At 47.0% G+C, this 54,505-nt stretch carries 66 protein-coding genes and 4 pseudogenes (2 of these 70 running past the window's edge); 34 read left to right on the plus strand and 36 right to left on the minus strand.

Going from position 1 to position 54,505, the window contains the following annotated elements; all coding sequences use genetic code 11:
• Positions 1-46: the 5' portion of a hypothetical protein gene (locus K0778_RS02350; protein ID WP_000233090.1), read on the minus strand. The gene continues 38 nt to the left of window position 1, outside the view; only the first 46 of its 84 coding nucleotides appear in the window; it begins with the start codon at positions 44-46; its stop codon lies off the left edge, out of view.
• 92 nt (positions 47-138) lie between these two features.
• On the minus strand, positions 139-447 hold the full coding sequence (asr, locus tag K0778_RS02355; protein WP_001556621.1) for an acid resistance repetitive basic protein Asr: 309 nt from the start codon (positions 445-447) through the stop codon (positions 139-141).
• Positions 448-717: 270 nt separating this feature from the next.
• Between asr and K0778_RS28525 the strand changes: the two genes are divergently transcribed.
• Positions 718-822 (plus strand): hypothetical protein, encoded by a 105-nt coding sequence (locus K0778_RS28525; RefSeq protein WP_001351109.1) that lies wholly within the window; start codon positions 718-720, stop codon positions 820-822.
• Between the two features lie 49 nt (positions 823-871).
• Here the strand turns inward: K0778_RS28525 and K0778_RS02365 are convergent, their stop codons facing one another.
• Positions 872-2,125 (minus strand): MFS transporter, encoded by a 1,254-nt coding sequence (locus K0778_RS02365; RefSeq protein WP_063084881.1) that lies wholly within the window; start codon positions 2,123-2,125, stop codon positions 872-874.
• Positions 2,126-2,231: 106 nt separating this feature from the next.
• On the opposite strand from K0778_RS02365, the gene K0778_RS02370 reads away from it, so the two are divergent.
• The 3 genes from K0778_RS02370 to bioD all read left to right on the plus strand — a co-directional run bounded on the left by K0778_RS02370 (position 2,232) and on the right by bioD (position 5,300).
• Positions 2,232-3,125, plus strand: a complete 894-nt coding sequence (locus K0778_RS02370; protein WP_001019530.1) for a LysR family transcriptional regulator — start codon at positions 2,232-2,234, stop codon at positions 3,123-3,125.
• A 134-nt stretch (positions 3,126-3,259) separates the two neighbouring features.
• Complete coding sequence (gene mlc / locus K0778_RS02375; protein ID WP_000225262.1) at positions 3,260-4,480, plus strand: sugar metabolism global transcriptional regulator Mlc; 1,221 nt, start codon at positions 3,260-3,262, stop codon at positions 4,478-4,480.
• Between the two features lie 124 nt (positions 4,481-4,604).
• Complete coding sequence (gene bioD / locus K0778_RS02380) at positions 4,605-5,300, plus strand: dethiobiotin synthase (RefSeq protein WP_000919231.1); 696 nt, start codon at positions 4,605-4,607, stop codon at positions 5,298-5,300.
• Here bioD and clcB read toward each other — a convergent pair.
• From clcB to K0778_RS02415, 7 genes are all read right to left on the minus strand, one after another.
• Complete coding sequence (clcB, locus tag K0778_RS02385; protein WP_072651184.1) at positions 5,253-6,545, minus strand: voltage-gated ClC-type chloride channel ClcB; 1,293 nt, start codon at positions 6,543-6,545, stop codon at positions 5,253-5,255. The genes bioD and clcB overlap by 48 nt on opposite strands.
• A gap of 158 nt (positions 6,546-6,703) precedes the next feature.
• Positions 6,704-7,318: a Tat proofreading chaperone DmsD gene (gene dmsD, locus K0778_RS02390; RefSeq protein ID WP_000148710.1), complete on the minus strand. Its 615-nt coding sequence runs from the start codon at positions 7,316-7,318 to the stop codon at positions 6,704-6,706.
• A gap of 42 nt (positions 7,319-7,360) precedes the next feature.
• A complete protein-coding gene (ynfH, locus tag K0778_RS02395; protein WP_000526503.1) occupies positions 7,361-8,215 on the minus strand; it encodes a selenate reductase membrane anchor subunit YnfH in 855 nt (284 codons plus the stop codon).
• A gap of 1 nt (position 8,216) precedes the next feature.
• Entirely contained in the window at positions 8,217-8,834 is a 618-nt protein-coding gene (gene ynfG / locus K0778_RS02400) for a DMSO reductase like molybdoenzyme iron-sulfur subunit YnfG (RefSeq protein ID WP_000213028.1), read from the minus strand.
• A gap of 10 nt (positions 8,835-8,844) precedes the next feature.
• Complete coding sequence (ynfF, locus tag K0778_RS02405; RefSeq protein WP_001340362.1) at positions 8,845-11,268, minus strand: selenate/tellurate reductase subunit YnfF; 2,424 nt, start codon at positions 11,266-11,268, stop codon at positions 8,845-8,847.
• A gap of 60 nt (positions 11,269-11,328) precedes the next feature.
• Entirely contained in the window at positions 11,329-13,755 is a 2,427-nt protein-coding gene (ynfE, locus tag K0778_RS02410; protein WP_001619485.1) for a selenate/tellurate reductase subunit YnfE, read from the minus strand.
• A gap of 198 nt (positions 13,756-13,953) precedes the next feature.
• Positions 13,954-14,259 carry a DUF1161 domain-containing protein gene (locus K0778_RS02415; RefSeq protein ID WP_001295396.1) on the minus strand — a complete coding sequence of 102 codons (306 nt, stop codon included), beginning with the start codon at positions 14,257-14,259 and terminating at the stop codon, positions 13,954-13,956.
• A gap of 107 nt (positions 14,260-14,366) precedes the next feature.
• Here K0778_RS02415 and K0778_RS02420 point away from each other — a divergent pair, with 107 nt between their 5' ends.
• Positions 14,367-15,077 carry a YnfC family lipoprotein gene (locus tag K0778_RS02420; RefSeq protein ID WP_072651186.1) on the plus strand — a complete coding sequence of 237 codons (711 nt, stop codon included), beginning with the start codon at positions 14,367-14,369 and terminating at the stop codon, positions 15,075-15,077.
• A 2-nt stretch (positions 15,078-15,079) separates the two neighbouring features.
• On the opposite strand, the gene speG is transcribed toward K0778_RS02420, so the two are convergent.
• On the minus strand, positions 15,080-15,640 hold the full coding sequence (gene speG, locus K0778_RS02425) for a spermidine N1-acetyltransferase (protein WP_001138581.1): 561 nt from the start codon (positions 15,638-15,640) through the stop codon (positions 15,080-15,082).
• 34 nt (positions 15,641-15,674) lie between these two features.
• Positions 15,675-16,016, minus strand: a complete 342-nt coding sequence (locus K0778_RS02430; RefSeq protein WP_000705197.1) for a DUF1283 family protein — start codon at positions 16,014-16,016, stop codon at positions 15,675-15,677.
• Between the two features lie 134 nt (positions 16,017-16,150).
• Here K0778_RS02430 and K0778_RS02435 point away from each other — a divergent pair, with 134 nt between their 5' ends.
• The 3 genes from K0778_RS02435 (at position 16,151) to K0778_RS02445 (ending at position 18,928) form a co-directional block, all read left to right on the plus strand.
• Entirely contained in the window at positions 16,151-16,477 is a 327-nt protein-coding gene (locus tag K0778_RS02435; RefSeq protein ID WP_000598292.1) for a YnfA family protein, read from the plus strand.
• A gap of 205 nt (positions 16,478-16,682) precedes the next feature.
• Positions 16,683-17,897: a starvation-sensing protein RspA gene (rspA, locus tag K0778_RS02440; RefSeq protein ID WP_072651183.1), complete on the plus strand. Its 1,215-nt coding sequence runs from the start codon at positions 16,683-16,685 to the stop codon at positions 17,895-17,897.
• Positions 17,898-17,908: 11 nt separating this feature from the next.
• A complete protein-coding gene (locus K0778_RS02445; RefSeq protein ID WP_000836066.1) occupies positions 17,909-18,928 on the plus strand; it encodes a Zn-dependent oxidoreductase in 1,020 nt (339 codons plus the stop codon).
• A gap of 187 nt (positions 18,929-19,115) precedes the next feature.
• Here the strand turns inward: K0778_RS02445 and K0778_RS02450 are convergent, their stop codons facing one another.
• The 5 genes from K0778_RS02450 to dicB all read right to left on the minus strand — a co-directional run bounded on the left by K0778_RS02450 (position 19,116) and on the right by dicB (position 23,696).
• Entirely contained in the window at positions 19,116-20,396 is a 1,281-nt protein-coding gene (locus K0778_RS02450) for a site-specific integrase (protein WP_063084877.1), read from the minus strand.
• 34 nt (positions 20,397-20,430) lie between these two features.
• A complete protein-coding gene (locus K0778_RS02455) occupies positions 20,431-20,682 on the minus strand; it encodes an excisionase family protein (protein WP_000005552.1) in 252 nt (83 codons plus the stop codon).
• Between the two features lie 72 nt (positions 20,683-20,754).
• Complete coding sequence (locus K0778_RS02460; protein WP_063084876.1) at positions 20,755-23,226, minus strand: exonuclease; 2,472 nt, start codon at positions 23,224-23,226, stop codon at positions 20,755-20,757.
• Positions 23,227-23,319: 93 nt separating this feature from the next.
• Positions 23,320-23,511, minus strand: a complete 192-nt coding sequence (gene ydfD / locus K0778_RS02465) for a lysis protein YdfD (RefSeq protein WP_001083273.1) — start codon at positions 23,509-23,511, stop codon at positions 23,320-23,322.
• Positions 23,508-23,696: a cell division inhibition protein DicB gene (dicB, locus tag K0778_RS02470; protein ID WP_000854559.1), complete on the minus strand. Its 189-nt coding sequence runs from the start codon at positions 23,694-23,696 to the stop codon at positions 23,508-23,510. Before dicB ends, ydfD begins: the two co-directional genes overlap by 4 nt.
• A 502-nt stretch (positions 23,697-24,198) precedes the next feature.
• Between dicB and K0778_RS02475 the strand changes: the two genes are divergently transcribed.
• Positions 24,199-24,399, plus strand: coding sequence for a hypothetical protein (locus K0778_RS02475; RefSeq protein WP_000159335.1), 201 nt, complete (start codon positions 24,199-24,201; stop codon positions 24,397-24,399).
• Here K0778_RS02475 and K0778_RS02480 read toward each other — a convergent pair.
• Both K0778_RS02480 and K0778_RS02485 read right to left on the minus strand, forming a co-directional pair.
• The gene (locus K0778_RS02480; protein WP_001320327.1) at positions 24,368-24,733 is read right to left on the minus strand and encodes a hypothetical protein; all 366 of its coding nucleotides are present in this window, start codon (positions 24,731-24,733) and stop codon (positions 24,368-24,370) included. The two genes, K0778_RS02475 and K0778_RS02480, sit on opposite strands and share 32 nt — an antisense overlap.
• 11 nt (positions 24,734-24,744) lie before the next feature.
• Positions 24,745-24,861: a DUF1391 family protein gene (locus K0778_RS02485; protein WP_063084875.1), complete on the minus strand. Its 117-nt coding sequence runs from the start codon at positions 24,859-24,861 to the stop codon at positions 24,745-24,747.
• 400 nt (positions 24,862-25,261) lie between these two features.
• Between K0778_RS02485 and hokD the strand changes: the two genes are divergently transcribed.
• From hokD to K0778_RS02510, 5 genes are all read left to right on the plus strand, one after another.
• Positions 25,262-25,417: a type I toxin-antitoxin system toxin HokD gene (gene hokD / locus K0778_RS02490; protein ID WP_000813254.1), complete on the plus strand. Its 156-nt coding sequence runs from the start codon at positions 25,262-25,264 to the stop codon at positions 25,415-25,417.
• 216 nt (positions 25,418-25,633) lie between these two features.
• Complete coding sequence (rem, locus tag K0778_RS02495; protein WP_000981003.1) at positions 25,634-25,885, plus strand: protein Rem; 252 nt, start codon at positions 25,634-25,636, stop codon at positions 25,883-25,885.
• Positions 25,886-25,951: 66 nt separating this feature from the next.
• Positions 25,952-26,230: a hypothetical protein gene (locus K0778_RS02500; protein WP_012775982.1), complete on the plus strand. Its 279-nt coding sequence runs from the start codon at positions 25,952-25,954 to the stop codon at positions 26,228-26,230.
• A 1-nt stretch (position 26,231) separates the two neighbouring features.
• Complete coding sequence (locus K0778_RS02505) at positions 26,232-27,281, plus strand: DUF968 domain-containing protein (protein ID WP_001265274.1); 1,050 nt, start codon at positions 26,232-26,234, stop codon at positions 27,279-27,281.
• A gap of 17 nt (positions 27,282-27,298) precedes the next feature.
• Positions 27,299-27,676 carry an antiterminator Q family protein gene (locus K0778_RS02510; RefSeq protein WP_063084873.1) on the plus strand — a complete coding sequence of 126 codons (378 nt, stop codon included), beginning with the start codon at positions 27,299-27,301 and terminating at the stop codon, positions 27,674-27,676.
• A 155-nt stretch (positions 27,677-27,831) separates the two neighbouring features.
• Here K0778_RS02510 and K0778_RS02515 read toward each other — a convergent pair whose 3' ends face one another.
• Entirely contained in the window at positions 27,832-28,356 is a 525-nt protein-coding gene (locus tag K0778_RS02515; RefSeq protein WP_000780584.1) for a lipocalin family protein, read from the minus strand.
• Between the two features lie 192 nt (positions 28,357-28,548).
• Here K0778_RS02515 and K0778_RS02520 point away from each other — a divergent pair, with 192 nt between their 5' ends.
• The 13 genes and pseudogenes from K0778_RS02520 to K0778_RS02575 all read left to right on the plus strand — a co-directional run bounded on the left by K0778_RS02520 (position 28,549) and on the right by K0778_RS02575 (position 35,259).
• On the plus strand, positions 28,549-29,508 hold the full coding sequence (locus K0778_RS02520) for a DUF523 and DUF1722 domain-containing protein (protein ID WP_000592549.1): 960 nt from the start codon (positions 28,549-28,551) through the stop codon (positions 29,506-29,508).
• Between the two features lie 406 nt (positions 29,509-29,914).
• Positions 29,915-30,628: a helix-turn-helix domain-containing protein gene (locus K0778_RS02525; protein ID WP_001146314.1), complete on the plus strand. Its 714-nt coding sequence runs from the start codon at positions 29,915-29,917 to the stop codon at positions 30,626-30,628.
• A gap of 190 nt (positions 30,629-30,818) precedes the next feature.
• Complete coding sequence (gene essD, locus K0778_RS02530; protein ID WP_000839587.1) at positions 30,819-31,034, plus strand: phage lysis protein EssD; 216 nt, start codon at positions 30,819-30,821, stop codon at positions 31,032-31,034.
• Positions 31,035-31,038: 4 nt separating this feature from the next.
• Complete coding sequence (locus K0778_RS02535) at positions 31,039-31,350, plus strand: DUF1327 domain-containing protein (protein WP_000189918.1); 312 nt, start codon at positions 31,039-31,041, stop codon at positions 31,348-31,350.
• A complete protein-coding gene (locus tag K0778_RS02540) occupies positions 31,347-31,880 on the plus strand; it encodes a lysozyme (protein ID WP_001092971.1) in 534 nt (177 codons plus the stop codon). The genes K0778_RS02535 and K0778_RS02540 overlap by 4 nt, the downstream gene beginning before the upstream one ends.
• Positions 31,877-32,374 carry a DUF2514 domain-containing protein gene (locus K0778_RS02545; RefSeq protein WP_001071776.1) on the plus strand — a complete coding sequence of 166 codons (498 nt, stop codon included), beginning with the start codon at positions 31,877-31,879 and terminating at the stop codon, positions 32,372-32,374. Before K0778_RS02540 ends, K0778_RS02545 begins: the two co-directional genes overlap by 4 nt.
• Positions 32,375-32,737: 363 nt before the next feature.
• On the plus strand, positions 32,738-32,950 hold the full coding sequence (gene cspI / locus K0778_RS02550; protein ID WP_000066495.1) for a cold shock protein CspI: 213 nt from the start codon (positions 32,738-32,740) through the stop codon (positions 32,948-32,950).
• Positions 32,951-32,960: 10 nt separating this feature from the next.
• Positions 32,961-33,149 (plus strand): cold-shock protein, encoded by a 189-nt coding sequence (locus K0778_RS02555; protein ID WP_071526745.1) that lies wholly within the window; start codon positions 32,961-32,963, stop codon positions 33,147-33,149.
• A gap of 2 nt (positions 33,150-33,151) precedes the next feature.
• Positions 33,152-33,190, plus strand: a pseudogene (locus K0778_RS27620) (hypothetical protein).
• 31 nt (positions 33,191-33,221) lie between these two features.
• On the plus strand, positions 33,222-33,452 hold the full coding sequence (gene ynfN / locus K0778_RS02560; RefSeq protein ID WP_000720960.1) for a protein YnfN: 231 nt from the start codon (positions 33,222-33,224) through the stop codon (positions 33,450-33,452).
• Positions 33,453-33,624: 172 nt separating this feature from the next.
• Positions 33,625-33,797, plus strand: a pseudogene (locus K0778_RS02565) (GnsA/GnsB family addiction module toxin).
• A gap of 380 nt (positions 33,798-34,177) precedes the next feature.
• A pseudogene (locus K0778_RS02570) lies at positions 34,178-34,684 on the plus strand (tail fiber protein); the annotation flags it as partial.
• Entirely contained in the window at positions 34,684-35,259 is a 576-nt protein-coding gene (locus K0778_RS02575; RefSeq protein WP_053270556.1) for a tail fiber assembly protein, read from the plus strand. The pseudogene K0778_RS02570 and the gene K0778_RS02575, both read left to right, overlap by 1 nt.
• A gap of 97 nt (positions 35,260-35,356) precedes the next feature.
• Here K0778_RS02575 and K0778_RS02580 read toward each other — a convergent pair whose 3' ends face one another.
• The 3 genes from K0778_RS02580 to K0778_RS02590 form a co-directional block, all read right to left on the minus strand.
• Positions 35,357-35,947 carry a recombinase family protein gene (locus K0778_RS02580; RefSeq protein WP_000086527.1) on the minus strand — a complete coding sequence of 197 codons (591 nt, stop codon included), beginning with the start codon at positions 35,945-35,947 and terminating at the stop codon, positions 35,357-35,359.
• Between the two features lie 316 nt (positions 35,948-36,263).
• On the minus strand, positions 36,264-36,497 hold the full coding sequence (gene ydfK, locus K0778_RS02585) for a cold shock protein YdfK (RefSeq protein WP_000836768.1): 234 nt from the start codon (positions 36,495-36,497) through the stop codon (positions 36,264-36,266).
• 68 nt (positions 36,498-36,565) lie between these two features.
• Positions 36,566-36,679, minus strand: a complete 114-nt coding sequence (locus K0778_RS02590; RefSeq protein ID WP_120795384.1) for a YnaM/YnfT family protein — start codon at positions 36,677-36,679, stop codon at positions 36,566-36,568.
• Positions 36,680-37,282: 603 nt separating this feature from the next.
• Between K0778_RS02590 and ydfJ the strand changes: the two are divergent.
• Positions 37,283-38,566: pseudogene (gene ydfJ, locus K0778_RS02595) on the plus strand (MHS family MFS transporter YdfJ); the annotation flags it as partial.
• An 88-nt stretch (positions 38,567-38,654) separates the two neighbouring features.
• On the plus strand, positions 38,655-40,115 hold the full coding sequence (locus tag K0778_RS02600) for a mannitol dehydrogenase family protein (protein WP_000527809.1): 1,461 nt from the start codon (positions 38,655-38,657) through the stop codon (positions 40,113-40,115).
• A gap of 34 nt (positions 40,116-40,149) precedes the next feature.
• Here the strand turns inward: K0778_RS02600 and ydfZ are convergent, their stop codons facing one another.
• The 3 genes from ydfZ to ydfG all read right to left on the minus strand — a co-directional run bounded on the left by ydfZ (position 40,150) and on the right by ydfG (position 42,051).
• On the minus strand, positions 40,150-40,353 hold the full coding sequence (ydfZ, locus tag K0778_RS02605) for a putative selenium delivery protein YdfZ (protein ID WP_000214712.1): 204 nt from the start codon (positions 40,351-40,353) through the stop codon (positions 40,150-40,152).
• Positions 40,354-40,529: 176 nt separating this feature from the next.
• Positions 40,530-41,216, minus strand: coding sequence for a DNA-binding transcriptional regulator rspR (gene rspR / locus K0778_RS02610; protein WP_000215549.1), 687 nt, complete (start codon positions 41,214-41,216; stop codon positions 40,530-40,532).
• Positions 41,217-41,304: 88 nt separating this feature from the next.
• Complete coding sequence (ydfG, locus tag K0778_RS02615) at positions 41,305-42,051, minus strand: bifunctional NADP-dependent 3-hydroxy acid dehydrogenase/3-hydroxypropionate dehydrogenase YdfG (protein ID WP_000636571.1); 747 nt, start codon at positions 42,049-42,051, stop codon at positions 41,305-41,307.
• Positions 42,052-42,187: 136 nt separating this feature from the next.
• Between ydfG and dcp the strand changes: the two genes are divergently transcribed.
• Positions 42,188-44,233, plus strand: a complete 2,046-nt coding sequence (gene dcp / locus K0778_RS02620) for a peptidyl-dipeptidase Dcp (protein WP_001619465.1) — start codon at positions 42,188-42,190, stop codon at positions 44,231-44,233.
• A gap of 44 nt (positions 44,234-44,277) precedes the next feature.
• On the opposite strand, the gene K0778_RS02625 is transcribed toward dcp, so the two are convergent.
• On the minus strand, positions 44,278-44,796 hold the full coding sequence (locus tag K0778_RS02625; protein WP_001400358.1) for a 2-oxo-tetronate isomerase: 519 nt from the start codon (positions 44,794-44,796) through the stop codon (positions 44,278-44,280).
• A gap of 278 nt (positions 44,797-45,074) precedes the next feature.
• Here K0778_RS02625 and ydeI point away from each other — a divergent pair, with 278 nt between their 5' ends.
• The gene (ydeI, locus tag K0778_RS02630; RefSeq protein WP_000671737.1) at positions 45,075-45,467 is read left to right on the plus strand and encodes a YdeI family stress tolerance OB fold protein; all 393 of its coding nucleotides are present in this window, start codon (positions 45,075-45,077) and stop codon (positions 45,465-45,467) included.
• 254 nt (positions 45,468-45,721) lie between these two features.
• The gene (gene dgcZ / locus K0778_RS02635; RefSeq protein ID WP_000592802.1) at positions 45,722-46,612 is read left to right on the plus strand and encodes a diguanylate cyclase DgcZ; all 891 of its coding nucleotides are present in this window, start codon (positions 45,722-45,724) and stop codon (positions 46,610-46,612) included.
• Between the two features lie 114 nt (positions 46,613-46,726).
• Here the strand turns inward: dgcZ and mgtT are convergent, their stop codons facing one another.
• From mgtT to ydeE, 3 genes are all read right to left on the minus strand, one after another.
• Complete coding sequence (mgtT, locus tag K0778_RS02640; protein WP_211180496.1) at positions 46,727-46,831, minus strand: protein MgtT; 105 nt, start codon at positions 46,829-46,831, stop codon at positions 46,727-46,729.
• Positions 46,831-46,926 (minus strand): protein MgtS, encoded by a 96-nt coding sequence (mgtS, locus tag K0778_RS02645; RefSeq protein WP_000901367.1) that lies wholly within the window; start codon positions 46,924-46,926, stop codon positions 46,831-46,833. The genes mgtT and mgtS overlap by 1 nt, the downstream gene beginning before the upstream one ends.
• Before the next feature lie 126 nt (positions 46,927-47,052).
• Positions 47,053-48,240: an efflux MFS transporter YdeE gene (gene ydeE, locus K0778_RS02650; protein ID WP_001054207.1), complete on the minus strand. Its 1,188-nt coding sequence runs from the start codon at positions 48,238-48,240 to the stop codon at positions 47,053-47,055.
• A gap of 194 nt (positions 48,241-48,434) precedes the next feature.
• Here ydeE and eamA point away from each other — a divergent pair, with 194 nt between their 5' ends.
• Positions 48,435-49,334: an O-acetylserine/cysteine exporter gene (gene eamA / locus K0778_RS02655; RefSeq protein ID WP_000087214.1), complete on the plus strand. Its 900-nt coding sequence runs from the start codon at positions 48,435-48,437 to the stop codon at positions 49,332-49,334.
• A 30-nt stretch (positions 49,335-49,364) separates the two neighbouring features.
• Here the strand turns inward: eamA and marB are convergent, their stop codons facing one another.
• From marB to marR, 3 genes are read right to left on the minus strand one after another with little or no spacing between them, the layout of a single operon-like run.
• Positions 49,365-49,583 (minus strand): multiple antibiotic resistance protein MarB, encoded by a 219-nt coding sequence (gene marB / locus K0778_RS02660; RefSeq protein ID WP_063084871.1) that lies wholly within the window; start codon positions 49,581-49,583, stop codon positions 49,365-49,367.
• 31 nt (positions 49,584-49,614) lie between these two features.
• Positions 49,615-49,998 (minus strand): MDR efflux pump AcrAB transcriptional activator MarA, encoded by a 384-nt coding sequence (gene marA / locus K0778_RS02665; RefSeq protein WP_000091199.1) that lies wholly within the window; start codon positions 49,996-49,998, stop codon positions 49,615-49,617.
• Positions 49,999-50,017: 19 nt separating this feature from the next.
• The gene (gene marR / locus K0778_RS02670) at positions 50,018-50,452 is read right to left on the minus strand and encodes a multiple antibiotic resistance transcriptional regulator MarR (protein WP_000843419.1); all 435 of its coding nucleotides are present in this window, start codon (positions 50,450-50,452) and stop codon (positions 50,018-50,020) included.
• Between the two features lie 211 nt (positions 50,453-50,663).
• Between marR and marC the strand changes: the two genes are divergently transcribed.
• Positions 50,664-51,329 carry an NAAT family transporter MarC gene (marC, locus tag K0778_RS02675; protein ID WP_063084870.1) on the plus strand — a complete coding sequence of 222 codons (666 nt, stop codon included), beginning with the start codon at positions 50,664-50,666 and terminating at the stop codon, positions 51,327-51,329.
• Between the two features lie 24 nt (positions 51,330-51,353).
• On the opposite strand, the gene ydeA is transcribed toward marC, so the two are convergent.
• The 3 genes from ydeA to K0778_RS02690 all read right to left on the minus strand — a co-directional run.
• Positions 51,354-52,544, minus strand: coding sequence for an L-arabinose MFS transporter (ydeA, locus tag K0778_RS02680; protein WP_000210799.1), 1,191 nt, complete (start codon positions 52,542-52,544; stop codon positions 51,354-51,356).
• A gap of 149 nt (positions 52,545-52,693) precedes the next feature.
• Positions 52,694-53,809 (minus strand): putative protein YneK, encoded by a 1,116-nt coding sequence (yneK, locus tag K0778_RS02685; RefSeq protein ID WP_063084869.1) that lies wholly within the window; start codon positions 53,807-53,809, stop codon positions 52,694-52,696.
• A gap of 77 nt (positions 53,810-53,886) precedes the next feature.
• On the minus strand, positions 53,887-54,505 hold the 3' portion of the coding sequence (locus K0778_RS02690) for a LysR family transcriptional regulator (protein ID WP_000366501.1). It continues 263 nt past the right edge of the window; 619 of the gene's 882 nt are visible here — the last part of the coding sequence; the start codon falls outside the window, past its right edge; it ends in the stop codon at positions 53,887-53,889.

The raw sequence follows: 54,505 nt of genomic DNA on the forward strand, positions 1-54,505 counted from the left end.
AAATAAGGATGATAAGAATGAACTCAAAGCGATAACGGCCCACCATACTACCCTCCGCTAAAGGCGGTGCTAAACGTTACCCGCTTAGCACCGTAATTTTCAGGCGCGAGGGGGCGCGCCAGCATTACTGTTGAAAACTTACGCTGCGGGTTGTGCAGCAGGTTTTGCCGGTTGCTGATGGCTGTGTTTCCCGGCGTGTTTCTTCGCTGCCTGCGCTTTTTGTTCAGGGGCTTTCTGTTCAGCTTTCGCATTTTTATGATGCTTTTTAGCCGCCTGCGCTTTCTGGGCAGGTGCTGCTTTATGCTGTTTTTTATGATGTGTAGTTTTCGCCGGCGCTGCTTTGGTGGTCGTCGCAGTCGGAGCAGGTGTGGTCGCAGTCTCTGCAGCAAAGGCGGCAGAAGACAGACCCATAGCAGCGGCAACAACCAGAGCTAATACTTTTTTCATTGTCATACCCTCAATTTGTTTTTTCATTTAACCCCACTGCGGGGCCGTTGAAATAACTATATCCCTGGGAATGGCAGACTTCCGTGAGTGGTTGGTTTCAGCGTGTAACGATATGTACAAACGCTGAATAAATTACAGCGTTGATAATAACGTATTGTGACTTAAGGGAAATTTAGCTACCAATAATAGTAGTCTTGATTGGGTTAACTATTTTACTACTTACAAAGCGGTAGAATAACTGCGCATCAGTAATAAATGACACACAGCAAAATGAATCCGTTTATTTGGGTACTTATAATCCTGATGACGCTAGACGCGCTGCGGGAATTGGCTGGCGCTTCGTCTATTTTAGGATGGCTATTAACGTTGGTTTGAGCAAGCAATAAGTCCGGACGGGTATTTACCGCAGTCCGGACTTATTTTTTCAGGCGTGCAGACGATGATGCAAACGCGTCCCGACCAGCAGAGCAATGACCAGCATCAGAGCAATAAATGCGCCGACGCCGTTCCAGCCATAGTTATGCCAGAAAACACCACCCAGCGTCCCGGCAATACTCGACCCCAGATAGTAACTGAACAGATACAGCGAGGAGGCCTGGCCTTTAGCGCGTTTTGCGCGGGGGCCGATCCAGCTGCTGGCAACTGAGTGGGCTGCGAAGAATCCTGCTGAGAAGAGTAACATTCCGGCAAAGATCAGCCACAGCGAGCTGAATAAGGTCATCAGTAAACCAAACAGCATAACCCCCGTCGAAAACAACATCACTGGACCGCGCCCATAGCGGGTGGTCATGGTTCCGGCTTTGGGTGAGCTCCATGTACCGGTCAAATAAGCCAGCGATAATAAGCCAACCACGGCCTGACTGACATGCCAGGGGGAGAGCATCAACCGATAGCCGATGTAATTAAACAGCGTGACGAACGACCCCATCAGCAAAAAGCCTTCTGCGAACAATAACGGTAATCCCCGGTCACGCCAGTGCAGACGAAAGTTGATAAACAACGACTTAGGTCGCAGCGAAGTCGGGCGAAAATGGCGTGATTCCGGGAGGATTTTCCAGAACATCAACGCCGAGGCTAGCGCGAAACAACCGATTGCCGCCAGAGCAATTCGCCAGTTGAAAAAGTCCGTGAAGACACCACTAATTAAGCGTCCGCTCATGCCGCCAATTGAGTTGCCGCTGATATACAACCCCATCGAAAAGGCCACGAAACTGGGGTGGATTTCCTCGCTAAGATAAGTCATGCCAACAGCTGCCACGCCACTTAACGAAAGCCCAATCAAGGCGCGCATAATCAAAATGCCGTGCCAGCTGGTCATCATTGTCGAAAGTAACGTACAAATGGAGGCCAACAGTAGAGCCGTGACCATCACTGGTTTGCGACCAATGGCATCGGATAGGGGGCCAGTAAACAGCAAACCAATAGCCAACATCGCCGTGGAAATGGACAGTGAAATACTACTGTTCGCGGGCGTTAAGCCAAACTCCTGCGAAAGCACCGGAAGGATAGGCTGCACACAATAGAGAAGTGCAAATGATGCCAGTCCGGCAGAGAACAGCGCCAGGGTGACGCGCATAAATTGCGGCGTACCGCGTTTAATAAATTGATTTGGCTGAGAAATGCTTTGCTTGTCAGTGTCGCTTGCCGGAGCGCCATCAACAGTTGTAGTACGGCTCACTTGAAATCCTTGCTAAATATGCCTGTGGATCAGGCTTATACATAGAGTAGGAAAATCGAATTGTTCTGTCTAATATATTAATAATCTCAAATAAGATGTTTTAAATATGAATATTGAACTTCGTCATCTGCGTTACTTTGTTGCTGTTGCGGAAGAGCTGCATTTCGGGCGCGCCGCTGCCCGCCTGAATATTTCGCAACCGCCGCTAAGTCAGCAGATTCAGGCGCTGGAGCAACAAATTGGTGCCCGACTGCTGGCACGAACCAATCGCAGTGTATTGCTGACGGCAGCAGGAAAACAGTTTCTTGCAGATAGTCGGCAAATCCTGTCTATGGTGGATGACGCTGCCGCTCGCGCTGAAAGGCTGCATCAGGGTGAAGCGGGGGAGTTGCGCATTGGTTTTACTTCGTCCGCTCCTTTTATTCGGGCGGTGTCCGATACGTTATCGCTGTTTCGCCGTGATTATCCTGATGTCCATTTACAAACCCGCGAAATGAACACTCGTGAGCAAATCGCTCCGCTCATTGAAGGAACGCTGGATATGGGATTGCTGCGTAACACAGCGTTACCGGAGACGCTTGAACACGCAGTCATCGTCCATGAACCGCTTATGGCGATGATCCCGCACGATCATCCCCTGGCAAATAACCCGAATGTAACGCTGGCTGAACTGGCGAAAGAACCCTTTGTCTTTTTTGATCCGCACGTCGGGACAGGGCTGTATGACGATATTCTCGGGCTGATGCGACGTTACCATTTGACGCCCGTCATCACTCAGGAGGTGGGCGAGGCAATGACCATCATCGGTCTGGTTTCCGCCGGTCTGGGTGTTTCAATTTTGCCTGCGTCATTTAAACGTGTTCAGCTCAACGAAATGCGCTGGGTGCCGATTGCTGAAGAGGATGCGGTTTCTGAAATGTGGTTGGTCTGGCCGAAACATCATGAACAAAGTCCGGCTGCGCGTAACTTTCGTATTCATCTGCTGAATGCTCTCAGGTGAGGGAAATTTCAGCGAAAAAGCCCGAAAAATGTGCTGTTAATCACATGCCTAAGTAAAAATTTGACGACACGTATTGAAGTGCTTCACCATAGCCTACAGATTATTTCGGAGCGCGAAAATATAGGGAGTATGCGGTGGTTGCTGAAAACCAGCCTGGGCACATTGATCAAATAAAGCAGACCAACGCGGGCGCGGTTTATCGCCTGATTGATCAGCTTGGTCCAGTCTCGCGTATCGATCTTTCCCGTCTGGCGCAACTGGCTCCTGCCAGTATCACTAAAATTGTCCGTGAGATGCTCGAAGCACACCTGGTGCAAGAGCTGGAAATCAAAGAAGCGGGGAACCGTGGCCGTCCGGCGGTGGGGCTGGTGGTTGAAACTGAAGCCTGGCACTATCTTTCTCTGCGCATTAGTCGCGGGGAGATTTTCCTTGCTCTGCGCGATCTGAGCAGCAAACTGGTGGTGGAAGAGTCGCAGGAACTGGCGTTAAAAGATGACTTGCCATTGCTGGATCGTATTATTTCCCATATCGATCAGTTTTTTATCCGCCACCAGAAAAAACTTGAGCGTCTAACTTCGATTGCCATAACCTTGCCGGGAATTATTGATACGGAAAATGGTATTGTACATCGCATGCCGTTCTACGAGGATGTAAAAGAGATGCCGCTCGGCGAGGCGCTGGAGCAGCATACCGGCGTTCCGGTTTATATTCAGCATGATATCAGCGCATGGACGATGGCAGAGGCCTTGTTTGGTGCCTCACGCGGGGCGCGCGATGTGATTCAGGTGGTTATCGATCACAACGTGGGGGCGGGCGTCATTACCGATGGTCATCTGCTACACGCAGGCAGCAGTAGTCTCGTGGAAATAGGCCACACACAGGTCGACCCGTATGGGAAACGCTGTTATTGCGGGAATCACGGCTGCCTCGAAACCATCGCCAGCGTGGACAGTATTCTTGAGCTGGCACAGCTGCGTCTTAATCAATCCATGAGCTCGATGTTACATGGACAACCGTTAACCGTGGACTCATTGTGTCAGGCGGCATTGCGCGGCGATCTACTGGCAAAAGACATCATTACCGGGGTGGGCGCGCATGTCGGGCGCATTCTTGCCATCATGGTGAATTTATTTAACCCACAAAAAATACTGATTGGCTCACCGTTAAGTAAAGCGGCAGATATCCTCTTCCCGGTCATCTCAGACAGCATCCGTCAGCAGGCCCTTCCTGCGTATAGTCAGCACATCAGCGTTGAGAGTACTCAGTTTTCTAACCAGGGCACGATGGCAGGCGCTGCACTGGTAAAAGACGCGATGTATAACGGTTCTTTGTTGATTCGTCTGTTGCAGGGTTAACATTTTTTAACTGTTCTACCAAAATTTGCGCTATCTCAATTTGGGCCAGGAAAGCATAACTTAGACTTTCAAGGTTAATTATTTTCCTGGTTTATATTTGTGAAGCATAACGGTGGAGTTAGTGATGCTGAAGCGTTTCTTTATTACCGGTACAGACACTTCTGTAGGGAAAACGGTGGTTTCCCGCGCATTGCTACAAGCGTTAGCCTCCCAGGGAAAAACGGTTGCGGGATATAAACCCGTAGCGAAGGGGAGCAAAGAGACACCCGAAGGGCTGCGTAATAAAGATGCCCTGGTGTTGCAGAGTGTTTCAACCATCGAACTGCCTTATGAAGCAGTTAATCCTATCGCGTTAAGCGAAGAAGAAAGTAGCGTGGCGCACAGTTGCCCAATCAATTACACCCTCATTTCAAACGGCCTGGCAAACCTGACCGAAAAAGTCGATCATGTCGTGGTAGAAGGGACTGGCGGCTGGCGCAGTCTGATGAATGATTTGCGTCCACTCTCTGAATGGGTAGTGCAGGAACAACTGCCGGTGTTGATGGTTGTCGGTATTCAGGAAGGTTGCATTAACCATGCACTGCTAACAGCTCAGGCGATCGCCAACGACGGGCTGCCGCTCATTGGCTGGGTGGCTAACCGAATCAACCCAGGACTGGCGCATTATGCGGAAATCATTGATGTGCTGGGTAAAAAACTTCCGGCACCGCTCATTGGTGAACTGCCTTATCTGCCGCGCGCCGAACAGCGTGAACTGGGGCAATACATCCGCTTAGCTATGCTGCGCAGTGTGCTGGCGGTAGATAGAGTCACGGTGTAACGTCCGCGAAATTACCGACGCAATTACGCAGGCAATCAATAAACCGGGGAGTAGCTGATACTCCCCGGTCATTTCACATATCATCAACGTCGACATAATCGGCGCGTGCGTGGTCGCCGCCAACAGTGTCGCCATCCCGGTCAATCCGAGTAAAAGTGTAATTTCTTCGCCATCAGGGAACCATAATCCCAGGCTACGACCATACAACATGCCAATGGCAAGACCGATAAATAGCGTCGGTGTAAAGACCCCACCGGGTGCGCCGGAACCGCTACTCGCCAGCACGGCACACAGTTTACAAAGGAAGATCCCGGCAATGATCATTAACAGTGGTGGGGCGGTTAAAAAGGATTGTACGGTGCTATAGCCGTTGCCCCACACTGCAGGTGTGAACAGGGAAAGCAGACCCACGATCAACCCGCCTAGTGCCAGTTGCCAGGGCGGCGCAAGTTTGAGACTCACAAATCCACGATGACAGGCGTTCATTAACGTTAACAACAGTGGTCCGCACAGACCTGCCAGCACACCTGTACTGATAATCAGCGCATAGTCACGAGCCTGAACCGTCACTGAGAGTTGTACGTTGTAGAGTAACGCGTCGCTATGATTAATCAGATTGCTAACCAGCAATGCCACGACGGCGGAAATAATCACCGGGCCGAGAGAGGCCAACATCATAGTGCCAAACAGCACTTCGGCTATAAATAAACTGCCAGCAAGCGGGACACGATAGGCCGCAGCCATTCCCGCCGCGGCCCCACAGGCGATCCATAATTTCCACTCCTGGCGTGGCGTAAAACGTTGGGCAAAACAGGAGGCGGCAAGGGCAGCTAAAAGAATCATCGCACCTTCGCGACCAATTGCACTGCCGCTGGTTACTACCAGCAGAGAGGCAAGCGATTTAACCAGGCTTGCTGCGTAATCGAACTGTCCATCGGTTTGCAACGCTTCCATGTAATCGGTCGGCGCATGAGGGCGTTGTTGGGTAAATTTCTGCCAGCCCATCAGCAACAAACCCGCCGCCAGTCCGCCGAGCGCCGGAGTTAGCAACCGTCGCCAGGGGGAAAGGTTTGTCGCTGCATTGACCAGACTGCCGGAGTCATTATTGAGGAACAACCACTCCAGTAGCAGCATCGCATGACGAAACCCGGCAACGGCAAAGGCCGCGAGAATACCGACGACTGTTGCGATAAGCAGACGGCGGAACATAGTGCGCAGATCCGGATAGATGTGTAGATGATGCATGAGCAGAAATGGGCAATGAAACACGGGCGACTATTTTGCGGCAAAAGAGGCCAGCCGCAAAAGCAGTGCGTGCTTTAAGAGATAAAAAAACGTGACACTGTAACCTATTATTGCCGGATTGCGCGTAATCGTCACCATCCGGCAATATTACGGTGATCCTATCGAAACAGCGGTTTAACCGCGACAGGAATTAACAGTTGTGATTGCCATTGCGCCAGCGTTAAGCGAGCCAGTTCACCCAGTGCACGGTAGAAAGGGTGTTCTGCTTTTTCGATAAAAACATCAAGAAAACGTGTTGACCACGGAAAAAGGTGCCATGCCAGCAATTCTTCGCATTCTGTCTGGCGACCATTCTCCGCCAACCACGCAGCCATCAACAGCAGTGAACCAAAATGATCTTCCGGTTCGTTTTGCTTCATTTCAAACTGAATGCCTTTCTCGCGCATCCACTGACGAAGTGCCAATGTTGAATCGCCAAACAGCACAGATTCGCGATCCAGCCAGACCGACCCCCACGGCGGAGACGGCAGTGCCCACGGGCCGACAAACAAACGCTGCCAGGCCTGGGCGTGAGTCTCTTCACACTGTGTCTGAAAAGCCGTCACCAGCGGCGCTAATGACGCTTCTGGTAGAGGCCACTGAGTTTCCCAGCCGTCACTGGTGAGTACCGCAACCAGAGGTGCGGCTTCCGCACTCTCTGGAGCGTAATAAAACAGCGCGCCCAACACGCGCGCCGCGACAGAAAAATTATCTTGCTGTGAAAAATGGGTCATTCCTAACATCCTGAAATGTGCGGGTTGCCCCGCACCAATTTGTTAACCTGCAATAGCCATTCCTACTGTCATGTGCAGGCCATAAAAGAGCACACGCCCGATCATCTCACCGCCAAGTATGAGGATTAGCCCCAGAATAAGTCCGGCAACGTGAGGTTCACGGCGACGAATGAGCGGGCAAAGCCAGCATCCAAGACCTGCGCATAACAATACCACACGCCAGACCTGTAAGGAGGCGTAATCTGGTACCAGTGCGCTGGCTTGTTGCACGGATGAGTGAATAGACGCCAGAGACAAACCTTGCAGCACAATCACCCCGGCACAAGCGATCAGCGCCAGAACGCTAATGATGGCAAATGGTGTGGTATTAAATGTAACGCGAGCTGCCCGCAGAATTGCGGCAGCAAGTATTGGACCGCTCAACAATACCGTCAGGAAGAAAGCCAGCGTAGTGTAACCGTTATGCCAGGTTGGCACGGTGTCGATTTGATACACGCAGGTCATCATCCAGACGAAAATGACGCCGAGCGCCATGCTGAAAAGTAACCAGAGTTTCCCCAACGCTTGCGGCATTTTACCGATGACTGCCACCAGCCACCATAATCCGCCAACGGCAAAAAATATGGAACCGGCAGCAATCTCGTTACTCAGACCAGAAGCTCCGATTCGATTCAGCGAGTTAAACGCCCGCAGTGGCGATCCTAGGTGCATGACAGAGGCAATAAACCCGACGCCCATCAACAGCCAGAGGAAAAACATGCCACGGACAATACGCTGACGGTCTGCGTCATTTTTGGCGGCGAACCAGCCAATTCCGCTAACAATCAGCGCGCCTACTACGCATTGACCCAATACGGTAAAGATAACCAGTGGCCACTCATGCCATCCATTTCCCATTTTACACTTCCTCCGGATTAGCCAGATAACCAGTGGTATCGCCGGTCGGGCGGCTGTTGGCGTTAGGTTTGATAACGATATTGGGTTTTGTGAAATGCGCGCGCGGCAGTGGCGCGACGGCAGCAAGAGTGCCGTGCTTCTGGCGCAGCTCTTCAATTGGACCGAACTCAAGTGCACGCAGCGGGCAGGATTCGACACATATGGGTTGTTTCCCCTCGGCGACGCGCGAATAACAACCATCGCACTTCGTCATGTGCCCTTTTTCAGCATTGTACTGTGGCGCGCCGTACGGACAAGCCATGTGGCAGTAGCGGCAGCCGATACAAACATCTTCATCAACCACCACAAAGCCATCTTCACGCTTATGCATTGCGCCGCTGGGGCAGACTTTTGTACATGCGGGGTCATCGCAATGGTTACAGGAGATGGAGAGATAATAAGCGAACACGTTCTGGTGCCAGACGCCATTATCTTCCTGCCAGTCGCCGCCAGCGTATTCATAAATACGGCGGAAACTGACTTCCGGGCCAAGATCTTTAAAATCTTTGCACGCCAGTTCGCAGGTTTTACAGCCAGTACAGCGGCTGGAATCGATAAAAAATCCATATTGTGTGGTCATGGGCTACTCCTTAAACCTTTTCGATCTGGACAAGATTGCTGTGCGACGGGTTTCCCTTTGCCAGCGGTGAAGGGCGGTGAGAGGTCAGAATATTGATACTGCCGCCGTGATCGACCCGGTCACCAAACATATCCGCTTTAAGCCACGCACCTTGCCCGATGGCGGTAACGCCAGGCAGAATACGCGGAGTCACTTTTGCGGCAATCAGCATTTCTCCATTATTGTTAAATACCCGCACGGTATCGCCATGACGGATACCGCGTGCCTGAGCATCAATGGGGTTGATCCACACCTCTTGTGGGCAGGCCTGCTGTAACACATCAATATTGCCGTAGCTGGAGTGGGTACGCGCTTTGTAATGGAAGCCCGTTAACTGCAGTGGATAGGTTTTCCGCAGGGGATCGTCCCAGCCATCAAAACCTGGGGTATACGCAGGAAGGGGATGAATAATTTCATCTTTTTTCAATTCCCAGGTATCTGCAATCTTCGCCAGTCGTTCAGAATAAATTTCGATTTTCCCCGAAGGTGTTTTCAACGGGTTTGCCTGTGGATCTTCACGGAATGCGCGGAAAGCGACGTAGTGTTCTTCCGGGCATTTTTTCTTAAAGATCCCGGTCGTTTTCATCTCCTCGTAGTCGGGCATCTCAGGGTTACGTTCCTTCGTTTTCGCATGGAGATATTTGATCCATTCATGCTGACTGCGACCTTCAGTAAAGGTTTGATAAACGTCTGGTCCTAAGCGTTTGGCGACTTCACTCAGCATCCAGTAGATGGGTTTGCGTTCAAATTTTGCTGAGGTTGCGGGTTGGGCGAGGATCACATAGCCCATATTCCCTGCAGATTCATGAGAGATAAGGTCTTCTTGCTCTGTTGGCATCAGGTCGGGCAACAGGATATCGCAATACTTAGCCGAGGCCGTCATGAAGTGGTCAATGCCAACAATCATCTCGCACTTGCTGTCATCCTGAAGCACCTCATGGGTGTGATTGATGTCGCCATGTTGATTGATCAATGTGTTACTGGCGTAGCACCATAAAAACTTGATGGGGACATCCAGTTTTTCTTTTCCACGAACACCATCACGGGTCGCGGTCATTTCCGTACCATGGTCGATGGCATCTGTCCATGTAAAGACGGAAATCTGCGTTTTAACAGGATTCTCGAGCATCGGGAACCATTCTACCCCCAGATCCCAGCTACCTTCGCGTACGCCTGAGTTGCCGCCGTTTATGCCGACGTTGCCGGTGAGAACGGAAAGCATGGCAATAGCGCGGGATGTTTGCTCGCCGTTGGAATGTCGTTGTGGCCCCCAACCCTGACAAATATAAGCAGGTTTTGCTGAACCGATCTCTCGTGCCAACTGGATAATTTTTTCTGCCGGGATGCTGGTGATTTTTGCTGCCCATTCCGGCGTTTTAGCTATGCCGTCAGGCCCTTCGCCCAGAATATAGGCTTTATAATGCGCGTTACGTGGTGCGTTGGCGGGCAGCGTTTTTTCATCGTAACCAACACAATATTTGTCGAGAAATGGCTGATCGACCATGTTTTCAGTAATCAGTACCCAGGCAATCGCACAGGCCAGTGCGCCATCGGTGCCAGGGCGAATGGGCAGCCATTCATCTTCACGCCCGGCAGCAGTGTCGTTATAACGTGGATCGATGACGATCATGCGTGCGTTTGAACGTTCGCGGGCTTGCTCGACGTAGTAAGTGACACCACCGCCGCTCATCCGCGTTTCTGCCGGGTTATTTCCGAACATAACGACCAGTTTCGTATTGGCGATATCATCCGGGCTGTTGCCATCATTGGCACCGAACATATAACTCATTGCGGCACTGATCTGTGCGGTACTGTAGCTGCCATAGCGACTGAGAAAACCACCGCAAGAGTTCATCAGACGGTACGGGACGTTTGAGTTGGTGATGTTTCCGCCATCTACGCCTGTTCCGTACAGGACATGTACAGCCTCATTGCCGTAATCTTTCAGGATCCGCCGAAGATTATCACTGATGGTATCCAGGGCTTCGTCCCAACTTATCCGTTCAAATTTACCTTCACCGCGCTTGCCGACGCGCTTCATGGGATATTTCAACCTATCAGGATGATTCATCCGTCGGCGGATAGAGCGCCCGCGTAAACACGCTCGAACCTGATGATTACCGTAGACGTCGTCACCTGTCGTATCAGACTCCACCCAGTACACGGTGTCATCTTTCACATGCAAACGTAACAGACAGCGGCTCCCGCAGTTAACGGTGCAGGAACTCCAGACCGCTTTCTCTTCTACCGGAGCCTCTGCCGCCCGGACCATTTGGGAAAATGGCAGAGTGAAAGCACTGCTTGCCAGCGCAAGACTGCCAAGTGCGGAGGTTTTCATCAGACTTCTACGGCTGATTTCAGCCTTCATGAGCGCCTCTGTGGTATGGATTTTCATCATTACTCACTTATTGCTTTTCAAACAAAATGTCATGCCAGAATTTATGGTTGTCGTGGGTTATATTTTTTCGATCTCGACCAGATTAGTGTGCTGCGGGTTTCCCTTCGCCAGTGGTGAAGGGCGCAGAGTGGTTAGCGTATTCACACAGCCGCCATGGTCGATTTTATCGCCAGACATATTGGCCTCGTGCCAGGCTCCCTGGCCCATAGCGCTAACTCCAGGGAGAATACGTGGTGTTACTTTGGCTGGTAGCCGAACTTCGCCACGATGGTTAAACACCCGCACCATATCGCCGTTGGCAATCCCACGTTTCTGCGCATCTATAGGGTTGATCCACACCTCCTGACGGCAGGCAGCCTTCAGGAGATCAATATTGCCGTAGGTCGAGTGAGTACGGGATTTGTAATGGAAACCAAACAGTTGCAGTGGGAAGGTTCTACGTTCAGGGGAGTTCCAGCCTTCAAAGGTTGAGGCATAAACTGGCAATGGGCTTATCACTTCATCTTTTTCCAGTTCCCAGGTACGGGCAATTTCCGCCAGCCTGCTGGAATAAATTTCAATCTTACCGGAAGGCGTTTTAAGTGGATTTGCCTCGGGGTCGTCACGAAATGCTTTGTAGGCGACAAAATGGCCATTGGGATCTTTACGCTTATAGATACCCATTTTTTTCAGTTCGTCGTAAGACGGTAACGCCGGATCTTTGGCAAGCATTTTGGCGTACAGATGTTGTAACCATTGTTCCTGCGTGCGACCTTCTGTGAACTTTTGATAGACGTCAGGTCCAAGACGTTTCGCGACTTCACTCAGGATCCAGTAAATCGGTTTGCGTTCGAATTTTTCGCTGGTGACAGGCTGGAGGAAAATGAGATATCCCATGTTACCGGCGTAGTCGTTAGGAATAATATCTTCCTGCTCAACGGTCATCAGGTCTGGCAGCAGAATGTCGGCATATTTTGCCGATGAGGTCATAAAGTTTTCGATGACCACAATCATTTCGCATTTCGATTCGTCCTGCAGAATTTCATGCGTTTTGTTGATGTCAGAATGCTGATTAACGAGGGTATTTCCCGCGTAGTTCCAGATGAACTTAATGGGCACATCCAGTTTATCTTTGCCGCGGACGCCGTCGCGGATTGCCGTCATTTGCGGACCATGATCGATAGCATCTGTCCAGCTGAAGCAGGAGATTGACGTTTTGACCGGATTATCCAGCACCGGCAGGCGTTCTATGGTAATGGTATAGGTCGATTCACGCGCGCCACTATTTCCGCCGCTGATGCCGACATTGCCCGTCAAAATAGGTAACATAGCAATAGCGCGTGCAGTCAGTTCGCCGTTTGCCTGGCGTTGTGGCCCCCAGCCCTGGCAGATATAAGCGGGTTTTGCTGTGCCAATTTCACGCGCCAGTTTGATGATACGGTCCTCCGGGATACCGGTAATTTGCGAAGCCCACTGCGGCGTTTTCGCTGTTTTATCGTCACCTTCACCAAGAATATAGGCTTTATAGTGACCATTTTTGGGTGCATCTGCGGGTAAGGTTTTTTCGTCATAGCCGACGCAGTATTTATCGAGAAAAGGTTGATCAACGAGATTTTCGTTAATCAATACCCAGGCAATCCCCGCAACCAGCGCGGCATCGGTGCCCGGGCGAATAGGAAGCCATTCATCTTCACGACCAGCAGCCGTATCGGTATATCGCGGATCGATAACAATCATTTTGGCGTTCGATTTCTCGCGCGCTTTTTCAAGAAGATAAGTGATGCCACCGCCGCTCATGCGGGTTTCTGCCGGGTTGTTACCAAACATCACGACCAGCTTGCTGTTTTCAATATCCGTGGTGCTGTTGCCATCATTACTGCCGTAGGTGTAGGGCATGGCACAGGAAATTTGCGCGGTGCTGTAGGAGCCATACTGATTGAGTGAACCGCCGTAGCAGTTCATCAGGCGTTTGACCGCCGAGGCTGATGGCGAAGAGCGGGTCATATTGCCGCCAACAATCCCCGAAGAGTACTGAATATATACAGCCTCATTGCCATATTGTTCGACGGTTTTTTTCAGGCTACTGGCGATAGTATCCAGGGCTTCATCCCAGCTAATCCGTTCGAATTTGCCTTCACCGCGTTTACCCACGCGTTTCATTGGGTAATTCAAGCGATCGGGATGATTAATACGCCGGCGGATGGAGCGACCGCGCAAACAGGCGCGTACCTGATGGTTGCCGTACTCATCGCTGCCGGTATTGTCAGTTTCCACCCAGGTCACTTCATTATCTTTAACATGTAGACGAAGTGCACAGCGGCTACCACAGTTGACGGAACAGGCACCCCAGACCACTTTTTCGCGGGCCTGTTGTACCGCTGCTGCTGCACTGCGCAGGGTAAACGGCAAAGAAAAACCGCCTGCAGCCAGCGCCAGAGAACCTATCGCGGTAGATTTAACGAGTGTTCTGCGGCTGATGCCCACCATTCGTTCATTTTTGGACATAACTCACTCCCTGTTCTTTATCGTTATATAAAAGTTTATATATTGAATATTTAGCGCGCTAACAATAGAGGGAGTCTACCCATTTTGGGTTAAGAATTATTAATCCATATCAATAGAAGGGTATGAGTAATAAGGTGGGATTATGTTGTATGTTCAAATCGCCGGATGTGTCGTATCCGGCGTTCAGTCGATAATGTATTACTGCGGTTCGGCAGGCGCGCCATCCTGGGTAGACTGCGCGGGAGCAGAGACGTTACCGCTGGTGGTGCGGGTGTAGAGAATTTTATGCGTATCATTAGCACAATGCCCGACGACCTGGGAATCAGGCTGATCAACCTGGTCATTGGGTACAATACTTAATGTGAAGCTGCTTTCGGGTACGCCATTATTGATAATGCGCTGTGATATATCGCTCTGTATGCGCTCACAGGATCCCGGCGCGGCGAGTACTGCGGGTGAGGCGAGGGCGAGCAGAAGCGCGGCACAGCAGGTTGAGAGTTTCATCATAAGCTCCTTACGCGAAGATAACTTCTTTAAGCATAGCATTTAACGTGTAAAGTACTGTATTTGCTACTATGATTGAGAATCATCTCTACTCTCTGGTGACTGTTGTGAAATACAAATTACTACCATGCTTACTCGCGATATTCCTCACAGGATGTGACCGCACAGAGGTAACACTTTCATTTACCCCTGAGATGGCCAGTTTCTCTAATGAATTCGATTTTGATCCGCTGCGTGGTCCGGTAAAAGATTTCACTCAGACATTAATGGATGAGCAAGGTGAAGTGACGAAACGTGTTTCTGGGACTTTGTCGCAAGAAGGCTGTTTTGATTCACTCGAATTACTGGATCTGGAAAATAATACCGTGGTCGCTCTGGTACTGGACGCCAATTATTACCGTGATGCCGAGACGCTGGAGAAGAGAGTACGTTTACAGGGAAAATGCCAGCTAGCAGAATTACCTTCTGCCGGGGTGAGTTGGGAAACCGATGATAATGGCTTCGTGATTAAAGCCAGCAGCAAACAAATGCAGATGGAATATCGCTATGATGATCAGGGTTATCCACTGGGTAAAACCACGAAAAGTAACGACAAAACATTATCTGTCAGCGCCACGCCATCAACGGACCCGATCAAAAAATTAGATTACACAGCGGTTACTTTACTGAATAATCAACTAGTTGGTAATGTAAAACAGAGCTGTGAATATGACAGTCACGCCAATCCGGTGGACTGTCAGCTGATCATTGTTGATGAAGGAGTAAAACCCGCCGTCGAACGGGTTTACACCATCAAAAATACGATCGATTATTATTAATGCTATTGTGCGGTCGGCTTCAGGAGAGTCTGACCCGGTGTTTTGTGCTCTGCCAGATACTGATGCTGGAATATACACATGCGAATGGCATTACGATATTGACCATTAATAAAGAACTCATGCATCAATTCACCTTCAACCGAAAAGCCAAGCTTGCGGTAAATGTGAATCGCTTTTTCATTCTCTTTATCAACGATCAGATACAGCTTATAGAGATTGAGAACGGTGAAGCCATAGTCCATTGCTAATTTGGCGGCACGGGTTGCCAGACCTTTCCCTTGATACTCCGGGGAGATAATTATCTGAAATTCTGCGCGGCGATGAACATGGTTAATTTCCACCAGCTCCACCAGACCGGCTTTTTCGCCGTCACATTCCACCACAAAGCGCCGTTCGCTCTGATCATGAATATGCTTATCATACAGATCAGAGAGTTCAACAAAGGCTTCGTAGGGTTCCTCAAACCAGTAACGCATCACACTGGCGTTATTGTCGAGTTGATGTACATAGCGTAAATCTTCACGCTCCAGCGGGCGTAGCTTAACACTGTGGGCGCTTGGCATAACGTGTCCTTACATTCCTTAAATCAATAACAGGTTAGGGGGTAATAACGCGGCCAGTTCGACGGTCCAGGCAGCGCAAAGTATTGGGCTCCCAGTAGGCATTGATGTTGGCGCTTTGCTCACATTTATCGCGGTTATCAAAAGCGGCGTCGGCTTTATCCCACTCTTTTTCAGTGCGTTTATTCACTTTCTGACGCAGATTGCGCGTGTCATTCCATTGCTCTTTTTCCATAGCGGCGTGCTGGCGGCTTTGTGCACTGTCGCCAGACTCAATCACCAGTTTGTTAGTTTCGGCATGAACAGTTGTGCTCAATGCCAGTGCGCAAGGCAGCAGAAAAGCGAGCAGGCCGATTCGTTTGCTGAGAGTGATTTTCATAATTCATTCCCTGTATGAATGATTAAAGGTGATTCTACACCATCCACTGCGAACGCAAAACGTACCAGGAGGGTGTTTATATTGATGATATTATGTCGCCCTATAACTATACATGATGTCAATAAGTGACAAAGATGATTAAAACAACGTTACTATTTTTTGCTACTGCGCTGTGTGAAATTATTGGATGCTTTCTGCCCTGGTTGTGGTTAAAACGAAACGCCAGTATCTGGCTGTTGCTTCCGGCGGGGATTTCACTGGCGCTGTTTGTCTGGTTGTTAACGTTGCATCCTGCGGCGAGTGGGCGTGTTTACGCGGCTTATGGTGGCGTTTATGTCTGCACGGCGTTGATGTGGCTGCGCGTTGTGGATGGCGTGAAACTGACTCTTTATGACTGGACGGGTGCGTTGATTGCGCTTTGCGGCATGTTGATCATTGTTGCGGGCTGGGGGCGCACGTAGGAACATAAATCCATTTTATCAATAAGATACGAGGAAGTGTCAGCTGACAAAAGGTATTCTATTTCATCTTTTGTCAACCATTCACAGCGCAAATATACGCCTTTTTTTGTGATCACTCTGGCTTTTTTCGATCTTCATACTTGTATGGTAGTAGCTCAGTTGCGTAGATTTCATGCATCACGACAAGCGATGCAAGGAATCGAACATGAAGATCGTAAAGGCTGAAGTTTTTGTTACCTGTCCGGGGCGTAATTTCGTCACATTAAAAATCACCACTGAGGACGGTATTACGGGCCTTGGGGATGCCACCCTCAATGGACGTGAGCTTTCCGTGGCCTCTTATTTGCAGGATCACCTTTGTCCGCAGCTTATTGGTCGCGATGCGCACCGTATCGAAGATATCTGGCAGTTTTTCTATAAAGGTGCTTACTGGCGTCGCGGTCCGGTTACGATGTCGGCCATTTCAGCGGTTGATATGGCGCTGTGGGATATTAAAGCCAAAGCTGCCAACATGCCGCTTTACCAGTTACTCGGCGGCGCGTCTCGTGAAGGGGTGATGGTTTATTGCCATACCACCGGTCACAGTATTGATGAAGCTCTGGATGATTATGCCCGTCATCAGGAGCTGGGATTCAAAGCCATCCGCGTGCAGTGCGGAATCCCAGGTATGAAAACCACCTACGGCATGTCGAAAGGTAAAGGTCTGGCTTATGAACCCGCAACCAAAGGACAGTGGCCGGAAGAGCAGCTGTGGTCGACGGAGAAATACCTCGATTTCATGCCGAAATTGTTTGACGCGGTACGTAACAAGTTTGGTTTTAATGAATATCTGCTGCATGACTTGCACCATCGCTTAACGCCTATTGAAGCGGCGCGCTTTGGTAAAAGCATTGAAGATTATCGCATGTTCTGGATGGAAGACCCGACGCCTGCGGAAAACCAGGAATGCTTCCGTCTCATTCGCCAACATACCGTCACACCCATCGCAGTGGGTGAAGTCTTCAACAGCATCTGGGACTGCAAACAACTGATTGAAGAGCAACTCATCGATTATATCCGCACCACGCTGACCCATGCAGGCGGAATTACCGGTATGCGCCGGATTGCCGATTTTGCTTCGCTGTATCAGGTACGTACTGGCTCACACGGTCCTTCCGATTTGTCACCAGTCTGCATGGCTGCGGCGCTGCACTTTGATCTGTGGGTCCCCAATTTCGGTGTCCAGGAATACATGGGTTATTCCGAACAAATGCTCGAAGTCTTCCCGCACAACTGGACTTTCGATAACGGCTATATGCATCCGGGAGACAAACCGGGTCTTGGTATCGAATTCGATGAAAAGCTGGCGGCGAAATATCCCTATGAACCTGCTTATCTACCAGTCGCACGTCTGGAAGATGGCACGCTGTGGAACTGGTAAGGAGTAAGATAATGAAAAGCATATTAATTGAAAAACCGAATCAACTGGCGATTGTCGAACGTGAAATACCCACCCCGTCAGCGGGTGAAGTACGAGTAAAAGTGAAACTTGCCGGAATTTGTGGTTCAGATAGCCATATTTATCGTGGGCATAATCCTTTTGCGAAATATCCGCGCGTCATTGGTCATGAATTCTTTGGCGTCATTGATGCAGTGGGTGAAGGCGTGGAAAGCGCCAGAGTCGGTGAACGTGTTGCTGTCGATCCGGTGGTCAGCTGTGGGCATTGCTATCCGTGCTCTATAGGTAAACCGAACGTTTGTACGACACTGGCTGTATTAGGTGTGCACGCTGACGGTGGTTTCAGTGAATATGCCGTGGTTCCGGCAAAAAATGCGTGGAAAATTCCTGAAGCAGTGGCCGATCAATATGCGGTAATGATCGAACCTTTTACCATTGCGGCTAACGTAACCGGACATGGTCAACCGACTGAAAATGATACCGTTCTGGTTTATGGTGCCGGTCCAATCGGCCTGACGATCGTTCAGGTATTAAAAGGCGTCTATAACGTTAAAAATGTGATTGTTGCCGATCGCATTGATGAACGACTGGAAAAAGCGAAAGAGAGCGGGGCTGACTGGGCGATTAATAACAGCCAGACACCGCTTGGCGAGATTTTCACTGAAAAAGGCATCAAGCCGACATTAATTATCGATGCGGCTTGTCATCCTTCTATCCTGAAAGAGGCCGTAACGCTGGCTTCTCCAGCGGCACGTATTGTATTGATGGGGTTCTCCAGTGAACCGTCTGAAGTGATTCAGCAAGGAATTACCGGAAAAGAACTCTCTATTTTCTCTTCACGCTTAAATGCAAATAAATTCCCGATCGTTATCGACTGGTTAAGTAAAGGGTTAATTAAACCAGAAAAATTAATTACCCATACGTTTGATTTCCAGCATGTTGCTGATGCCATTAGTTTATTTGAACAGGATCAAAAACATTGCTGCAAAGTCTTACTCACTTTTTCTGAATAATACCAATAACGGCGAGTAAGTAGTACGCATCTTACCTCTTTTTTAGAGATAACCATTATGACAATAGAAAAACACGAAAGAAGCACTAAGGATTTGGTGAAAGCAGCAGTATCGGGATGGCTGGGCACTGCGCTTGAATTTATGGATTTCAAGAGTCATACGTGTCAACTATTTGATAAATATTAAATTAATTTTTCATTGCTTCGTTATGGGGCATGGTTGGGGCAAACTCGCTTAACTGTGTATTTAACAAAGCTACCTGTGCATTATTGTTTTCAGACATCCATTTTCCGTATACCTGAAATACCATTTGCGCATCTGCATGGCCCATCTGGTTTGCTATAAATGCCGGGTTAGCACCAGCTGTCAGCGACCAGCAGGCATAAGTATGTCTCGACTGATATGATTTTCGATGGCGGAGTCCGGCACGTTTTATCGCTGCGTCCCACATCTGCCTTATTGAGTCAACGGTAAAATGGTCACCATAATTTTTTACTCTCGCTGACACTTCAGGTTGAAAAACAAAGGTGCATTTATGTTTTTCTGTTCTGCCATACTCTCTGAGGTGAACATCAATGATATGCTCTTTGCTCAGTCTCGTTAATGTCATCTGACTCCGGAGAGCGTCGATTGCTGGCTTAATAAGATGAATGACCCGATTGGTTCCCGCCTGTGTTTTTGGGACCGTGAAACGGTCTTTTGCTAAATTTCTCCTGATCATCATTGTTCCATTTTTCAGATCTATGTCCTCCCATCCAAGTGCACACAGCTCACCAGGGCGAACGCCAGTATAAACAGAAACACACCATAAATTTTTGGCTTGCTGATTTCTGCACGCATCGATAAGACGGATGAATTCCTCCCGCGAAAGAGGATCCGGAATGGTTCTTGATTCCTTTAATGGCGAGATCCCCTTAAACGGGTTATCTGCCAGGTAACCGTTATCAACACCAAACTGGAACACGGCGTTAAGATTTGTCATGTAATTATTTACAGTTACAGCCGATCTCCCTGGTTGTGTAACAATATAGTTACTTTTGGGGATCTGGTATCCAGTCAGTAGCTCTTTACGAACCTCCAGTAATTTTTCTTTATTAATCGATGAGGCAAGATTTTTTTCACCGATTATGCTCAGGATATTTTTGATGACGGCACGGTATGTGTTGAGTGATGTTTTTGCGACTTCAGTTTCTTTCAGTGCCAGAAATTTTTCAGCCAGTTCTTTTATGGTTAAATCTTGTCGGGCCTCACCAAATTTTTCCAGATTGCGTGAGGAGGGAAACTGTTTTGCATAGTCGAAAACACCAGTTTTTATTGCGTAACAAACAGAGGCGCGTAGCTCACCTGCAACGCGCCTGTTTTTTGCTGTGTCAGGAACCTCCAGGTTTTCCCTGACTCTTACGCCTTTATAAACAAACCAGATACGTAATTTCCCTCCATGGTTTTCCACGCCTGTCGGATATTTCATTTCAACTTCTCTCATTAGTTAGTGTGGCTTTTAGTCAAGTAAGATGACGTCTTGGTCTTGCTGATGCCTGGCGCTCAATCCAGCGATCAATTTCTTCCAGGTTGTAAAAGCATGGACTGTTATCCCATGGCATACCGTCATGAGCGACATGCTTATATTCCCTTCCTTCCATAAACGATTTTTCCCGGGCCTTTTTTAACGTACCTTTTTTTATTCCTTTCAGCGCAATTAACTGCTCTTCGGATACCCATTTGCCGGGAGAGACAATCATGATTACTTCGCTCATCGATTTCTTTATCTCTTACATCAGACGAGCGCCGGTTGCAGAATACCAGTCACAACCGGCGACAGTTGAACATTAAGAATCAGCCTGACTCGGGATCAGTTTTTGCCAGATAGCTGAAACGTATTTTGCCTGGTAACGGGCGTCATCAAGTGCATTATGGCGCTCACCTTCGAATGGAATAGCCGTTCTGGCATCGAAGTCTATGGCTTTCCCCAGCTCAACGATTGTGCGTACATCGCGATCGTTGTAGTAACGCCACGGGCAGGGGATCCCCTGCCGTTCGTATGAACGGCGCAAAATCGTGTTGTCGAAGTTGGCTCCATTTCCCCAGACATGAACAAAAAATTCACCGGAGTTTTCGTCGATAAATTCCCGCAATTGTAACAGTGCATCATCTAACGGGATTTCATCGGTCATAATGGCAGATTGCGCTTCGCGTGATTGTTTAAGCCACCATTTAATGGTGTCCCGATCAATGACTCCGCCAGCAGTTTCCAGATCGATAGTCTTACTAAATTCCGGTCCCATATCTCCGGTTTGCGGATCGAAAAATATTGCACCTATTGAGATAATCGGGGCATCGGGATTTTTTCCCATGGTTTCAAGGTCGATCATTAGATGGTCACACGTCCTGCTGGTGGATGTGATTTCGTGATGACCGTTCACCTTAATTGAGTGATCTGCCGTCTCGCCAGTTTCATTATCGCTATTGTGATGCTGATTGCCGCCAGTGTTCTCCTTGTGTGGATGTTCAGCGCCTTCCATTTCCTCCGGATCATCTTCCTGAACTTCAACCTGATACTCTTCATCGAATGTTTCTTGGTATGTTGTGTCGCCCATCACCGCGCCACAATCAGGGCAGTTGCCGCCGCCGGTCTGACCGCAGGCGGTGCAGACTTTTTCCACTTCCTGTTGCGCCACTGGTTCAGGCTGTTTCGTTTCTGGCTCGTTTTGTAACGCATTTGTGCTGTTTTGTTCCGCTTTTTGGTAGTTCCGTTCCGATTCATGCTGGTTCTGGTTCACAGAATCGCGGGTCTGGATCCCCTTAACCCATTTCGGATCATTCGGGTCACTAATCCCTTCAACAAATTCACCACGTGATGCAGCAAGCAACTTATCGGCGTCAGGCTGGCTGATATTGGCTGCCTGCATAATTTTGTTTACTTCGTCAGCGGTAACTTTTATCGGCTCTGGTTGTTCTGAATCTTCAGCGGTATCTACATTTTGCGGTAAGCCCGTGTATGTGCCATTTTTTCGGGCAAAATATTCTTCTTTTGTGATTTCAGTGGCGCCAGCAGCCAGTGCCTTATCCAGACCAGAAAGTTTGTTTGCGCGACCGTATTTTTCTCCGTCCTTATCTGCGAAGAGGAAATAGAACGGCCCCTCACGCTCTACAGATGGTTCAGCTTCCGGCGCGGTTTCATTTTTTGGGATATCAGATACCTCAGTTTCCACTGCATCAGTTTGTGTTTCTGATGACTGGAGAACATCAACAGTGCCCAGGTCTGTTTCTTCATTCTCAAACACGCCCTTTGTCGTCAGGTATTCGCAGATATATTTGTTCAGTGCTATGGGAACTTTGTGAATGTCGATCGGACGCTCACGGACAAGGCCAAAAATAGTCTGGCGGTCGTAGCGAAGGGCATCAGGCTGTTTGCGCATTGATGCCGAGATACGCTTCCAGTCTTCGCGGTCGTTGTCGATAACTTCTTTTTTTGCCCAGCGATGGATGCTGCCGTCAATGTTTCCGGCATCCACATCACCAGGCCAGAGAGCGTAGGCCAGTTCGTCATCCAGTGTTTTCCATGTCTGCTTGTATTCGCGATGAATGGCAGCAATGACCGGGCTGATTTTTCCTGTTGAATTTTCAGTGTACTGTTGATTGGCTCTGGCGCGGGCGAGATCAACAACAGACGTGTATTTTCCGGTTTCCTTGCGTTCACCTTCGCGACGTTTTTTCCAGATGCGCATCTCTGCCTGAATTTCGGGCCATTTAGCACCAGGAATACATTTATGCTTAACCCACCCAATGGCGTGCAACTTAAGCTCCGGATACATGGCGTTAACTTCTGGCATTTTCATCAACGCTTCAACGATATGTCCGTCGAATGTTGCCATGTCTTCCTGCAACAATTCCTGTGCGCTAATAACCATATCAACGGTGATGTTTTCACATGTGTCGAACTTAACCATGACAGCGTTCTGTACTTCAGGGGCCAGCTTGTCAAAAGTGACGTTCATCGGATCGGATTCAGTCTCAACCGGGACAAAAGAAGCAGACTCCTCATCCCAGCGGTTTTCCTGCATATATTCAGCATCCCATGAATCGAGGGCAGGGCGGGGTATGCCAGGTTTATCCTCGCAGACAATAAATTTATAAGCGCAGTCCTGAGCAGCCGGATAATGTTCCAGGAACTGCCAGTGAAATTTTGCTCGAGCACGGCGTTCGTCGCCAGCTTCAATGGCTGTGGCTACAGCCACAGCGCCTTCTTCCCTTGTTGCCAGTTCGTCAGGAATAGCGGCGCAAATAAAGACTTTACTCATTTTGTTTTAACCTCATGACAGATTTAAGGATGAACAAATCCCTGCCATTGCTGGCATATAAGAATGAAACCGGATATTTATTACGGAACTGTTTTAAAGACCTGCCGGGATTTCGATATTATCCTGGTGAATAACTTTATCGACCGGGTAACAGTTACCGGGAATTTTCTGTTCGGTTGCTGCTGTCATACACTCCTGCATTGTCCTGTGAACACTGACTGCAATATCAACTGGCTCTCCGGAAACAAGAAAAACTGTCAGAACAAGCGCAAATGCTGAATTCATTGTGCACATCCTTTTGGCATCAGACGTAAACGAGCCAGCATTGAAACAATGCATATTTTATTTAATAGCTCCCGTTCTTGTTTTCTCTTGTTAATGGCATCTTCAGTAAATACAGGGTTACTGATAGTGACACCAATTTCAAAACAACCTTCAGACGTATTAACGTTTGGTAATAACGTTTTCATTATCGCGTCCTCAACAATGAATTTTGTGATGCAGTGCCTGGTGCCTCCAGGTGACGTTAACCAGTTAACAATTAACGCCGGATACAGAGAATCCACCCATAACACTGTTTTTGGTTTTAACTGTTCCGCGTGCGCTTAGCCGCATTCACCGCATCACAAAATTCACTTTAAAAACGGCGGCAGAGCAGTCACGGAGTAAAACTGATACCGCCAAACGTCACCAGAAAATTGATAACAGAGGGCGTTGCAGCGGGGTTGTCACTTAAGCGTATGGTCAACCTGACAACTCGGTGTCCTCAACGGGGAAGGAATAACCCCGCCATACTTACCGCCGCGCCATTTCGCGGGTTGCCACAACCGGAAGCGCACGGTCGAATTAAATTTAACGACACCGTACAGTGAGACGAACTTCGCCGTGCGCTTTCGTGTTGTGTGCCTGCTTTTAACCACGTCAGGCGAGGTGGTATCCTTCTTATTCCGAATAACCAAGAAGGAAATCTATATGACTAAAGAAGAATTTGTCTCTTATATTTTTGATAAAACGGTTGAAATGTATGCCGCTACTTACGGGTCCTGTAATCCTCTGAATAAACCAGAGGGGAAAGATGATTTCGACAAAATTTACCGCTTCTTGGAGGACCGCTATATCAAAAGGTTAGAGGACGCAGGGATCAAATCCCCAGTGAAGTCACCATTGTCCTGAGAACTTGCAGGACGTCATGATCGTAACTTCCATCCAAACCGCGACGGCAAATTGCTTCTCGTATTACCGGAAGCAGTTCGCTGGAAATCTCGGTGCATATTTCACCTGATAATACGCCTGGCTCAAGTGAGAATATTGGTGAACTTACGGTCTTGGTCTCGACAGTTTCAGAGTCAGTGCCAACATTATAAAGCTCAACGAAAGCGGTCTTGATTTTCCGGGCCAGATCTTTTGCTGGCTCGCTTGCAATATCTTTCCCGATTTCTCGCAGCACAGAATGCAATGTATGAGCTGCTGTTTTCTGTACATCAGACGGTAAATCTTTAAATTCCATCGTCAGCCTCATCAGTCAGTGTTTCTGGCTAACCAGCAACGCGCGCCAGATTCGGTTTTAAACGTTTTGCTTTTGGTATATGTCATCGCGGTGAACGTACCGTCCTGGTTGGGGAACACGCCACATATCTGATTTGATTACGCGCAACTGACGCTTACGTATTGAAGTAACGAGCACGAAGACACATATTTATCAGTGCCTGTATACGTCAAGAGCAGGAGATTTATGTGCTGGTTCTCAAATGCACGCTGGCTATTGTGGCTGTAATGGCAATTTATTGTCTTGTTATTGTTCTTATGGATCACCTTTCTGATTGATTTCATATTGGAGAGGTAACGGTAGTTAAGTAGAATGGCTGCGGGTGCTTGAGGCTATCTGCCTCGGGCATGAACACCAACGGCAGATAGAGAAAAGCCCCAGTTAACATTACGCGTCCTGCAAGACGCTTAACATTAATCTGAGGCCAATTTCATGCTAGACACATGTAGGTTAGCCTCTTACGTGCCGAAAGGCAAGGATAAGCAGGCTATGAAGCAGCAAAAGGCGATGTTAATCGCCCTGATCGTCATCTGTTTAACCGTCATAGTGACGGCACTGGTAACGAGGAAAGACCTCTGCGAGGTACGAATCCGAACCGGCCAGACGGAGGTCGCTGTCTTCACAGCTTACGAACCTGAGGAGTAAGAGACCCGGCGAGGGAGAAATCCCTCGCCACCTCTGATGTGGCAGGCATCCTCAACGCACTCGCACTTAACCCGCTTCGGCGGGTTTTTGTTTTTATTTTCAACGCGTTTGAAGTTCTGGACGGTGCCGGAATAGAATCAAAAATACTTAAGTAGCGCGCAGGGATAAGAGGGATGGTCCCTTAAAGGGGAGAGCTAATTATCCGGAAGGATTCTGATGATGAACATCGAAGAACTGCGTAAAAATTTTTGTGAAGATGGCCTCTATGCTGTGTGCGTTGAAAATGGAAATCTTGTTAGTCATTACCGCATTATGTGTTTGCGAAAGAATGGGGCTGCGTTAATTAATTTTGTGGATGGTCGAGTGACAGACGGATTTATCTTGCGCGAAGGTGAGTTTGTCACTTCATTACAGGCACTGAAAGAGATCGGAATAAAAGCAGGCTTTTCAGCTTTTGCAGAAGAATAAACTCATCTACAATCTTGCGCGGGGCTGAACTCCCGCTGAGTAACACCGTGCCACCGGAGAAAACCGATGGCACGCAACGTAAAATATTACAATTCTGATAATTCGCCCGTTCTTGTCTGCACGCACGAGCGGTATTCTCACGCATTCAAGTCTGAATGGTTCCAACACCCTCCATGCACTGAAGAGCAGGCTGAATGGATAATTCAGTGTTACCGCAGGCGCGGATACGAAGTTAAGAAAGCCCTTAGTCTCGACTACCGTCACTGGATAATCTCAGTCAGATTGCCTTACTCCGAACGCCCACCGCGTCCGTCCCGTACATTCCAGCAACGCATCTGGAGGTAACGTGCGGGTATTACTTCGACCTGTTCTGGTACCGGAACTTGGGCTGGTGGTCGTTAAGCCGGGCCGTGAATCCATGCCGGTATTCCACAATACCCGGGTACTGGTGGAGCCGGAACCGAAAAGCATGCGTAATCTGCCGTCCGGGGTCGTTCCTGCCGTTCGCCAGCCGCTGGTGGAAGACAAAACATTGCTGCCGTTTTTCAGTAACGCACGGGTAATTCGTGCTGCTGGTGGTGCTGGTGCATTGTCTGACTGGCTGTTGCGCCATATTAAATCCTGCCAGTGGCCACACGGCGATTATCATCACAGCGAAACCGTTATTCACCGATATGGTACCGGCGCAATGGTGTTGTGCTGGCACTGCGACAACCAGCTGCGTGACCAGACATCCGAATCACTCGAGCAACTTGCTCATCAAAACCTGTCAGCATGGATGATTGACGTCATCGGTCACGCAATAAGCGGTACGCAGGAGCGTGAATTATCTCTGGCTGAATTATCCTGGTGGGCGGTCCGCAATCAGCTGGCGGACGCGCTACCGGAAGCGGTATTACGTCGCTCGCTGGGATTACCAGCGGAAAAAATCTGCTCGGTGTACCGCGAAAGCGACATCGTACCGGGAGAGCAGACCGCCACCAGCATATTGAAACAGCGCACAAAAAATCTTGCACCGTTGCCTCACGCCCACCAGCAACAAAACCCATCACAGGAAAAGACGGTGGTAAGCATCACCGTTGATCCAGAGTCTCCGGAATCTTTCATGAAGCTGCCTAAACGTCACCGGTGGGTTAAGGAGAAATACACACGCTGGGTTAAGACACAGCCGTGTGCTTGCTGCGGTATGCCAGCCGACGATCCGCATCATCTGATTGGTCACGGGCAGGGCGGAATGGGAACCAAAGCACATGATCTCTTTGTTTTGCCTTTGTGCAGAAAGCATCACGACGAGTTGCATACGGATACCGTGGCATTTGAAGAGAAGTATGGCTCCCAACTGGAGCTGATTTTTCGATTTATCGATCGCGCGCTGGCAATTGGTGTGCTGGCCTAATTTTGTGGAGTAAGTTGATGCGTGATATTCAGATGGTTCTTGAGCGTTGGGGGGCATGGGCGGCTAATAATCATGAAGATGTGACCTGGTCGTCCAATGCCGCCGGTTTTAAGGGATTAATTCCTTCAAAAGTAAGATCTCGTCCGCAATGCTGTGACGATGACGCGATGATCATTTGTGAATGTATGGCTCGCCTGAAAAAAAACAACAGCGATTTACATGATTTATTGGTGGACTATTATGTCGGCGGCATGACTTTTATGGCGCTTGCACGTAAGCATGGGCGATCTGATTGTTGGGTTGGCAGGATGCTCCAGAAAGCTGAGGGCGTAGTGGAGGGCATGCTGATGGTGTTGGATCTCCGATTGGAGATGGATGCTGATTGTTCGAAATAATTAAAGGAAAAGTTGCTGTCTGATTTTCATTAGTCTAACATTTTAAATGTTGGAATCGCAACGTAGTTATTATCATATAACAGCTTATTTCCTGATTTAGCCAGCCTCCCCAAAGGCTGGTTTTTTTCTAATAAGTATCATTTCGGGTGGGGATTTTATTGTTTAACCCATAATAGTTCATTGACATTGAATCCCAACTTTTGAGCGGTACGCACATAGTCTGCTTTTACATTATCTGGAATAGTTTGGGTCCTTGCCAGAATCCATAGGTATTCTCTGTTCGGACCACTGACAAGAGCATACTTATACTCATCATCCAGTTTGATTACATTATAGCCACCATAGAAGGGGCCAAAAAACGAAACTTTCAACGCTGCAGTTTTAGTATCTCCAGTAAAGTATGCTTTACCTTCGCTCTCGCTCCATTTGTTTTTCGTTGGATCGTATCCACGGTTAAGTACGCGAATCCCTCCGTCGTTCCGTTTTTCATAAGTAGCGCTGACCTGTTCCAGACCACGTTCGAACCAGTTCTCGAGGCGAGCTATTTCATACCATTTTCCGAGGTAGCGGTTGGCGTCAAAATTTGTAATCGGCTGCACACCTTTAGGTGGTGTCGGGGCCTTACATGCTATAAGAGTGAAAGAGAGTGCAATGCCAGTCAACACAGGCCATAACTTCATAATAAATCCTGTACTTTTGATAGTTGAGAGTAAGTATGAAAGATAGATGAGTACGACCGATCACTTAAAGAACTTTCCTACTATATTAGGAATAGTCAATAACAGAAAAATTGTCAGTGATGAAGCCAGAAAGGCAATTTAGTCCGTGCACTACAAAGTTTATGTGTTAATGAATTAGTCAAGGGGGAGGAAATGATAAAAAAACCTGTGATTGGGATCAGCGGTTGTTTGGGCGGTTCTGCTGTTCGTTTTGATGGTGGTCACAAAAGAGATGACTTTTTAATGGACAAATTAGTGGAATGGGTAACATTCAGACCAGTATGTCCGGAAATGGCTATAGGGCTGCCAGTTCCGCGTCCTGCTCTACGACTTGTGCGCTCGAAGCAAGGAAATATACGGATGTGTTTCAGCCACGACCAGAATGAGGATGTGACAGAGAGAATGACAGAGTTTAGTCGTTCTTATATGGACAAATTAAAGGATGTATCGGGGTTTGTGGTTTGTGCTAAATCTCCCAGCTGTGGCATGGAGCGCGTGCGTGTCTATGATGAAAATGGTAATCGAGGTCGTAAAGATGGAGTGGGACTATTTACGAGCACTTTGATGGAAAAGTTTTCCTGGCTACCGGTTGAAGAGGATGGGCGATTACATGATCCAGTGCTTCGTGAGAATTTTATTGAAAGAGTTTTTGCTTTGCATGAGCTCAATCACCTTTACAAGGAGAAATTATCAAGAAGAGAGTTATTAGCTTTTCATAGTCGTTATAAGCTTCAGTTGTTGGCGCATAGCCAGGCAGGCTATAAAGATATGGGACCATTTGTGGCTGCAATACACGAGTGGGCGGACCTTGAATCATACTTTGAGGTGTATCGTGATAATCTGATGGCGATTCTCAGAAAACCAGCATCACGTAAAAATCACACGAATGTGCTGATGCATATACAGGGGTATTTTAGTAATTACTTAAGTACACGCCAGCGTAAAGAGTTGAGCGAGGTTATACTTAACTATCGCTTTGGCACATTGCCTCTTCTTGCGCCGTTGACTCTGCTGAAGCATTATCTGGGTGAGTATCCTAATGATTACTTGCTTACACAGAACTACTTCGATCCCTATCCGGAAGAACTGGCTCTAAGACTGATGGTGAATTAACTGTATGCGATATCATCTGAAAGTGATGAGTTCCTGTATGCAGGATATTTACAATCGTAAAAACTACGCTATGATGCTCATAGTGTCAGTTTTTATAAAAATCCTGTTCACGCTAAAGAAGACATTGAGATGCAATTTAATGTTGGTAAACATACCAGCCCCAAAAGATTTTATTCAATCTGTTTTTATATGAAGATATTTCAAGTGAATATTAAGAGCATATAATATTATTATTGCACGCAGCTATTATAATATAACAGATTAGTTTAATGATTTGTTTTTTGTGAGTTAAACACATGGTTTTATAGTTGTGATGCAATGAGATTTTCCTTATTGTTGAACTGGCGAATATTGATTTTCCACCTATACTTACCTGGTGTAACCCCAATGATATCAGGTGGATAATATGCCATACATATGTTCTATCATTTTGGTGTTGAACTCGTTTGGTGTCCGAATTGGTAAAGAAGATATTTTGTTTAAAAAAGGAAATGCTGTCCTCATTGAATACAATTTAAAAGATCTTTTTTCGTCAAATACAGATCATCTAATGATCGTAGATGTTGAGGAGAAAACAGTTAATGATTTCTTTAAAAACTACACACTCTCACCTTTTTCTGTAAGAAGGTTTTATCCGTCATACTTGATAGTAGAATGTGAAGATTTTTCATTGTTAAAGAACTTGGTTGCATGCTTGAATTGTGATAGCAAAACCGTGGATGTAGTTAGAAATCAAATATCACTTGCATGTCTTGCTGTCTTATCTTCAGAGAAAATAGTGCAAAGTTTTTTGTTCGGAAGTCTTAATAGCTTAGGTTGTAAAGTTAAGGCTATTATTCACTCGGATATCTCTGCGTCATGGAGACTTTGTGATATATCTTCAAGATTATATATGAGCGAGAGTTTGTTAAAAAGAAAATTAAAAGACGAAGGATTATCGTTTAGTAAATTAATTCTTGAAGAACGAATGATGATGGCGCAAAGATTATTGATCTACAGTAACCATACTGTCGGCAAGGTGGCGGGAATATGCGGGTATGACAATGCATCATATTTTGTAAGTGTTTTTAGAGGATATTTTGGTGTGCCTCCGCACCAATATTTATCAAGATTTTCTTAGAAGATATGATGTGATGGCATTTTATAAAGTTATTTTTTGAAGTGTAAGATTATACGATATTTTTAGCTACGCCAGAATAATTGCTGGCGTTTTTCTTTTTGAATAGATGTTCGGGCCTTACGCTAATGTAACTTCTTTCCTTCTTCGAACCAAACCGTGTACACCATCCGTTATCTGCGGAGGTGAGGCTATGAAATCCATGGATAAGTTAACAACGGGCATCGCCTACAGCACCTCTGCAGGCAGTGCTGGCTACTGGTTTTTACAGTTGCTCGATAAAGTCACGCCCTCACAGTGGGCGGCAATAGGTGTATTGGGTAGTCTGGTATTTGGCATGCTGACGTATCTGACAAATCTTTATTTCAAGATTAAAGAAGACAGGCGTAAGGCTGCGAGAGGAGAGTAATCCAATGACTCAAGACTATGAACTGGTTGTGAAAGGAGTCCGTAATTTTGAGAATAAAGTTACGGTAACTGTAGCCTTACAGGACAAAGAACGCTTTGACGGTGAAATTTTTGGCCTGGATGTCGCCATGGACCGTGTTGAAGGAGCTGCGCTGGAGTTTTATGAGGCAGCAGCCAGAATGAGCGTCCGGCAAGTCTTCCTGGAAGTAGCAGAAAAATTGTCAGAAAAAGTTGAGTCTTATCTGCAGCATCAGTACTCCTTTAAGATTGAAAATCCTGCCAATAAGCACGAGCGTCCTCATCATAAATATCTATGAACACAAAAATCAGATACGGCCTGTCGGCTGCCGTTCTGGCGCTGATTGGTGCTGGCGCATCTGCTCCTCAGATACTTGACCAGTTTCTGGACGAAAAAGAAGGTAACCACACAATGGCATACCGCGATGGTTCTGGCATATGGACCATCTGTCGGGGTGCCACAGTGGTGGATGGAAAAACCGTTTTTCCCAATATGAAACTGTCGAAGGAAAAATGCGACCAGGTCAACGCCATTGAGCGTGATAAGGCGCTGGCATGGGTGGAGCGCAATATAAAAGTTCCACTGACCGAGCCACAGAAAGCCGGTATCGCGTCATTCTGTCCCTATAACATTGGCCCTGGTAAGTGTTTTCCGTCGACGTTTTATAAGCGGCTTAATGCCGGTGATCGTAAAGGCGCATGCGAGGCGATTCGCTGGTGGATAAAGGACGGTGGACGTGATTGCCGCATTCGTTCAAATAATTGTTACGGTCAGGTTATTCGTCGTGACCAGGAGAGTGCATTAACCTGCTGGGGGATAGAACAGTGAATCAGATATTCACGGTGATTTTGCTCGTGTTGGTAGGATTTGTCGTAGGTAATGTCTGGAGCGACAGAGGATGGCAAAAAAAATGGGCGGAGCGTGATGCTGCCGAATTATCTCAAGAGGTAAATGTCCAATTTGCTGCTCGAATAATTGAACAGGGGCGAAGTATATCCCGTGATGAGGCTGTTAAAGATGCACAACAGAAAGCCGCTGAAATTTCTGCCAGGGCTGCTGATCTGTCTGATAGTGTTAACCAGCTGCGTGCCGAAGCAACAAAATATGCCATACGCCTTGACGCAGCGCAGCATACCGCAAATCTTGCCGCTGCCGTCAGAGGCAAAACAACCAAAGCCGCCGAAGGAATGCTCACCAACATGCTCGGAGATATTGCAGCAGAAGCTCAGCTTTATGCTGAAATTGCTGACAAACGCTACATCGCAGGAGTGACTTGTCAACGGATTTATGAATCTTTAAGAGATAAAAAATATCAGATGTAGATTAATATTAAATCGGATTATTTTTAGCGCTGAATGTGAAATTTAAATAAAAAGGACTCTTCCATGAGTCAAAATCCTTGAAATCTTAAGGGTAAGATAAAAGGTCATTAGACAGAATGACACGTTTTATTAATAAATAAAGCTATTGTTTCATTCGTGTGTTTTTCTTTACAAAAGTAATCCTTGCTATGGTTGGTTAATCATGCGTTAATGGTGTTCTGGTTTGTTACAAAATTATCTGAAGCAGTCATTGTTATAATTTTATTATTTGTACCTCTTGAGATTTCCTTGTTGGTTTTTCTCTCTGATATTTTTTTTCGGACCATTCTGCCCAAGGGCTAACTTCTTCAAAAGGTAATAATGATGTCTAACAAAATGACTGGTTTAGTGAAATGGTTTAACCCTGAAAAAGGTTTTGGTTTCATCACGCCGAAAGATGGTAGCAAAGATGTGTTTGTGCATTTCTCAGCTATTCAGAGCAACGATTTCAAAACGTTAACTGAGAATCAGGAAGTCGAATTTGGTATTGAGAACGGACCTAAAGGCCCTGCAGCTGTTCATGTAGTGGCACTTTGAGGTAGAAAATATTACAAACCATATTCACTTTAGATGCCCGTGTTGCCATGGTTCTCAGTATAGAACATCATCTTTTGATGTTTCTGACAGAAATCCTTTCGGGGCAAAATGTATCTTTTGTAAATCAATGATGATTACATTTGATAATATTTCACAATACTTAAATGTTAGCCATCTGTCGTTAGATTTAAGAAAGTGAAAATGAAGGCTCCTTCGGGAGCTTTTTTGCTTAGTGTCTAGTCGATGGATACTCACATATTACGGTAACATTATGAAAAAAATAATAGTTTTTTTTAACTCTGAACCAGCAATGGTAGTGCCAGTGATGACCGGAGTTAACACCATCATGCGTGAATATCCAAATGGCGAAACAACACACCTCACTGTAATGGCTGCAGGGTTTCCATCTCTGACCGGAGATCATAAAGTCATTTATGTAGCAGCGGATCGACATGTAACTTCAGAAGAAATTCTGGAAGCAGCAATGAGACTCTTGAATTGATTTGATTCTAATGCATTGATAATAAATGATAATCATCTTTATCTGTTTGTGTGAAATTTAGACCGTCGTATGTTGATTATTGCGATGTTTCATCTTATCTTTTATACGTTTGCTCCATATAATTGACACTACTGTGTACCAGGACAGTCATAACAGACTAAAAGAGGAAATGATGAACATTGAAGAGTTAAAAACAAAAACAGAAGCAGATATTTCTGAATATATAACAAAAAAATCATTGAGCTTAAGAAAAAGACCGGGAAAGAAGTTACCAGTATCCAGTTTACTGCACGGGAAAAAATGACTGGTCTTGAAAGCTATGATATCAAGATTGATTTAATCTAGCATGTTTATAGTATTAGCATCAATTTCTCATCAGATGCTATTCAACAATACAAATTACTCATAAACCTCGTTTTTACGGGGTTTTGTTATATTTAAACATTACCGAATAGATATAAATCTCGATTGTCGATGGTATTGGTTGTGTGACAATACCTAGTCTTTCCGGTATGCCTGAAGAGAATACAAACGACAGATTATGTAAGGGAAACGCGCTGAAACTTTCACTCTTTCATGCTGAGTGATTTGACGTTATATTTTTAGCCGCAAGTGAAGAGCAAACGAATGGAGCGACAAAATGCATAAAGATCAATACACTGATGCCCCCTCCCAGGAGCAGGTTCGTGTAAAAACTATGCTTAATAGCACCATTTCGATGGGTTATGCGTGGCTGGACGATTAAGGGCAAGCCCGCCAGTGGTCGTGCCGTATTGTCTCAGGAACAGGACGGCATTAAATCGCACACCCACAGCGCCAGCGCATCCAGTACGGATTTGGGTACGAAAACCACATCGTCGTTTGATTACGGCACTAAATCCACGAATAACACCGGGGCGCATACCCATAGTGTTAGCGGTACGGCTGCTTCAGCCGGTGCACATACCCATTCGATGACATTTGTTTCAGGTGGTTCCAGTGGTGCTCCGGGAAGTGGAGCACCTGATTATTCTAAATACAGTGTTAACACTTCTTCTGCAGGCGCTCATACGCACTCTGTATCGGGTACTGCTGCAAGCGCAGGTGCACACGCGCATACTGTCGGTATTGGTGCTCATACGCACTCTGTTGCGATTGGCTCACATGGACACACCATCACCGTTAACGCTGCTGGTAACGCGGAAAACACCGTCAAAAACATCGCATTTAACTACATTGTGAGGCTTGCATAATGGCATTCAGAATGAGTGAACAACCACGGACCATAAAAATTTATAATCTGCTGTCCGGAACTAATGAATTTATTGGTGAAGGTGACGCATATATTCCGCCTCATACAGGTCTGCCAGCAAACAGTACCTATATTGCACCGCCAGATATTCCGGCAGGCTTCGTGGCTGTTTTCAACAGTGATGAGGCATCGTGGCATCTCGTTGAAGACCATCGGGGTAAAACGGTTTATGACGTAGCGTCAGGGGACGCGTTATTTATTTCTGAACTCGGTCCGTTACCGGAAAATGTTACCTGGTTATCGCCGGAAGGGGAGTTTCAGAAGTGGAACGGCACAGCTTGGGTGAAAGATGCAGAAGCAGAAAAACTGTTCCGGATCCGGGAGGCGGAAGAAACAAAAAACAACCTGATGCAGGTAGCCAGTGAGCATATTGCGCCGCTTCAGGATGCTGCAGATCTGGAAATTGCAACGGAGGAAGAAATCTCGTTGCTGGAAGCATGGAAAAAGTATCGGGTATTGCTGAACCGTGTTGATACGTCAACTGCACAGGATATTGAATGGCCAGCACTGCCGTAGGGTAAAACATATAAATTCTATAATTAGATGTATCTTTCCATTTACGGCAAGGAAGGGGGCTTGGAAGACGTAAAGCATCTCACACCGAGATTATTTTTTATATGTCAGGTGTCTGAAGTTTTGCTTTGGCTCTTAAAATGGTTTGCCGCGAGGTTTTGAATTCCCGGGCAATGGCACTTATACTTACACCTGACTTAATTCGTTCGAATACCACCTGTTTCTGTTCTTCATTTAACACAGGTGGTCGACCAAAACGTTTCCCTGCGCCGCGGGCTCTTACTATCCCGGAATGAGTGCGTTCAAGTAAAAGGTCTCGTTCAAATTCAGCGACTGCTGAAATTACTTGCATCATCATTTTTCCTGTTGGACTGGTCAGGTCAATGCCACCCAATGCTAAGCAATGCACTCTGATACCTGTTTCGGTCAGTTGTTCCACTGTTTTCCTGATATCCATTGCATTACAACCAAGGCGATCCAGTTTTGTCACAATCAATTGATCACCACATTTCAGGCGAGCAAGCAACCGGTTAAAACCAGGACGCTCACTGGTTGCTGCTGAGCCGCTAATGTGTTCTTCGATTATTTGCTGAGGTTTGATTTTAAAACCTGCACTTTCGATTTCCCGGCGTTGATTTTCGGTGGTCTGATCCAGCGTTGATATCCGACAGTAAGCAAAAATTCGAGACATAGTGAGACTCTATACGAAATTGGTGTTCATATCATAATGCATCTCAGAAAATAATTATGATTATTTTTGTGCATATTTGTATGTACACGTTCGAAAATAAACGAATGCGTATGCAACCCCGTAATTTTGGTGAGACCCAAAATCGATTTTGTGAAAAATGGCTTTAACTCGGTTTGTTTTTCGAGTTCCGGGCGAACTCAAGGAAGAAGAATAGTGTTGCGTGTTATTTTAACCAGATTTCAAGTTGTTTGGTCGTGGAAAAGTGGAGCAAAATGTTGTTAAAGTGGAAAAATGATAAAAAAGTAAGTTTATTATATTACATTTTACCATTTAAATTTTGGTTGTCTTTAAGAACTGATATCGCTGTTTGTAATAATTCTTTGTTATCCAGCCATGATTTTTTCTTTATGTTTCCTTCAATGTAATCAAGCAATGTTCTGGTATTGATAGGTCTTCCCTGTTTTGCTACTTCCACTACAGCATCCCCTAGGATAATTCTTACTTCAGGAAGCTGCGCAGGGAACCACTTTAGGGTGTCTTTTGATTTCATGAAGATATTCCTTAAAATATTATTGATTTTCATTGCGATATTGTATGTCTGATTCAGGATATGTTGACTTATACATCGGTTTTGTCTGGGTTATTGGATATGCCAATCCCTAATTTTATTAGGGCATGACTAAAAATGCTGAATATGATAAGGAGAGATGTGATTATCAGTATGCTGTTCATATAGCCTCGAATTAGTAATGTGTTATATATGATATAGTTGACAATTTTTATCTTGGGTATTCTTAAAGTTCGTAGATAAACATTGTCGTTTCAGGTATACAGGAATGCTAACAGGTGGCAGCAAAAATCAGGCGGTTTATGGCGCAAGCTGAAGCGGCAACTGCAAACTATCTTATGCAGAGACTCTACACGGATTGGGTTTAAAAGTATACATAGATAACAGTTTTTATCTGAAAAAGAAAAATATCAAGGTGATATAGCCTATATGCCTTTGATGCGGAGGAATGAATGTGATGGGAGTGATGTATCTGAATAGTTGAAAAACCGCAGACACGCCTTATGCAAGAACGTGCTGCGGTTGGCTGGTAAATTTTTCGATAGTGTGAGTATTGAATGATTTCCAGCCGTTCTTGATTTTACGCATAAATCCATGAAAAAACTACTTATCTGTTGGGGAGTTTTTTTGGGGCATATATGGGACAGAAATAGGCCCCAGATAGACACTGAGATCGAACTTAGGATGCTTTTTAAAAAATGCAACTATCTGAAAAAACCTAGAAAACGCCAAGGAAACCACAGGATGGGAAAAAACACCTGTGAATTATGGATTTCCAGTTATATTCGCTCGGCGCAGCGTTAGTGTTTCATGAAATATTTTTTCCTGAATCATCAACGGCAATGGCGTTAATTCTGGCAATGGGAACCTACGGTGCAGGTTATGTGGCGCGTATTGTCGGAGCATTTATTTTCGGCAAAATGGGCGACAGAATAGGGCGTAAAAAAGTGCTCTTTATTACCATCACCATGATGGGGATCTGTACCACCTTAATTGGTGTGTTACCGACCTATGCACAGATTGGTGTTTTTGCACCCATCTTGCTGGTGACGTTGCGTATTATTCAGGGGTTGGGTGCAGGTGCGGAAATTTCCGGTGCCGGTACGATGCTGGCGGAATATGCGCCAAAAGGTAAGCGCGGAATTATCTCCTCATTTGTGGCTATGGGAACTAACTGCGGAACCTTGAGCGCAACGGCAATCTGGGCCTTTATGTTCTTCATTCTCAGTAAAGAGGAACTGCTGGCGTGGGGATGGCGTATACCGTTCCTGGCGAGCGTTGTCGTGATGGTCTTTGCTATCTGGTTGCGTATGAATCTGAAAGAAAGCCCGGTCTTTGAGAAGGTTAACGACAGTAACCAACCGACAGCAAAACCTGCACCTGCTGGTAGCATGTTCCAGAGCAAATCCTTCTGGCTGGCAACAGGGCTGCGTTTTGGTCAGGCGGGTAACTCCGGGTTAATTCAGACTTTCCTTGCAGGCTATTTAGTGCAGACGTTATTGTTTAACAAAGCAATTCCAACAGATGCATTGATGATCAGTTCGATTCTCGGCTTTATGACCATTCCGTTCCTTGGTTGGTTATCCGATAAAATTGGTCGCCGGATCCCGTATATTATTATGAATACCTCCGCGATTGTGCTGGCATGGCCAATGCTTTCTATCATTGTAGATAAAAGCTATGCCCCGAGCACCATTATGGTTGCACTGATTGTGATTCATAACTGTGCGGTGCTGGGATTATTTGCTCTGGAAAACATTACCATGGCAGAAATGTTCGGCTGTAAAAACCGCTTTACCCGGATGGCTATTTCTAAAGAAATTGGTGGTCTTATCGCTTCCGGTTTTGGTCCTATCCTGGCGGGTATTTTCTGCACCATGACGGAATCCTGGTATCCGATCGCCATTATGATCATGGCATATTCAGTGATTGGTTTAATCTCTGCGCTGAAAATGCCAGAGGTGAAAGACCGTGATTTAAGTGCGCTGGAAGACGCTGCGGAAGATCAACCGCGTGTTGTAAGAGCTGCGCAACCTTCCAGAAGTCTGTAAACCCTTAATCCCTTCTCTTACCGGAGAGGGGATTTTTATTCATATAACAAAACATATAGCTTGCCATATTTATATTTAAGGAATTGTTATGGGAAATAATTTGTTATCAGCAAAAGCGACACTCCCTGTTTATGATCGTAATAACCTGGCTCCAAGAATTGTTCATTTAGGCTTTGGTGCATTTCACCGTGCGCATCAGGGTGTGTATGCCGATATTCTTGCTACGGAACATTTCAGTGACTGGGGATATTATGAGGTCAACTTAATCGGCGGCGAACAGCAAATTGCCGATTTACAACAGCAAGATAATCTTTATACCGTTGCGGAAATGTCGGCCGATGTGTGGACGGCTCGCGTCGTTGGCGTCGTTAAAAAAGCCTTGCACGTACAGATAGATGGCTTAGAAACCGTGTTGGCAGCGATGTGTGAACCGCAAATCGCGATTGTCTCTCTGACAATCACCGAAAAAGGGTATTTCCACTCTCCGGCGACCGGACAGTTAATGCTCGATCACCCGATGGTAGCTGCCGACGTGCAAAATCCCCACCAGCCGAAAACAGCAACAGGGGTGATTGTTGAGGCGCTGGCTCGCCGTAAAGCGGCAGGACTTCCCGCATTTACCGTCATGTCATGTGACAACATGCCAGAAAACGGTCATGTTATGCGTGACGTTGTCACTTCCTACGCACAAGCCGTTGATGTAAAACTGGCACAATGGATCGAAGATAACGTGACTTTCCCATCAACAATGGTGGACCGTATTGTGCCCGCAGTGACAGAGGATACGCTGGCGAAAATCGAACAACTTACCGGTGTGCGCGATCCTGCGGGCGTTGCCTGTGAACCTTTCCGCCAGTGGGTAATAGAAGATAACTTTGTTGCCGGACGTCCGGAATGGGAAAAAGCGGGAGCCGAACTGGTTAGCGATGTGCTGCCTTATGAAGAGATGAAGTTGCGCATGCTCAACGGCAGTCATTCATTCCTGGCGTATCTGGGGTATCTTGCAGGATATCAGCACATTAATGACTGTATGGAAGATGAACATTATCGTTATGCGGCGTATGGCTTGATGTTGCAGGAACAAGCGCCGACGTTGAAAGTGCAGGGCGTTGATTTGCAAGATTACGCTAACCGATTAATTGCACGCTATAGCAACCCGGCGTTACGTCATCGAACCTGGCAGATTGCGATGGATGGTAGCCAGAAATTGCCACAGCGGATGTTGGATTCTGTTCGCTGGCATCTGGCGCATGACAGCAAGTTCGATCTGCTGGCGCTGGGCGTCGCGGGTTGGATGCGTTATGTCGGTGGTGTTGATGAACAGGGAAATCCGATAGAAATCAGTGACCCACTGTTACCTGTTATTCAGAAGGCTGTACAAAGTAGTGCCGAAGGGAAAGCGCGCGTCCAGTCATTGCTGGCGATTAAGGCGATCTTTGGTGATGATTTGCCAGACAATAGTTTGTTTACTGCAAGAGTGACGGAAACGTACTTGTCTTTATTAGCGCATGGCGCGAAAGCGACCGTGGCAAAATATTCCGTGAAGTAAAAAAGCAATGCCGCCATCGGCGGCATTCACACGCTTAGTTCATGCCGAGACGAATCAGGTCCAGTGGTGCCAGTTTCTCTTCACAACCTTCAACAACTACGGTTTTTCCGCGGCGGATTTGCTCAGCGGTCAGACCTTCAGTATCAATCGACAGGATCTTGCCAGTGTGACCGGTGCCGCTAACCATAACACGGCTGCCAGTGGTGATTGCGTTACGGTTACGATCGTAGGTCGTCATAGGTGTTTTCTCCTTTCTGATTTACAGTCGAAGCCCACGTAACGGGCGCAATATAAATACTCCTGTCGAGTGAAATATTTTTTGTTTTTGATCAAGCTCACATCTTTTTTGATGCATGCATGAGCCATAAGGCGGGGGAAAAGACTCTCACCCCGGATGGGATGAGAGGAAATGAATTACTCTTCGCTAAACCAGTCGCTGTTTTCCTGGCGGATCTGGCGCACGGATTCGCTGATTTCCTGCAAATGTTGCGTCATTGCACGTTCTACCGCATCGCCATCACGTTTTTGCAGGGCAGAGAAAATATCAAGATGCTGGCGTAACAGCATTTCTGGTGGAGAAACGTGGTCGAAACTCATATAGCGCACGCGATCAACGGTCGCTTTCAGGTTCTCAATGGTATCCCACGCCAGTTGACAGTCGGCAATCTGCGTCAGGAGTTGATGGAAGTTGTCATCAAGTTCAAAAAAATCATCCAGTTGCTTGCGCTCAATGGCAATGCGTTGCTGGTGAAGATTTTGTTCCAGTTGATAGCACTGGCTTTCGGTAATCATGCTCGCCGCCCGACGCGCCACCGCGCACTCAATGGCCTGACGGATAAAACTGCCGTTGCGCACCTGGGCCATGGAAATTTTGTTGACGTAGCTGCCACGTTGCGGACGAATTTGAATCAGGCCGTTTTCCGCCAGTTTAATAAAGGCTTCACGAACCGGCTGGCGTGACACATTGAAACGAACAGAAACTTCTTTTTCCGACAACGGTGTGCCTGGAGCAATCAGGCAATGGACAATGTCGCGACGAAGAATACGATAAATCTGCTGATTGACAGGCTGTGTGGGATTAAGTTGCGTTTCGACGGTCATTCGTTCTTGCTTGTGAGTGAGTTAACTGCATGAGTCTACCACTTTTTTGTGACAAGCAATAACCCGGCAGTTACGCCGGGTATAAAAATTACTGACGGTGGACATTCAGTCCGGCATAGCTTTGGGTAACCGGCATCATTTCCAGGGTATTGATATTGACGTGAGCAGGCAGCGTTGACACCCACCAGACGGCTTCGCTGACATCTTCTGGCGTCAATGCAACGGTATTTTGATAGGTTTTTTCTGCTTTACCGTCATCGCCTTTAAAGCGGACATTGGAAAACTCGGTACCACCCACCAGACCCGGTTCGATGTCGGTGACGCGCACCGCCGTACCATGCAGATCCGTACGCAGATTCAGGCTAAACTGACGAACAAACGCTTTCGTCGCACCGTAAACGTTACCACCGGCATACGGCCAGCTACCTGCCGTTGAGCCAATGTTAATAATATGACCATGATTACGTTCAACCATACCCGGTAAGACGGCGCGCGTCATATATACCAGGCCTTTGTTGTTGGTATCAATCATCGTTTCCCAGTCTTCAACGCTGGCTTTATGCGCAGGCTCCATGCCCAACGCCAGGCCGGCATTATTTACCAGGATATCAATATTGCACCACTCGGCAGGAAGCGATGCCAGCATCTCTTCAATAGCGGCGCGGTTGCGAACGTCCAGTTGGGCGATATACAGATTATCTCCCAGTTCGTCTTTTAACTCCTGCAACCGTTCCTGGCGACGGCCAGTGGCGATAACTTTATGCCCTTGTTGAATAAAACGACGAGTAATGCATTCACCAAAACCTGCCGTTGCTCCAGTTACTAAAACGATCATCTCACTGTTCCTCAACGCTTTTGTGTGTCAATAACATAGCACGGGATGCTTAAGAGCGGGTAATACTGGATTGCAAGATTGCACTCCGTTATCAGTAAGCCTACGCTATGGAACACCTCGCGTTCAGGAGAAGAAAATGACAACAATGAATCCTTTCCTTGTGCAAAGCACACTGCCGTATCTGGCTCCCCATTTTGATCAAATTGCCAATCATCACTATCGCCCGGCATTCGATGAGGGAATGCAGCAAAAGCGGGCAGAAATTGCTGCCATCGCGCTTAACCCGCAAATGCCTGATTTCAACAATACTATTCTGGCACTGGAACAAAGCGGAGAATTACTTACCCGCGTTACCAGCGTCTTTTTTGCGATGACTGCGGCGCATACCAATGATGAATTACAGCGTCTTGACGAGCAGTTTTCCGCTGAACTGGCGGAACTGGCTAATGATATCTATCTGAACGGTGAATTATTCGCGCGGGTAGATGCTGTCTGGCAGCGCCGTGAATCCCTGGGGCTTGATAGTGAATCCATCCGCCTGGTGGAGGTGATTCATCAACGTTTTGTCCTTGCCGGAGCCAAACTTGCGCAAGCTGATAAAGCAAAATTAAAAGTACTGAATACAGAAGCTGCGACCCTGACCAGCCAGTTTAACCAGCGATTACTGGCAGCAAATAAATCCGGCGGTCTGGTTGTGAACGATATCGCGCAGCTGGCAGGAATGAGTGAGCAAGAGATTGCGCTGGCGGCAGAGGCGGCTCGCGAGAAAGGTCTGGATAACAAATGGCTGATTCCGCTGCTGAATACCACCCAACAACCGGCGCTTGCCGAAATGCGCGATCGTGCGACGCGTGAAAAACTGTTTATTGCGGGCTGGACGCGAGCGGAAAAAAATGATGCCAATGATACCCGCGCTATCATTCAACGTCTGGTGGAGATCCGTGCACAACAGGCAACACTACTTGGTTTTCCTCATTATGCCGCATGGAAAATCGCCGATCAGATGGCAAAAACACCTGAAGCAGCACTTAACTTTATGCGGGAAATTGTTCCAGCGGCGCGTCAACGTGCGAGCGATGAATTAGCCTCCATACAGGCGGTTATCGATAAGCAGCAGGGCGGGTTTAGCGCGCAGCCGTGGGACTGGGCATTTTATGCGGAACAGGTACGGCGGGAGAAATTTGATCTTGATGAGGCGCAGCTCAAGCCATATTTTGAATTAAACACGGTGTTAAATGAAGGTGTATTCTGGACCGCGAATCAGCTCTTCGGTATTAAGTTTGTCGAACGTTTTGATATTCCTGTCTACCATCCTGACGTTCGTGTGTGGGAAATTTTTGATCATAATGGCGTGGGGCTGGCGTTATTTTACGGTGATTTCTTCGCCCGTGATTCAAAAAGCGGCGGTGCATGGATGGGCAATTTTGTTGAGCAATCAACGCTTAATAAAACACATCCGGTAATTTATAACGTCTGCAATTATCAGAAACCCGCTGCCGGTGAGCCTGCGTTGTTACTCTGGGATGATGTCATAACCTTATTCCATGAATTTGGTCATACGCTGCACGGCCTTTTTGCCCGCCAGCGTTATGCCACGCTTTCCGGCACCAACACGCCGCGTGATTTTGTCGAATTTCCGTCGCAAATCAACGAACACTGGGCAACGCATCCGCAGGTATTCGCTCGCTACGCCCGGCATTATCAGAGCGGGGCAGCAATGCCTGACGAACTGCAACAGAAAATGCGTAATGCCAGCCTGTTCAACAAAGGGTATGAGATGAGCGAACTGCTTAGCGCCGCACTTCTCGATATGCGCTGGCATTGCCTGGAAGAAAACGAAGCAATGCAGGATGTCGATGATTTTGAATTGCGGGCGCTGGTGGCGGAAAATATGGATCTTCCTGCTATACCGCCACGCTATCGCAGCAGTTATTTCGCCCATATTTTTGGTGGCGGATATGCTGCAGGTTATTACGCTTATCTGTGGACGCAAATGTTGGCCGATGATGGTTATCAGTGGTTTGTTGAGCAGGGCGGATTAACGCGTGAAAATGGGCAGCGTTTTCGCGAGGCGATCCTTTCCAGAGGTAACAGCGAAGATCTGGAACGCCTGTATCGACAATGGCGCGGTAAGGCTCCTCAGATTATGCCGATGCTGCAACATCGTGGCTTGAACATATAAACACCACCAATGGCTGGCCTGGAGATATCGCCAGGCCAGCCTGGTTATAGCAGTAATTGCAGCAGCTGGACGAGGGCAAACCTCACCGCTAAAGCTAATACCGTTTCGCAGTCGCCAGCAAAATGCATAACCGCAGTGTAGTTCTGGCCTTTAATATGCCACGCGAACCAGACGGTACCCGCTGGCGTACCATCTTCACCGCCCTCCGGTCCGCCGTAGCCGGTAATGGCAATACTTACATCAGCATCCGCACGCTCTATGGCTCCGGTTGCCATTTCTGCTGCCACTTTCTCACTCACCGCAGAATATCGTTCAAGAGATTGCTGGCTTACGCTGAGGATTTTCATCTTTGCCTGATCGGTGAAAGTAACAAAGCCTGCACCGTAAAATTTGGGTGTATCTTCAGCTGCACACAGGGCGCTAGCCAACTTACCGCCGGTGCATGATTCGGCGGTAGTTAAGCGTAATTGATCCGCGATAAGTCTTTGACTCAACGCGGATGTCAGGTTTTCAATAGTGTCGGTATCTGCGAGTTGTACAATTTTATCTTTATTAATATTCACTGTTTTTTGTCCACGCTATTATATGTAAAGGTGATTTGCTTTTTCTGTATGCTCGTCCAATATAATAATTTTCAAACATATAAATCCGATTATTCTGAAAATATGTTTAAGACTATTTGATCTTCTTCTTAACTTTAGTGAGTTAAATTCTCTGAATATTTGACAGCTAGTTGCCTGATTTTAAATGCCTTATAACAATTGGTAGTATTCTTATTTGTCAATTATAAAAATAGCAACCAGACTTAATAAGTCAAACCAAACGCAATTAAGGAGTTAGTATGAAATTTCAGGCCATTGTATTAGCAAGTTTTCTTGTCATGCCTTATGCGTTGGCAGATGACCAGGGCGGTTTAAAACAGGATGCAGCGCCACCGCCGCCTCATGCAATAGAAGATGGCTATCGCGGAACCGATGATGCAAAAAAAATGACCGTTGATTTCGCAAAAACCATGCACGATGGCGCTTCGGTTTCACTACGCGGTAATTTGATTTCTCACAAAGGAGAGGACCGTTACGTTTTTCGCGATAAGAGCGGTGAAATTAATGTCGTTATTCCTGCGGCCGTCTTTGATGGACGAGAAGTTCAGCCGGACCAGATGATCAACATTAGCGGCAGTCTGGATAAGAAAAGCGCGCCGGCCGTCGTTCGGGTCACTCATTTGCAGAAATAAAAATAAATTAGCCTGATGGCCTGAACTACTGGGCCATTAGGGTATTGGGTTATGCTATTTGTCATCCTTTTATTTACGATAATGCAGAGGTAATTTACAGAATTAAACACTTTTTTATCCGCTGATTTTGTTTTAAATCACAATGTTATCTCAGAGATGACTCATAACTTCGGATTTCTATGAAAATATTGACGTAATTTTGCTTTTCTCTCGTTAGAATAGCGCGCACAAGGAACTGTGAAAAAGGAGTGGCAATGATCAAGAAGACAACGGAAATTGATGCCATCTTGTTAAATCTCAATAAGGCTATCGATGCCCACTACCAGTGGCTGGTGAGTATGTTTCACAGCGTGGTCGCGAGAGATGCCAGTAAGCCAGAAATAACGGATAACCATTCTTATGGACTGTGCCAGTTTGGTCGGTGGATTGATCATCTGGGGCCACTCGATAACGATGAATTACCTTACGTTCGGCTAATGGATTCTGCCCATCAACATATGCATAACTGTGGTCGGGAATTAATGCTGGCTATTGTTGAAAATCACTGGCAGGACGCGCATTTCGCCGCTTTTCAGGAACGGTTACTTTCTTTTACTGCGGCATTAACCGATTACAAAATTTATTTGCTGACGATCCGTAGCAATATGGATGTTTTGACGGGATTGCCGGGGCGTCGGGTTCTTGATGAATCCTTTGATCATCAGTTACGCAACGCTGAGCCTCTGAATCTTTATTTAATGTTGTTGGATATTGACCGATTTAAATTGGTTAATGATACCTACGGGCATTTAACCGGCGATGTAGTATTACGCACCCTGGCAACTTACTTAGCCAGTTGGACGCGTGATTACGAAACGGTTTATCGCTACGGGGGCGAAGAATTTATCATTATTGTTAAAGCGGCTAATGATGAAGACGCATGTCGTGCAGGTGTCAGAATTTGCCAGTTAGTCGATAACCATGCCATCACACATTCTGAAGGGCATATCAACATTACCGTGACAGCAGGTGTCAGTCGCGCATTTCCTGAAGAGCCTCTGGATGTGGTCATTGGAAGAGCAGACCGGGCAATGTATGAGGGTAAGCAAACCGGAAGAAATCGCTGCATGTTTATTGACGAACAAAATGTGATTAACCGAGTTTAAGCTCCGTTTAACATTCATTGAGAAAACTGATGCTACTGTGTCAACGATCCGTTATCAGTGCAGGAAAATGCCTGTTAGCGTAAAAGCAAAACACAAATCTATCCATGCAAGCATTCACCGCCGGTTTACTGGCGGTTTTTTTTCGCCGTCATAAAAATCAGGCCCCTTGTACACAACTGTAACAAGGGGCCGGTTAGGTGAGGGATTATCTCCGTTCATTAGTCATCCCATTTGTGGCTGAAATACGCGGCCAGAAAACCAGAAAATAAAATTATTCCCAGTACGGCCATAAAAACATTCATATTACCCAGCATTATTTGCCTCCGTTTATGGTGTGGTGTGTTTCCTCGCTTACCTTAATTTTCATCTCAATGAGAAAGATATTAGCAGAGATAACCTAAACGAAGGCTGAATTAAATCTTTGTTGTGTTCGACTTAAATCAACAAAGCGCGGGCTGCCCCCACGGTCTTGCTCGAATCCCTTTTAACATCAGCACCCACGCAGCAATGATCACCAACGCTAAGATGACAAACAGCGAGGAAGGCGGCAGGCTGGTTAGCACTACGCCACTCACTAATGGGTTAATCGCGGCACCAAGCCAGCCTAAAGACTGGGCGGAAAAATAGCTGGCTTTCATTCCTGGCGGCGCAATATGGTCAATCAACATATACTCGCCCGGCGCATAAATGATTTCACCGACAGTAAATACCGCAGCTGACATACCCCACAATAGCAGGCTGTTGCCGGAAAAAATAAAACCGACCAGACCGATGACGAAACAGAGGGTGCCTGCTGTCATCAGCGCGCGGATGTTAGCCGGGTTAAGTCGGCGGCCCACGGAATATTGCAACGTAACCACCATGGCAGCATTCACCGGAAGAACAACCGCGACCACCTTTTCGGCAAAATCCCCATCAGCAATCACCATCACATATTGTGAAATGCATGAAGCAAATGCGCCGCTTACAAAAGAAGCCAGAAAACCAGAGCAGGTAAACCACAACAGTGCTTTATCTTGTAATAAAACTTTCGGCGACCAGACACTGCCTGTTTCCGTGGCGATGATTTTCTCGCTGCGCTTTACCCAAATTTGAATGAAAAGCATGGGAAACGCGGAACAGATAGCTGCCAGCCAGAAGGGCAGATTGATGCTCTGCATCACCAACAGCGTGCCGAGCGGCGGACCGATGGTCCAGCCAATGTTTAGCATGGTGTAGTTGATTGAGAAGATTTTCGTTTTGCTGGTGGACGAAAGATTGTCGGCAAACCAGGCTTTCAGCACGGTAGCAAAAACAGAATAGGCGCAGTTAATGAGGGCAAAAAAGAGCACAACCAGCGTCACGTTATTCACTAAAGGAATGGCAATAAAACCGCTGGCGAAGACGGTAATTGCCAGTAACATATAGCGTTTCTTGTCGAACTTATCCGCCAGGATACCAAAACCGAGGCTAAAAACGACGCCAATAGTGAGCGCAATTGTCATCGCATAACCGATTAGATCGACACTCAGGCTGTACTGGCGACTCAAGTAAATGGTCATAAATGGCAGCGTAGCGCCGCGTCCGATGGTTAATAACAACGACGAGGCAAGAAGGGCGCTGGTAGAGCGTCGTAGGGATAAGTTCATTTGTCTGTCCGGCAGTGCGTTTCGTTATGTTTTGTTTTAGAGATGTAAAGAAATAGCATGGCAAAAATCCGAAGTATAGCGACTTATTTGCGCATTAATGCCGTCGTAACCGGCGACTAACGAATCAACTGTTAAAGAAAAGTAAATTCAGCTAAGTTAATTGCTTACAAAAGATGAAATTCAGAGGCGGTAGAATGTCGCGAAAAGATGGTGTGTTGGCGCTACTGGTAGTGGTCGTATGGGGGCTAAATTTTGTGGTCATCAAAGTGGGGCTTCATAACATGCCACCGCTGATGCTGGCCGGTTTGCGCTTTATGCTGGTCGCTTTTCCGGCCATCTTTTTTGTTGCACGACCGAAAGTACCACTGAATTTGCTCTTGGGGTATGGATTAACCATCAGTTTTGCGCAGTTTGCCTTTCTGTTCTGCGCCATTAACTTTGGTATGCCTGCTGGACTGGCTTCGCTGGTGTTACAGGCACAGGCGTTTTTTACTATCGTGCTTGGCGCGTTTACTTTCGGGGAGCGACTGCATGGCAAACAATTGGCGGGGATCGCCTTAGCGATTTTTGGCGTACTGGTGTTAATCGAAGATAGTCTGAACGGTCAGCATGTGGCGATGCTCGGCTTTATGTTGACCCTGGCTGCAGCATTTAGTTGGGCGTGTGGCAACATCTTCAATAAAAAGATCATGTCGCACTCAACGCGTCCGGCGGTGATGTCGCTGGTAATCTGGAGCGCTTTAATCCCAATCATTCCCTTCTTTGTTGCCTCGCTGATTCTCGATGGTTCCGCATCCATGATTCACAGTCTGGTTACTATTGATATGACCACCATCTTGTCGCTGATGTATCTGGCGTTTGTGGCGACAATTGTTGGTTATGGGATCTGGGGGACGTTACTGGGACGCTATGAAACCTGGCGGGTTGCACCGTTATCGTTACTGGTGCCCGTAGTCGGACTGGCAAGTGCGGCACTATTGTTGGATGAACGCTTAACGGGTCTGCAATTTTTAGGTGCGGTGCTCATTATGACCGGGCTGTATATCAATGTATTTGGCTTGCGGTGGCGTAAAGCGGTAAAGGTGGGAAGTTAATAAGCCCCGAGATGTCGGGGCCAGAACAAACTACATAGCGTGTTGATTATAATAGGGCACGCCGAGCGCATCCGACTTATCACTGCCAGTACCCATGTGATTTAAATCAAACGGTGGTTGTTCCTGTGATGGGGGAACAACCACTACATTGGCACAAGAAATAACAACTGGCTGCGTGGTTTGTTCCGCAACGCCCTGCGCGGAAAAGAGAATAAGCGCAGCTGCTATTGCGGATGAAAGTGGTTTCATGATTGCCTCAGTGACGTTGTCACGTTATCAACTAGCTATTGTAATGATTTAATGGATGTAAAAAGCGCGATTCGCCCTGCATATTGGTCATCCGGTATTTATGCGGCGGAACATCAAAGTAATTTTTGAAGGTTCGGGTCAGAGTTTGTTGCGACTCGAAGCCATATCGTTCTGCCAGATAGAGTATCGGCTCGTTACTTTCCTTCAGCTTTTGCGCGATTTCCGTCATCTTACGGCTGCGGATGTATTGGCCTAATGAATGACCGGTTTCTTTTTTAAACATCCGTTGCAGGTGCCATTTGGAGTAACCCGAACGCTCTGACACTTTCTCCAGTGACAGTGGCGATTCCAGGTTGTCCTCGATCCAGTCCAAAATGCTATGAATGGTAATAGCGTCAGTATTGCGTCTGGACATCGTCATACCTCTTTTTTGTTTACGGCAGGACTTTCTTAAGCAAATGCTCAAGTGTTGCCACTTCGTCCGCCGTCAGGTTTTTTGTTAATTCTTGATGCAGGTCCTGGCCAACTAATTGATGGCATTGTTCGCATATTGCCGCGCCGCTGGTGGTAAGTTTTACCAGTACGCCGCGCTTATCATTCGGGTTCGGCAACCGTTCAACCCAGCCTTTACAGACCAGGCGATCCAGCATACGGGTCAGTGCTCCCAGGTCGACCGACAACACTTTTTTCAGTTCAACCGGAGTAATACACGCCGCGCAGCGGATAGAGCAGAGCACCTTAAACTGTGCCGCGGTAATATCCAGCGGAGACAGATACTCGTTAAGCAGGCGATCTTTCTTCTGATTAACCATATGGATTAAGCGACCCAATGGAATAATTTCATTGAACAGATCGCTGGTACTTTTCACATTAGTTGCCCTGGCAAGTAATTAGTTGCAGGGGATAATATTGCCCAGGCAAGTATAAGTCAAATGAATGAATTGACCGATGCCACGTTTTGCTAAATCGGTTCAAGTTTTGTTCAATGCGATGCAAGGCTAGCTAAAGAGTGACACTTTATCCTTGTTTACCCCTTATACTTTTCGCTGATAACCCAGATACACAGGATAACAACCACCAATGTTAGATTTGTTTAAAGCAATTGGCCTGGGGCTGGTGGTGTTGCTGCCGTTAGCTAACCCATTAACAACTGTCGCGTTATTTCTTGGCCTGGCAGGCAACATGAACAGTGCCGAACGTAATCGTCAGTCGTTGATGGCCTCGGTGTACGTATTTGCCATCATGATGGTGGCGTATTACGCCGGGCAACTGGTGATGGATACATTTGGCATTTCGATTCCCGGTCTGCGAATTGCAGGCGGCTTAATCGTCGCGTTTATCGGTTTTCGGATGCTCTTTCCGCAACAGAAAGCGATTGATTCACCGGAGGCGAAAAGCAAGTCGGAAGAGCTGGAAGATGAACCCAGTGCCAATATTGCCTTTGTGCCGCTGGCAATGCCAAGTACTGCCGGTCCGGGAACCATAGCGATGATTATTAGCTCGGCGTCCACAGTGCGTCAGAGTTCAACCTTCGCTGATTGGGTACTGATGGTTGCGCCGCCGCTTATCTTTTTCCTGGTGGCGGTTATTTTGTGGGGAAGCCTACGCAGCTCCGGCGCAATTATGCGGCTGGTGGGCAAGGGTGGCATTGAAGAGATCTCCCGTCTGATGGGATTCCTGCTGGTATGTATGGGTGTGCAGTTTATTATTAACGGCATCCTGGAAATCATTAAAACGTACCATTAAAAAAGGCCCGAATGGGCCTTTCAACTATTGCGTCTGTTCTTCGAGTGTCACTGGCCAGCGGCGAAATATAATGATTGACCATATTAACGCGGCAAAAGCAGGCACCGCGCCCACATAACCAATCATCGACATTGACCAGTGCAAACTCACCTGATTACCTACCAACGCACCCGCCCCGATTCCAATATTAAATATGCCGGAGAATAGCGCCATCGCGACGTCGGTAGCATCTGGTGCCAGCGCCAGCACTTTAACCTGCATACCAAGCCCGATGATCATCATCGCGATCCCCCAGAAAATACTCAGCACCCCGAGGTGTATTTCACTGTTCGCCGCAGGTAGCAGCAGTGCCAGACACACCAGCAACAGCGCAATTGCCGTACTCACCAACGCAGACGCATACTGATTACCCAGTTTACCGAAAATCACGCTGCCAATAATGCCCGCACCACCGAGTAATAACAGTAATGCCGTGGCAAAGTTGGCGCTGAATCCCGCAATGTTTTGCACAAAAGGCTCGATATAGCTGTATGCCGTGTAATGGGCGGTGACAACCACCACAGTTAACAAATAAATGCTCATCAATGCCGGGCGGCGGAACAATAGCGGGAGGCTTTTCAGTGAACCGGAATGCTCACTGGGCAGTAAGGGAAGTAACTTAATCAGGCACAAAAGGGTGATAAGCGCCCCAATACCAATCGCGAAGAAGGTCATTCGCCAACCGAAATACTGGCCCACAATGCGCCCGAGAGGTAAACCTAAGACCATCGCCAGTGCTGTACCGGTGGCAATTAAACTCAATGCCTGTGCTCGCTTCCCGGCCGGAGCCATACGGATCGCCAGAGACGCCGTAATCGACCAGAAAATCGCATGTGCAAAAGCCACACCAATGCGACTGATCACCAGAACGGTAAAGCTCCACGACAAAAACGACAGTACGTGGCTGGCAATAAACACCACAAACAGGCAGATCAGTAATTTGCGCCGTTCAACCTGACTGGTCATTAACATAAAAGGCAATGACATTAGCGCTACTACCCATGCGTAAATGGTCAACATGATGCCGACCTGAGCGGTTTGCATGTGAAAACTTTGCGCAATGTCAGAGAGCAGGCCAACAGGGACAAATTCGGTGGTGTTGAAGATGAAGGCGGCGACTGCCAGCGTAACGACCCGTAGCCACGCCACTTTGCGGGAAACAGTGTTTGTTGTCATAACAGATTATCGGGTGAGTTGCGAAAAAGTGATGAAATGATCTTAAAACGGTTAATGATGTGAATACAATGCATTTGTGATCTGGATCGCGTTTTCCGTTTCTCTGACGCTGATTCTGTTCCTCGTCAGAGAGTCGGTAACATCACGGTTTAATGACGTTCAGGAAGGTCTGGCGTTTTGGCGGTTGCGGGTATAGGTGGTCTGACAGGGGAGCGAGGCCTGTTTTTCACCAGGTCTTCGTGAGTAACTTTTGGCGGCGTTTCATTTTTTACAAACAGTTTGAGGGTCCTGCGCGCCATATGTTTGATAATTTTATCATCACTTAATGATGCTGGCATCAACACGTCATTCAGATCACTTTCATTGGGATTCATAAATTGGTGATAGTGCAATAACATATTGGCGAAAAATAAAAAAAAGTCCTGAAAATGAGGAGATTCTTGTTCTGCTAAAAGGGATAAAAAGCAGATGCAGACTTCGGGTAGTACATGTTTGTTAGAACCTAATGAATCCATCAGGCTTTGCAATAAATCCTCTTTTAATTCGCCGTCTGTTATGTCGAGAATGGCGGTGATCAAGTTAGGATCTTTATTGACGAACCATCTGTGAACCTCAGAGTTACTCCATAATCGGGGGAGTATGACAAAATTACCGCGAGAGATAAAATTCAGGACAAGCAAATCAAACTGGCGTAAGTAATCTGCAGCGGTATGGTGATCCGGAGGCAGGGGTTCAATATGTGGTGTATGCGCTCTTTTGATGGGAACGCCAAGGTTGATCATTGGAAATTGTTCAATAAAATCATTCAGAAACAGAAAGAGCACACGCTCGACGCCGGTCTGAAATACGCGCCCCATAGTGACAGGCTTTGGGTTGGGAGCGCAAAAAATATTAATTTCTCCATCATGGCGAAAATTATCTAAATAAATAGGGCTTAAATTTATTACTACCTGAAATTCAATATTTTCTTTGTGTCTTCCATTCCTGGCGGGATAAGTGAGTTTAAACTGAACCTTTTCATTGTATAGCGTGTCGTTACCCCGAAAAGAAGTCCTCTGAATATATGATAAGTTGTCAAGGTTATTAAATATCTTTTTTGTGGCTGAGTTGATGTTTAAAGACGTGCGCCACTCTTCATTACATATTATTGTACTAAGTGCATCAATAAAATCCTTTAAAACTTCTTTTACCTGCGGTGCAATATTACGTACGGGAAAATTATCAGGAAGAGATATGTAATTGCTGATGCTTACTGGCGTAACCATATTTGCCCCATATAGTCATAAGTCATCGGAACATCACTATATAGAGCATATTAACCGCAAGAACTATCAAAAATAGCTCATTGATATCCCTGTCTTGCCGAGTCAGGCACATCCAGCAGTTGAATAAATGCCTCGAGCGGACGTGTTTTCGCACCACGACGCCAGACCAGCCAGGTTGTTAACCAACGCCATTGCTCAGCTAACGGCCACGCTTCAACCTGGTGATGCCCCGGCATACTTTCCAGCATAGAGCGCGGAATAAGCGCAATGCCTGCTCCTGCGATCACACAGGCCAACATTCCGTGATAAGACTCCATCTCATGGATAGTTCCCGGAGCGGCACCGTCAGCATGAAACCAGCTCTCGAAGTGGCGACGATACGAACAATTGGCGCGGAAGGCATAAATGTTACTGCCATTAACCTGACTGGCACGGGTTACTGGCGCATATCCTTGTGGCGTGACGATCATCAGTTCCTCGCGGTATACCGGTATCCCGTCGATGGCAGTATGGTTAATGGGTCCATCAATAAACGCCGCATTCAGTTTTCCCTCCAGTACACCATCCAGCATAGTGCCGGAAGGGCCGGTGGAAAGTGAAAACTGAATTTTGGGATAACGACGGTTGAATTCCGCCAGCGTGGCTGGAATGCGCACTGCAGCGGTGCTTTCCAGCGAACCAAGAGAAAATAAACCT

This window comes from Escherichia sp. XD33 (assembly GCF_019375075.1).
Taxonomy (GTDB): Bacteria; Pseudomonadota; Gammaproteobacteria; order Enterobacterales; family Enterobacteriaceae; genus Enterobacter; species Enterobacter flexneri_A.

What these genes read in the sequence shown, in the direction of transcription:
- asr (WP_001556621.1), bottom strand. Translation starts at nt 447, where the DNA reads ATGAAAAAAGTATTAGCTCTGGTTGTTGCCGCTGCTATGGGTCTGTCT.
- K0778_RS28525 (WP_001351109.1), top strand. Translation starts at nt 718, where the DNA reads ATGAATCCGTTTATTTGGGTACTTATAATCCTGATGACGCTAGACGCG.
- K0778_RS02370 (WP_001019530.1), top strand. Translation starts at nt 2,232, where the DNA reads ATGAATATTGAACTTCGTCATCTGCGTTACTTTGTTGCTGTTGCGGAA.
- bioD (WP_000919231.1), top strand. Translation starts at nt 4,605, where the DNA reads ATGCTGAAGCGTTTCTTTATTACCGGTACAGACACTTCTGTAGGGAAA.
- clcB (WP_072651184.1), bottom strand. Translation starts at nt 6,545, where the DNA reads ATGCATCATCTACACATCTATCCGGATCTGCGCACTATGTTCCGCCGT.
- dmsD (WP_000148710.1), bottom strand. Translation starts at nt 7,318, where the DNA reads ATGACCCATTTTTCACAGCAAGATAATTTTTCTGTCGCGGCGCGCGTG.
- ynfH (WP_000526503.1), bottom strand. Translation starts at nt 8,215, where the DNA reads ATGGGAAATGGATGGCATGAGTGGCCACTGGTTATCTTTACCGTATTG.
- ynfG (WP_000213028.1), bottom strand. Translation starts at nt 8,834, where the DNA reads ATGACCACACAATATGGATTTTTTATCGATTCCAGCCGCTGTACTGGC.
- ynfF (WP_001340362.1), bottom strand. Translation starts at nt 11,268, where the DNA reads ATGAAAATCCATACCACAGAGGCGCTCATGAAGGCTGAAATCAGCCGT.
- ynfE (WP_001619485.1), bottom strand. Translation starts at nt 13,755, where the DNA reads ATGTCCAAAAATGAACGAATGGTGGGCATCAGCCGCAGAACACTCGTT.
- K0778_RS02415 (WP_001295396.1), bottom strand. Translation starts at nt 14,259, where the DNA reads ATGAAACTCTCAACCTGCTGTGCCGCGCTTCTGCTCGCCCTCGCCTCA.
- speG (WP_001138581.1), bottom strand. Translation starts at nt 15,640, where the DNA reads ATGCCAAGCGCCCACAGTGTTAAGCTACGCCCGCTGGAGCGTGAAGAT.
- K0778_RS02430 (WP_000705197.1), bottom strand. Translation starts at nt 16,016, where the DNA reads ATGAAAATCACTCTCAGCAAACGAATCGGCCTGCTCGCTTTTCTGCTG.
- K0778_RS02435 (WP_000598292.1), top strand. Translation starts at nt 16,151, where the DNA reads ATGATTAAAACAACGTTACTATTTTTTGCTACTGCGCTGTGTGAAATT.
- rspA (WP_072651183.1), top strand. Translation starts at nt 16,683, where the DNA reads ATGAAGATCGTAAAGGCTGAAGTTTTTGTTACCTGTCCGGGGCGTAAT.
- K0778_RS02445 (WP_000836066.1), top strand. Translation starts at nt 17,909, where the DNA reads ATGAAAAGCATATTAATTGAAAAACCGAATCAACTGGCGATTGTCGAA.
- K0778_RS02450 (WP_063084877.1), bottom strand. Translation starts at nt 20,396, where the DNA reads ATGAAATATCCGACAGGCGTGGAAAACCATGGAGGGAAATTACGTATC.
- K0778_RS02455 (WP_000005552.1), bottom strand. Translation starts at nt 20,682, where the DNA reads ATGAGCGAAGTAATCATGATTGTCTCTCCCGGCAAATGGGTATCCGAA.
- K0778_RS02460 (WP_063084876.1), bottom strand. Translation starts at nt 23,226, where the DNA reads ATGAGTAAAGTCTTTATTTGCGCCGCTATTCCTGACGAACTGGCAACA.
- ydfD (WP_001083273.1), bottom strand. Translation starts at nt 23,511, where the DNA reads ATGAATTCAGCATTTGCGCTTGTTCTGACAGTTTTTCTTGTTTCCGGA.
- dicB (WP_000854559.1), bottom strand. Translation starts at nt 23,696, where the DNA reads ATGAAAACGTTATTACCAAACGTTAATACGTCTGAAGGTTGTTTTGAA.
- K0778_RS02475 (WP_000159335.1), top strand. Translation starts at nt 24,199, where the DNA reads ATGACTAAAGAAGAATTTGTCTCTTATATTTTTGATAAAACGGTTGAA.
- K0778_RS02480 (WP_001320327.1), bottom strand. Translation starts at nt 24,733, where the DNA reads ATGGAATTTAAAGATTTACCGTCTGATGTACAGAAAACAGCAGCTCAT.
- hokD (WP_000813254.1), top strand. Translation starts at nt 25,262, where the DNA reads ATGAAGCAGCAAAAGGCGATGTTAATCGCCCTGATCGTCATCTGTTTA.
- rem (WP_000981003.1), top strand. Translation starts at nt 25,634, where the DNA reads ATGATGAACATCGAAGAACTGCGTAAAAATTTTTGTGAAGATGGCCTC.
- K0778_RS02500 (WP_012775982.1), top strand. Translation starts at nt 25,952, where the DNA reads ATGGCACGCAACGTAAAATATTACAATTCTGATAATTCGCCCGTTCTT.
- K0778_RS02510 (WP_063084873.1), top strand. Translation starts at nt 27,299, where the DNA reads ATGCGTGATATTCAGATGGTTCTTGAGCGTTGGGGGGCATGGGCGGCT.
- K0778_RS02515 (WP_000780584.1), bottom strand. Translation starts at nt 28,356, where the DNA reads ATGAAGTTATGGCCTGTGTTGACTGGCATTGCACTCTCTTTCACTCTT.
- K0778_RS02520 (WP_000592549.1), top strand. Translation starts at nt 28,549, where the DNA reads ATGATAAAAAAACCTGTGATTGGGATCAGCGGTTGTTTGGGCGGTTCT.
- K0778_RS02525 (WP_001146314.1), top strand. Translation starts at nt 29,915, where the DNA reads ATGCCATACATATGTTCTATCATTTTGGTGTTGAACTCGTTTGGTGTC.
- essD (WP_000839587.1), top strand. Translation starts at nt 30,819, where the DNA reads ATGAAATCCATGGATAAGTTAACAACGGGCATCGCCTACAGCACCTCT.
- K0778_RS02535 (WP_000189918.1), top strand. Translation starts at nt 31,039, where the DNA reads ATGACTCAAGACTATGAACTGGTTGTGAAAGGAGTCCGTAATTTTGAG.
- K0778_RS02540 (WP_001092971.1), top strand. Translation starts at nt 31,347, where the DNA reads ATGAACACAAAAATCAGATACGGCCTGTCGGCTGCCGTTCTGGCGCTG.
- cspI (WP_000066495.1), top strand. Translation starts at nt 32,738, where the DNA reads ATGTCTAACAAAATGACTGGTTTAGTGAAATGGTTTAACCCTGAAAAA.
- ynfN (WP_000720960.1), top strand. Translation starts at nt 33,222, where the DNA reads ATGAAAAAAATAATAGTTTTTTTTAACTCTGAACCAGCAATGGTAGTG.
- K0778_RS02575 (WP_053270556.1), top strand. Translation starts at nt 34,684, where the DNA reads ATGGCATTCAGAATGAGTGAACAACCACGGACCATAAAAATTTATAAT.
- K0778_RS02580 (WP_000086527.1), bottom strand. Translation starts at nt 35,947, where the DNA reads ATGTCTCGAATTTTTGCTTACTGTCGGATATCAACGCTGGATCAGACC.
- ydfK (WP_000836768.1), bottom strand. Translation starts at nt 36,497, where the DNA reads ATGAAATCAAAAGACACCCTAAAGTGGTTCCCTGCGCAGCTTCCTGAA.
- K0778_RS02590 (WP_120795384.1), bottom strand. Translation starts at nt 36,679, where the DNA reads ATGAACAGCATACTGATAATCACATCTCTCCTTATCATATTCAGCATT.
- K0778_RS02600 (WP_000527809.1), top strand. Translation starts at nt 38,655, where the DNA reads ATGGGAAATAATTTGTTATCAGCAAAAGCGACACTCCCTGTTTATGAT.
- ydfZ (WP_000214712.1), bottom strand. Translation starts at nt 40,353, where the DNA reads ATGACGACCTACGATCGTAACCGTAACGCAATCACCACTGGCAGCCGT.
- rspR (WP_000215549.1), bottom strand. Translation starts at nt 41,216, where the DNA reads ATGACCGTCGAAACGCAACTTAATCCCACACAGCCTGTCAATCAGCAG.
- ydfG (WP_000636571.1), bottom strand. Translation starts at nt 42,051, where the DNA reads ATGATCGTTTTAGTAACTGGAGCAACGGCAGGTTTTGGTGAATGCATT.
- dcp (WP_001619465.1), top strand. Translation starts at nt 42,188, where the DNA reads ATGACAACAATGAATCCTTTCCTTGTGCAAAGCACACTGCCGTATCTG.
- ydeI (WP_000671737.1), top strand. Translation starts at nt 45,075, where the DNA reads ATGAAATTTCAGGCCATTGTATTAGCAAGTTTTCTTGTCATGCCTTAT.
- dgcZ (WP_000592802.1), top strand. Translation starts at nt 45,722, where the DNA reads ATGATCAAGAAGACAACGGAAATTGATGCCATCTTGTTAAATCTCAAT.
- mgtT (WP_211180496.1), bottom strand. Translation starts at nt 46,831, where the DNA reads ATGAACGGAGATAATCCCTCACCTAACCGGCCCCTTGTTACAGTTGTG.
- mgtS (WP_000901367.1), bottom strand. Translation starts at nt 46,926, where the DNA reads ATGCTGGGTAATATGAATGTTTTTATGGCCGTACTGGGAATAATTTTA.
- ydeE (WP_001054207.1), bottom strand. Translation starts at nt 48,240, where the DNA reads ATGAACTTATCCCTACGACGCTCTACCAGCGCCCTTCTTGCCTCGTCG.
- eamA (WP_000087214.1), top strand. Translation starts at nt 48,435, where the DNA reads ATGTCGCGAAAAGATGGTGTGTTGGCGCTACTGGTAGTGGTCGTATGG.
- marB (WP_063084871.1), bottom strand. Translation starts at nt 49,583, where the DNA reads ATGAAACCACTTTCATCCGCAATAGCAGCTGCGCTTATTCTCTTTTCC.
- marA (WP_000091199.1), bottom strand. Translation starts at nt 49,998, where the DNA reads ATGTCCAGACGCAATACTGACGCTATTACCATTCATAGCATTTTGGAC.
- marC (WP_063084870.1), top strand. Translation starts at nt 50,664, where the DNA reads ATGTTAGATTTGTTTAAAGCAATTGGCCTGGGGCTGGTGGTGTTGCTG.
- ydeA (WP_000210799.1), bottom strand. Translation starts at nt 52,544, where the DNA reads ATGACAACAAACACTGTTTCCCGCAAAGTGGCGTGGCTACGGGTCGTT.
- yneK (WP_063084869.1), bottom strand. Translation starts at nt 53,809, where the DNA reads ATGGTTACGCCAGTAAGCATCAGCAATTACATATCTCTTCCTGATAAT.